Raw genomic sequence first — 40508 nt, 5'->3', positions numbered from 1 at the left:
CGAGATCATAAACACGCTCTAAGCAGAACTCATTTCATCCGTACGTTCTAACTACATGCGGTGCAATGAAACATCGATGTATCGATACTCATGAATGCCATTCACAAGTCTATGCGAATCCAGCAGCTTAATTATCCGGGCAAGTAAACCTATTATGTAAGGCGACATTCAAACCCCTGTCCCTGCCATTCCCCCGAAGAAATTCGCCGCCCTCAGCTTTTGCCAAAGGAACATCATGGATGATGTGACGATATCTCGACGCAACCTGCTCATTGCCAGCGCCTTGTCAGCTACGGGCATGGCGCTTCCCGCAGGGGCCAATGCCCAGCCGCCGGAACCGGAGCAGCCGCCTCTTCCCAGTGCCGAAACGCCTGCGCCCATCAGGCAAAGTGTGGGCATCCGCATCAACGGCCAGCCGCATGCATTGGAGGTTGATACCCGCACCACCCTGCTGGATGTCCTGCGCGAACAGCTTCATCTTACCGGCACAAAAAAGGGCTGCGATCATGGGCAGTGCGGCGCGTGCACGGTGATCGTGGATGGCCGCCGCATCAATTCCTGCCTGACGCTGGCGGTGATGCACGAGGGGGCCGATGTGACCACGATCGAGGGCCTGGGCAACAAGGACAAGCTGCACCCGATGCAAGCCGCCTTCATCAAGCATGACGGCTACCAATGCGGCTACTGCACGCCGGGCCAGATTTGCTCGGCGGTGTCGGTCCTGAAAGAGATCAGGGACGGCATCCCCAGCCTGGCCAGTGCCGACCTCGCCGTTGCGCCGCAGGTCACCGATGCCGAGATCCGTGAACGCATGAGCGGCAACATCTGCCGCTGCGGCGCCTATTCCAACATCCTGGATGCGATCAATGAGGTGGCAGGGAGGACAGCATGAGGGCCTTTACCTACCAGCGTGCGGCTTCACCAGCCGAAGCCGCCGCGGCGGTTGCGCGCATGCCTGGCGCCAGGTTCATCGCCGGCGGCACCAATCTGCTCGACCTGATGAAACTGGAGATCGAGACGCCGGCCCACCTGATCGATGTCAACGGACTGGCCCTCGACAAGATCGAAGACATGCCGGACGGCGGCCTTCGCATCGGTGCATTGGTCCGCAATACCGACCTCGCAGCCGACATGCGCGTGCGGCGCAGCTATGCCGTCCTGTCGCGCGCGCTGCTGGCCGGCGCATCGACCCAATTGCGCAACAAGGCGACTACTGCCGGCAACCTGCTGCAGCGCACACGCTGCCCCTACTTCTATGACACCAACCAGCCCTGCAACAAGCGCAAGCCCGGCAGCGGCTGTTCCGCGGCAGCCGGGTTCAGCCGCCAGCATGCGGTCATCGGGGCCAGCCAGTCGTGCATTGCCACACATCCCAGCGACATGGCGGTAGCCATGCGCCTGCTCGATGCCAGCGTGGAAACCGTTCGTCCCGATGGCAGTTCCCGCATCATCCCCATCGCCGATTTTCACCATCTTCCTGGCAACACGCCCCACATAGAAAATGCGCTCGCTCCCGGCGAACTGATCACGGCCGTCACCTTGCCCAAACCGCCTGGCGGCCGGCATTTTTACCGAAAGGTCAGGGATCGCTCCTCCTATGCCTTCGCACTGGTATCCGTGGCAGCCATCATCCATCCCGACGGCAGCGGACGCGTGGCGCTGGGCGGCGTGGCGCACAAACCGTGGCGGGTGGAAGCGGCGGAGGCTTCCTTGCCCGAAGGCGCAGCCGCTGTGTCCCAAGGCTTGCTGGCCGGCGCCGTGCCGACTCCGGAGAATGCGTTCAAGATTACTCTGGCCAAACGAACCCTCGCCGCGGTGCTGGCGGAAGCGAAGAAAGGCTGATGCCATGCGATTCGATACCCCTGCCACCACCAACCCCATCGACCAGCTGAAGGTGATCGGCCATGCGGTCGACCGTGTCGATGGCCATCTCAAAACCACCGGCGCCGCGCCCTATGCTTACGAGCAGAATGAAGCCGCCCCCAATGCGGCCTATGGGTACGTGGTCGGCTCATCCATCGCCAAAGGCCGTATCCGCGCCATGAATGCGGGCGCAGCGCGCCGTGCCCCGGGCGTCCTGGCGGTGGTGACCGCGGAGAATGCAGGCAAGCTGGGCCTGGGGATCTTCAACACCGCGATCCTGCTGGGCGGCCCCGAGATCCAGCATTACCACCAGGCCATCGCCGTTGTGATCGCCGAGACGTTCGAACAGGCGCGGGCCGCGGCCCAACTGCTCAATGTCGACTACATCCCTGAAACAGGCTCCTTCGACCTGGCCCAGACCAAATCAAGCGGCGCGCACTCTGCCGGCGGCAAATCCGATCAGCGCACCGGCGACTTCGAGGGCGCATTCGCCGCTGCTCCTGTCAGGCTGGATGCCACCTATACGACCCCGGACCATGCGCACGCGATGATGGAACCGCATGCATCGATCGCCACCTGGCAAGGCGACCGCTTGACTGTCTGGACCTCAAACCAGATGGTGGATTGGGGACGCGGCGATCTGGCCAGGACGCTGGGCATCCCCAAAGAAAAGGTTCGCCTGGTCTCCCCCTATATCGGCGGCGGGTTCGGCGGAAAACTTTTCTTGCGCGCGGAAGCGGTCCTGGCCGCATTGGGAGCGAAAGCCGTCAACCGCCCGGTAAAAGTCGCGTTGACACGCCCGTTCATGTTCAACAATACCCCGCATCGCCCGGCGACCATACAGCGCATCCGGATCGGCGCCAGCCGCGATGGGAGGATTACCGCGATCGCCCACGAAAGCTGGTCCGGGAACCTGCCAGGCGGCAAGCCCGAGAACGCCGTCCAGCAGACCCAGCTTCTCTATGCGGGCGCAAACCGGCTCACCGGAAACCGGTTATCGGTTCTCGACCTGCCGGAAGGCAATGCCATGCGCGCGCCGGGCGAAGCGCCGGGGCTGATGGCGCTTGAAATCGCCATGGATGAGATGGCGGAGAAGCTCCGGATCGACCCCGTCATGTTCCGCATCAAGAATGAAACCAAAGTAGACCCCGGCAACCCGGATCGGCCATTCTCGCAGCGGCGCCTTATCGAATGTTTGCGCACAGGCGCCGAGCGCTTTGGCTGGCATGCCCGCAATCCGCAGCCGGCCAGCATGCGCGACGGCCGCTGGCTCGTTGGCATGGGTGTGGCGGCGGCCTTGCGCAATAACCTGGTCATGCAATCGGGCGCCCGCTTGCGGCTGTCGCCGGCAGGTGTGGTGACAGTCGAGACCGACATGACGGACCTTGGCACGGGCAGCTACACCATCATTGCCCAGACCGCCGCCGAGATGATGGGGCTCCCGCTGGACAAGGTAGTCGTCAAGCTGGGCGACTCCGACTTTCCGGTGTCGGCCGGTTCCGGTGGCCAATGGGGAGCCAACAGCTCGACCGCGGGCGTCTACGCCGCTGCCGTCAAGTTGCGCGAGACGGTGGCGCAACGCCTGGGCATGGATGCATCGGTTGCCGAATTTTCCGACGGCATGGTGCGTGCCGGCGGCAAATCCATCCCGCTGGCCCAGGCGGCGACGGCTGGCGAGCTGGTGGTGGAAGACAGCATACAGTTCGGCGACTTGACGAAGCGCTACCAGCAATCGACTTTTGGCGCCCATTTCGTTGAAGTGGGCGTCGACCTCTACACAGGCGAAACCCGCATCCGGCGGATGCTGGCCGTATGCGCCGCCGGACGCATCCTCAACCCCAAGTCGGCCCGCAGCCAAGTGATCGGCGCCATGACGATGGGCGTGGGAGCGGCATTGATGGAAGACCTGGTGGTGGATAAGCGGCGCGGCTTCTTCGTCAACCATGACCTCGCGGGCTATGAGGTTCCGGTACATGCGGACATCCCTCATCAGGAGGTGATTTTCCTGGATGAGACGGACCCGATGTCCTCGCCGATGAAAGCCAAGGGCGTTGGCGAACTCGGCCTGTGCGGCGTCGGCGCGGCCATCGCCAATGCGGTCTATCACGCCACGGGCGTACGCCTGCGGGACTATCCGCTGACGCTCGACAAGCTGTTGCCGCAACTGCCGGACGTGACCTGATGGATACCGCCATGCCGGCAGTGCTGATCCTGGCCGCCGGTGCAGGAAGCCGGTTCCGGGCATCGGGCGGCACGGTGCACAAGCTGGACGCGCCGCTGGACGGACGCGCCGTGCTGGAGCACGTGCTCGATGCCGCGACGGCGAGCGGGCTACGCTGGCATCTTGTCCGCAACGTCCACGGTGGCATGGGCGACTCCATCGCGGCCGGCGTGCTCGCCGCCGCCGATGCCTCCGGCTGGCTGATCCTGCCCGGCGACTTGCCGCTGGTAGCGCCCGGCAGCCTGCGCCTTGTCGCCCAAGCCCTGTCGGCGTCCCAAGTGGTTGTGCCGCACTGGCGCGGGCAACGCGGGCATCCGGTCGGCTTTGCCAGCGTCCACGGCAACGCGTTGGCGGCGCTGCGCGGCGATGCCGGCGCTGCCGCGCTCGTCCAGGCCCAGCGTGCCCTCAATGCAGTATTGGATCTGGAACTCGACGACGAAGGCATCATCGCCGACGTCGACACCACCGAAGACCTGGCGCGTGTCCACGCGATCTTGAAGCAACGGCAAACATCTGGCACTGACACTGGCACCGGAGAACAACATGGAAAGCATTGACCTCACCGTATTGCGCGAATTGAAGGACTGGCGCGTCTCCGGCCGGCCCGCCTTGCTGGCGACGGTGGTGCATACCTGGGGATCGTCGCCACGTCCGCCCGGCTCGATGCTGGCCTTGCGGGAAGATGGGCGTATCTCGGGTTCCGTTTCGGGCGGCTGCATCGAGGATGACCTGATCGACCGCTATAGCCGCGCCAATGGCGGGCCGGGAATACCAGGCCGCGCACCGCAGGTAGTCCGCTACGGGGTATCGGCGGATGAAGCACACCGGTTCGGCCTGCCTTGCGGCGGCACGCTGGAACTGCTCCTGGAATTCAATCCGGACGCCGCGCTCCTGGATGAACTGGTGCGCACACTGGATCATGGCACCCTGGTCACACGCAGCCTGCGCTGCACGGATGGCCATGTGGCATTGAACAAGGCGGTAGCGCCGGCCGAGGTCGAATTCGATGGGCGCCAGCTCTCCGTCACGCTGGGGCCGGCCTACCGCATGCTGTTGATCGGCGCGGGGACATTGGCGCAATACCTGGCGACCATGGCGCTGTTCAATGGCTTCGATATCACCTTGTGCGATCCGCGCAGGGAATATCTGGATGCCTGGACGATCCCTGGCATCAAGACCACGGCCGACATGCCCGACGATGCCGTTGTGGCTTTCCGCCCCGACCTCAGGAGTTGCGTCGTGGCCCTGTCGCACGATCCCAAACTGGACGACCTGGCATTGCTGGAAGCCTTGCACAGCCAGGCCTTCTACATCGGCGCCATCGGCTCCCGGCGCAATAGCGCAAACCGGCGCAACCGCCTGGCCACCCACTTCGGCGAAAGCCAGGAATCCTTGTCCCGCCTTCACGGGCCGGTAGGCATCTACATCGGCAGCAAGACGCCTCCGGAAATCGCCGTGAGCGTCATGGCGGAGATACTCGCGGCAAAAAACGGAGTGAAGTTGCCGTCCACCATCCAGGTGGAGGATGCCAAGAACGCGTTGCAGCCGGCTTAAGCCATGCCGCATCGACGCCCCTCCTTCTGGAGTTCCTATTGACGGCACAACTGGCCGAGCCCGGCCAGGTTCCCCTGCCCGATCAACTGCCGTGCGCGCAGATAAAATGCCTCGCACTCGGGATAATCCCGCCTGACTGCTTCGGCCCAGTCGAGCAAGTCGGAGATCGCGCCAAGATCGATCCACTGGTGCGCGGTGCGCAGCGCCTTTTCAGGGGGCAGCAATAGCGGGACATCGTCCGGCTCAGGCTCGGTCCTTCTTAGCTCGTCAAGCTTGAGCAGCCGGCCCAGCGCATCCTGGAGCTCCAGCAAATCGATCGGCTTGAGCAAGCTGGCATCGAAGTCCTGCTGCGTATTGCCCTCCGTGTCATAGCTCGACTTCGGTGTTGCGGACAGGAGCATCACAGGCACGCCGGGAAGGTATTGCCGCGCCGCCCGCAGCACTTCCCCGCCATCGGCGCCGGGCATCAGGTAATCCGTCATCAGCAGGTCGGGCCATCGCACATCCGGCGCCTGCATGCGCTCGATCGCGGCAACGCCATCGGCCATCAATTCCACCGTAAAACCGAGGCTGGAGAGCTGGTCCATCAGCAGTTGCCGAATCTCGGCACTGTCCTCCACCACCCATACCAGGCGGCCGCTGCCGTCAATCAGCGACAGCACCTCGGTGGTATCCAGCACGTGGTGGCGCGCTATATTTTCTTCGGCAGCGGTTTCCGCCGGCAAGCGCAAGGTGATCAATGTCCCCACACCGGCCGCGCTGTCGATATCGATCGATCCATCCATGCGCATGGTCCACTGCCTCACGATGGCCAATCCCAGGCCGATGCCCGGTTCGGAGCGGGCGGCATCGGCCCGTTCGAACGGCTCGAAGATGCGCGCCTGGTGTTCCGGCGCGATGCCGCAGCCACTGTCCTTGATGCGGAACTCCAGTACTGCCGCCGTATCGCCCGTGCCAGGCAGGCATTCCACCTGCAGTTCAATGTTGCCGTCGCTGGTGTACTTTGCGGCATTGTCCAGCAGGTTGCCGAGGATGCGGTGCAGGCGCTTGGCATCGAGCTGGAGCACTGGCGGCAACGCACCCACGACACGAAACGCAAAGCGGTTGTTCTTGCGGCGCGCCAGCTCGGCGCCCTCCTGTGCGATGGTGTTGATCAGCGCATGTACATAGACCGGCGCCTTCTGCACGGTATCGGCGTTATCGCCGCGCGCGTAGTCGATCAGGTCGTTGACCATGTTGAGCATATGCATGGCGCTGCGCCGGATGATGCGGCCGTGGCCGGCATTCTCGCTGCCGCTGGCCTGCACCATGTCGGAAAATCCCAGGATGGATGTCAGCGGCGTGCGCAGGTCGTGGCTGATGCGCGCAAGGAAATCGGTCTTGGCATGGTTAGCCTCATCGGCGGAAATCAGCGCTTCCCGCAGTTCCTTGGTGCGTTCGGTCACCGCCTTCTCCAGTTGCACCTGCTCTTGCGCCTGGGTATCGAGCAGCGCCTGCTGCATTTGCATATGCTTGCGGTAGATCTCCAGCGAGCGGCCAAACACGATCAGCGTCATCATCGGCAGCAAGCCAAGCTGGAACAGCCACGACATCTTCCATCCGGCCAGCCATGCGCGTTCCACGATGCCGTTAAGTTCGAGCAGTTTCCCGCACATCATCAGCCAGACCAGCGCAAAAGACACCAGGAACAGCAACGCATTGGGCATGCGCCGGCGCCATGCATACAGCATCGAAGCGATCCAGAACAGGTAGAAGATACCGATGACCATGTTGGACACCTGGGCGGCGGCACGGTAATCGCCCAATGCCGTCCAGGCGCTCAGCGCCAGCATCGTCGCGATCATGACGCGGTAAGTCCGCTTCCAGAAACGCACACGCTGGATGCCGACGAACTCCAAGGTCATCACCGCATAGATCGCGCTGGTGATGCCGGCAATCGTCGATGGCGCGCGCACCAGCAGTTCCCCGCCATCAGGAACGGCGTAGCGGTACAGGTAACCCTGGAACGAACAGATATATGCCAGCGCAAAACCAATCCAGACAGCCAACAGCAAAAAACCGCGGTCACGCCAGACGACGCCCTGGATCAGGGCATACAACGCCAGCAGCACCGGCAAGCCGATCAGGATGGCCTGCGCCGCCAGCTCCCGCCCTTCATCCTGGCGAAACACACTGGGTTCCCACAGCGCGATATTGACATCCAGTGCCGAACGGGTCTGGATCTTCAGTGCGAAGTCAATGCGTTCGCCGGGTGCCAGCGTCACGGGAAACAAGGGAATATGCGAGACCTCGGGCCGCTGGTCCAGCGGCACGGCGTTACCGGAATAAATCACTTCCTGTGCCTTGCCCCGGTCGGCCGGCAAGCGGAAATACGTCACGCGCTCCAGCCGCGTCGAACCGACCGCCAGCCAGCGCGTGACAGTCACCTCGCTGCTGTTGAACAGCGCACCCCGCAGCCAGACGGCGGCACTGCTGTAGCCGCCGTTGAGCCGCCTGTCGGTGACGGTTTGCCAATCGCTGCGGGCCATGACGGCTTGCACATCCTGGCGTGCGGACGGGTCTTCCAGCACCGCCAACTGGCTACGCAGCGCGAGCATGCCGGAAACCCCGGCGATATCCACCGGCGCCACGCCGGATTGGGCATCAGCGGCCAGGGCGGCGCCGACGCCGGCCAGCGACGACAAGAAGGCCAGCATATAAAGAAACCGGAAGATGGCCGCGCGCATTGCTGTCAGCGGCGGAACTGGCTCGGCGGCATGCCGAAACGTTCACGGAAAGCCGTTGAAAAATTGGCCGCACTACCGTAACCCACCTCACGCGCAATGGCGCCGATCTCCAGCGCGGTTTCCGACAGCATGCGGCGCGCTTCCTTCATGCGTTCCTCACGCAGGAAATCGAATACGGTCACTCCGGCGCAATGCTTGAATGCGGCGTTCAGGCGCCGGGCATTGGTGCCGACCGCCGCCGCAAGCTCGTTCAAGCCGAGGGTCTGGTCCAATGCTTCGAGCAGCAAACGGCGCGTCGCCTGGAACAGGACGACATCGAGCGTGCTGGTGCCGTTCTGGGGCCACTCCGGCTCCCCTGCTTCCTGCTGCGAACGCCCCTGCGCATTGGATTTGACATGGACGCACAACCGCAAGCGCACCTCTTCGAAATCGAACGGCTTGGTGACGTAATCCACCGCGCCGGCAGCAAGGCCGGCGATCTTCTCTTCGGTCGATGCCGCAGCACTCAGGAAAATCAATGGAATGGCGTGCGTCCCCGGATTGGCCTTGAGCAGGCGGCAGGCCGCGATCCCGTCGCATACCGGCATGCGGATATCCATCAGGATCAGGTCCGGCTGCACGCTTTGCGCCTTGCGGTATCCATCCTGCCCATCTTTGGCGACATACAGCCGGCATCCTTGCCGCAGCAGGAAATCGGTCAACAGGATACGGTCCTCCTCGACATCGTCGACGATCAGGATCCGTTGTCCCAGCAAAGGGCCCACAACAGCCGAGGGCAAGGTGTTGAGCATCATGTGTTGTTGAAAAAGGAATTCCCGGAAATTACCTGATAGTTCTTAAAAAACGGGGATTTCCAAAATATTTTTCCCTCTGCCAAAACAATCGCGCATTGTGGCAAAAATCGGCCCGTTTCAAAACCTTTGTCTTGCTATAAATTCGTCCCCGTTCTGCATCGGATTGGAAGGAGGGTCCAACCGGTCTGGCGGAACACGGCAGTGGGAGACTACGGCCGTGGGATTTCTTGCGTAGGGGAAATGTAATCGGCAATGCCCGGCATGTCCATTCCTTGCGGTACCGGATGACTGCGCGCGGCATCTGCATGCAGTTCTGCCAACGGCATCCCGATGGCAGGCTCCTCGTCTCTTCGATAACGCCTGCGTCAACACCAAGAGCACATGACTACCTTTATTCGTCGATCCGGAAGGATGCGTTGCCTCGCCATGCGGGGAACTTCCGGCACAACAAGGAGAAAAGCAACATGTATTGCCGCGCCGAACACCGTTTTCAATCTCTCTTTCGCATGCATGCGCATGGCGCAGTAGCGCCCCTGCTGCATCCGAAAGCTTGACGGAGGCGGGCATGGCACGCGTGTTGCTAATCCATGATGCCCATCACGGGGACGAACCCGATCGCGTTCTGCCGCAGTACCTGGAGCAGCGCGGACATGCGGTCAGCCGGCGCCCGGCCGCAACCGGCGCCGCCCTTGGCAACGGCAACGTCGATATCGTGGTCATCGATGCCGGCCTGGATGACGGCGGCGGCCAGGCACTCACCGAATCGATACGGCGAGCCGACCCGCGCGTGGGCATCGTGCTGCTGGCCGATGAGCATGACAGTACGCACTCCCGCATCAAGGGCCTGGTCGCCGGCGCCGACTTCTGCGAATCGAAGCCGCTCAAGCTCGATGTGCTATGCGCTTATATCGATGCGATCGCCCGGCGAGTCACGCCTGATGCCTGGCGGCTGGACACGACCGCACGCATTTTGCATGCGCCCCGGCACGATACATTGGGCATCAATGACAAGGAAATGACCTTGCTGAAACTGCTGGCCGGCAGCTCGCGTCATGTGGCCGACCGCTCGACGATTGCCCATGCGTTCGGCACCGACTGGCTTGCATTCGACGAGCGCGTACTGGAAAAAATGGTCAGCCGCCTGCGCCGCAAATGGCGCGACTGCACCACCAGCGACCTGCCACTCAAAACCGTGCACGGCAAAGGTTATTGCTTCACAGAAAGAATTACGATGTGCTGAGCCTGAGCACATCCCAAGGGGATTGCCGTCCTGGCGCGCCGCGTATTCACGCGTTTGATTCGGCTCAGGGAAAGCAGTCAGAAAATGTCAGCATCGACTAGCCGCTCGTAGTATGCTCGCGCATTTTGGCCTGCGTCCAACGAGTGAAGTGAGACGAAGCGAAGGATCGGACAACCGATTCACACTGAGCGCATCCGGCCATGGGGAAACAATTCGCATGCATACGCATACCGTCCTGAAAAGCTCGGCCATCGCCATGCTGATCATTGCCGCTTCCGCCCCGGCAATGGCCGGAAAACTCGGCATTCCCGGAGAGATCGCCAGGAAAAACGCCGACATCTCCTATCACATTGCACAGCAGGAAACGCTTTCCTCGATCGCACTCAAATTCACCGGCACCGCCAAAAACTGGCCTGCCATCGCGAAAGCCAATCGCATCGCCAACGACCGCACCATCCCGATCGGCAGCGAGATTACCGTCCCCTCGCGCCTGCTGCCGGACAGGAGTGCTTTTGCCACCGTCGTCGCATTGCGCGGCGCGGTCAACATGACAAACAAGGCAGGCGAAGTGGTCGACAGCCGGATCGGCGCGCAAGTGCCGGAAGGCGCGGTGATCGTCACCGACGACGATGGCTTCATCACGTTCCAGCTGCAGGACGGCACCACCTTTGCCCTGCCGCCGTCGAGCAATCTCCAGCTCACGTTGCTGCGCATCCAGGATTACACCGAACGCTCCCGCACCCAGCTCACGCTCAAGCAGGGCCGCGTGAGCTCCGAAGTCACGCCCTTCAAGCTGCCCGGCGCCCAGTACCAGATCCAGACCCCGCTGGCCATTGCCGGCGTGCGCGGCACACGCTTCCGGGTCAATGCCGAACCGCAGCAGACCTATAGCGAGGTACTCAACGGAACGGTCGGCGTAACAGCCAACGGCAAGCAGCAGGCGGCGCACCCGATCATCGCCAGTTATGGCAGCGTGGTCGGCAGCGATGGCCGCCAGTCGGCGCCGATTCCCTTGTTGCCGGCGCCCCGGATGGATGGCGCCGCCGTCCAGGAGCGCCTGCCGGTTCGCGTCCAGCTGGCGCAGCCGGATGCCGCCGCATTTCGCGTCACCGTTTCCACCGACCAGGACGGCCTGCATCGCGTCGCGGAAACACGCGTGCCCGGCGGACATGGCCAGGCACTGGCGCGCTTTGCCGACCTGGATGACGGCGACTATGTCATCCGCGCCAGCGCCATCGACAGCATCGGCCTGGAAGGCATGGAAGCGGTGCAGCCGCTGCACGTCAAAGCGAGGCCGTTCGCCCCGCTGCTGCAAACGCCCGGGCCGAAAGTACGGATGGCGGACGGCGCCGCGGCCGATATCGCTTTCCAATGGGCGCAGGTCGGCGATGCCGTCCGCTATCGCTTGCAAATCGCCCGCGATCCCGGTTTCAGCGACCTGCTCAGCGACCGCCCCGAACTGGCGTCCAACCACGACCAACAGTCCGGCCTGAAGGAAGGACTGTATTACTGGCGCGTGGCCAGTATCGCGGACAAGGCCGGGAAATTCGCCCAAGGCCCGTGGAGCGATGCCGCCCCATTGGCGGTCCTGCCGCAGCAGCAAGCGCCCGAGGCCAGCCAGGAGGCAGACCGGATGCGATTTTCCTGGCGCGGGGAAACCGGCCAGCAATTCGTCTTTGAAAGCGCGGCGACACCCGGATTCGAACACGCCAGCCAGCACATCGAAACCACCGAGTCTGCCGTGTCATTTGCCACGCCTGAGGCCGGTACTTACTATGCCCGGGTGCAAAGCATCGATCCTGACGGCTATCGGGGCGCCTTTTCGCCGCCCCAGAAATACGTGGTGGAACGGCGCTGGCGCACCGGTGATGGCGGCAGCCTGAACAGCGGCCCGGGGCCGGTCCGTGCGGACTGATCCCGTCATCCCGCCTTCGTCGACCGCCCCCGGCCAGCGCTATGAGGCAAGGCGGGCCTGGCTGCGCTTCGAATGGCTGGTCCTGTTCTGCGCCACGCTGGCGGCGGCCCTGCTGCTGCAGGACGGGGCACTGCGCGCCGCCGACCGCATCGTCTACGATCACCTCGTCCCCACGCTGGAACGTCCGGCCCCGGACGATATCGTCATCGTCGCCATCGATGACAAGAGCATTGCCGAACTCGGCCGCTGGCCCTGGAAGCGCGGCATCCATGCGCAATTGGTCAATGTCCTCAACAATGGCTCGCCCAAGGCCATCGGCCTGGACCTGCTGCTGACCGAGAGCGACAACGCCAACACCGCAGGCGATCACGCATTGGCTGCGGCGCTGGCACGCCGGCATAACGTCATCCTGCCCATCCTGACAACCCGCAGCGAAGCCGGCATCGCCCCTCGCCTGCCCATTCCGTCCCTGGCTGCCGCGGCGGCAGGACTGGGCCACATCCAGCTGAATATCGGCGGCGATGGCCGCGTCCGCAATGTCAATTTGCATGAATACCTGGGGCGCTACCGCTGGCTCGCGTTCGGCGCCGCGCTCAATCGCCTGGCCTCGCCCGATGCAAACTACCTGGCCAAGGACGATGGCGAACGCCTGCTGCGCATTCCCTTCTTCGGTCCTGCCGGCCATTTCCACCATGTTTCTTATATCGACGTATTGCACGGAACCGTTCCGGCCGCCTTCTTCCGTGACAAGACGGTGCTGGTCGGCGTGGTCGGCGCCGGCCTGGGGGATCTGTTTCCCATACCGCAAGGGTCGCATCCGGGATTGATGTCCGGTGTGGAAATCCACGCCAACATCTTCGGCGCACTGCGCGAAGGCCGCAACATCCGCACACCGTCCACGACAATAGCCGTCGTCTTTACCGCCTTGCCTGCGCTGCTCGTACTGCTCGGCTTCACTGTTCTCTCGCCGCGCGCCGCACTGGGCCTGAGCGTGCTGTTGACGATACTGGTTGCCGCCGCCTGCATGCTGCTGTTCCGGCACGACATCTGGCTGGCCCCTTCCGGATCGCTGCTGCTGCTTTGGCTGGTGTACCCGCTATGGAGCTGGCGCCGGCTTGAATCGGCCTTGCGCTACCTCGATGAGGAAACCATCCGGCTGGCCGCCAGCGTGCCGCTGCCAATCCGTCCGCGTCCCGCGCGGCGCCGCTGGGAATTCCTCGAACGCCGGATTGAAGCCGCACGCGCCGCTACGCGCCGTATGCTGGATCTGCACCAGTTCGTCGCGGACAACCTCGACAGCATGCCGGATGCGAATCTGGTAATCGATCAGGAAGGCCGCCTGATGCTGTTCAACCGCAAGGCGCAAGAGCTGTTCCTCCCGCTGAAAATGCCGCTTGGACAGGGCCAGGACATCGCCCGCCTGATCGCGTCGATTGCGTCCACCCAGAACGACCGTAGCTGGCCTGCGCACTTGATGGCGGGAGCCGGCACAGCCGGCATCGAAATCACGGACCCGCTCGGCCGTATTCTCCTGGTGCGCGGCACAGCCTCGCACAATGCGCGCGGCGCCCTGATCGGCTGGATCATTTCGCTGACCGACCTGACCGCGCTGCGCACCGCCGAACGGCAACGCGACCAGAGCCTGAACTTCATCTCGCATGACATGCGCGCACCGCAATCCGCCATCCTTGCCGCGTTGTCGCTATACCGCCAGGGCAAGGCGGTACAAGACGAAGCCACACTCTTTTCCCGCATCGAAAAATCGGTGCGCAGCACCTTGTCGCTGGCCGACGATTTCGTCTTGCTGGCGCGGGCACGCTCCGGCCCGCCGCAGTTCGAAGATCTTGATATGGATTCCCTGCTGGCCGATGCCGCCGATGATTTGTGGGCGCTGGCCCAGGACAAGCAAGTCGCGATCGCCATCGACAGCGACGGTCAGCCGCACTGGATACGCGGCGAGCGCCAGATGCTGGTGCGCGCACTAGGCAACGTGCTCGCCAACGCCATCAAATACGGTCCCGAACAAGGCGCGATCCGCTGCAGCATCGCACTGGAAGGCCAGCTGTCTCAGGAAGTCGTCTGCCGCATCGATGATGAAGGACCGGGCCTGTCGGCAGCCGATTCCGCACAAGTGTTCGCGCCGTTTTACCGTGCAGGGACCACAGCCCAGTCTGGCGCAGGCCTTGGATTGAATTTGGTGCAGACGGTAGTTGAACGGCATGGCGGGCATATCCTTGCCGAAAATCTGCCGTCCGGCGGCGCCCGCTTCATCCTGCGCTTGCCTTATGCGCAAGCCGGCGAGATGGCCGAGGATCAGATGTCGTCTTCCGGATCGACCACGTCGAGCCGATAGCCCAGGGTATAGATCGTATTCAGCTTGACGCCGTTTTCAGGACGCAGCGCCAGTTTGCTGCGTACCTGCGACATATGCGTATCGAGGGTGCGCGAGGTGACAAGATCGCGGCCCCATATCTGCTCCACCAGGGTATCGCGCGAGACGATGCCGCCAAGGTTGCCAAACAGATGGCAGGCAATCTCGAACTCCTTGGGCTTCAGGTCCACCGGTTTGCCGCGCACCTGTACTGTACGCAAGACCCGGTGCAGGCGGTAAAAGCCGGTTTCGATAATATCCCGCACAAGGGCCGACGCCGGAGTTTTCTCCGTCCCCGGCTGCAGCCGCCGCGACAAGGCATGCACGCGCGCCAGCAATTCGGCGCGCCGCGGAGGCTTGATCATGTAGTCGTCCCCGCCTGCCATCAGGCCCAGCACGACATGCTCCTCCAGGGAGCGGTTACTCAGCAGCAGCACCAGCACATGGCGGCTCAAATGTCCTCGCACCCAGTCCAGCACCTCGTGGCCGGTCATGTCGGGCAGCATCCAGTCAAGGATCAGCAAGTCGAATGATTCATGATGCAAAGCGTCGATCAGGCTCCCGCCGGTCGGGAAATGACGGCAGGTATGGCCGGCTTGGGTCAGGATATGGCGCACCAGCTGCGCCTCATCCGGATCGTCTTCAAGTAACGCGATATGCATCGACACTGTCCTTCTCCTTGTCGCCCTCCGCGAAGAGAACACAATTTCCACATGGAAACCAATATCGATGCAGCGCCCACCGGCCCCATCGAAACCCGCCATGATACCGGCAAACCCGCTCCTGCTTTGCCATTGCAGCCTTTTCACCGGCTGTTCGCACAAACGTCGCCAACGTTTAGGCAAGCCGAAATTGTTAATCTTTGTTAACCATTCGCAGCAGCCCCTACTCTGACCGAACCTGACTGGCGATAATCGCGCCATTGCCGTGCCGGCACAGTCCGGCGCCACAGCGGCAGCGGCTCACAGGGGAGCCGCAACGATAGGGAAGCCACGCCTCCCATCGCATACACCGATCACCAACAACGACAAAAATTGAGGTATCGCATGGCCAACATCTTGGTACTGGAAAAGGCTGCGGCAGTCCGCCGCGCATTTAGCATGACGCTGGCAAGGGAAGGCCATTGCGTGTTCGAAGCGGCGTCGATGCAGGATTTCATTCCGCAGATTGCGCATGCCGACATTGCGATGATTGACGTCGACATGCCGGACGGCGAAGGTTACCGGGCCGTCCTGCACCTGCAGCATGTGCGCCCGCAGGCCGGCGTCATTCTGCTGAGCGAATGCGGCAATACCGATGACAAGATCCGCAGCCTGCACCAGTTCGCCGACCAATACCTCACCAAGCCGATCCAGCCGGAAATGCTTTCTGCCCATATGGCGCCGATGGTGCGCCGCTTCAGCGCGGGCAGTTGGCGGCTCGATGGCATGAAGCGCGAACTGGTCTCGCCCAGCGGACATCGCGAAGCGCTCAACCATCAGGAAATGCATCTGCTGGAACTTCTTTCCAAGAAACCGCACACCACTGTCTCGCGCCGCGACATCGTCACCGCGCTCGGGCATAACTGGCTGGACTACGACGAGCGCCGCCTCGACCAGCTGATCAGCCGCCTGCGCCGCCGCTGGCGCAAGAACAGCCGCGCCGAATTGCCGCTGCATACTGACCGCGGCCTGGGCTATCGCCTGTCGGCCGTGATGCATCGCCCCTGATCCCGCCTCCATCTTCTTGCTGACGACACGCCGCCCGGCATTGGCTGCCGGGCGGCGTGATGCTTTCTCTCCCCACATCAGAACGTGGCCAATGCGTTGAGGAACCAGCCGCGGCTGCGGTAGGACATATCGGTCAGGTTGTCCGAGAAGTCGGTGAAGTTGTAACCCACACCCATCTTCACGTGCTCATTCACATGGCGATAGACGCCGGCCAGGAAGCCTGAACGCGCGTCGCCCGCTTCCTTGGCGCGCAGACGGCGAGCTTCAACCAGGGCATCCCATTCCTTGACCAGGTGCAAATCGGCGCGCAGCACCCACAGGTCGGCGCGGCTGGAGAACCACTCGCCTTCCGTCTTGGACATGCGCAACTGCCCCAGGCGCATGCCGTATTTCACGCCGACCGACAACCACGGCAGCACATCGTAGGTAGTGTCGATGTTGAAGACATGGCTCTTCTGCGCGTAGTCCAGCGCCCCACCGGTGGAACTGGTGGTGTAGGCGCCGCCGTCGACTTGCCCTGCCGAAGGCACGTTGTAGAAGTAGGTGTACTTGAACAAGGTGTTCCAGCGATCGTTGTCGATAGGACGATAGGCGGCACCGAGGACGGTTTCCGTATAGTCGCCGTCATAGAACGCCCCTTGCGTATTGCTGCTGCGCGACAGGTTGAATTTTCCGAGCAGGCGCCACGCCGGGCTCAGCTGGTACTGCGCCTGGTTCTTCCACAGCCATGTGCGGCGATTGTTGTTGACCGCCGTGCCGCCGCAATTGCCGGCCGTATCATTGGTCAGGCAAGTTCCGCTGACCACGCCCAGGCTGGTGCCGCGGTCCATGCGGTACTCGATGGCGCTGGCATATTTCAGGTCGTTGTACTTGAACGCCGCCGACAGGCCGATGGCGTCACGCTTGAGGTCGCCCGACAAGGGGTCGGACAGGGTGCCGGTCTCGTACTTGCCGCCGAAGGTCCAGCGGTTGTCCGGCGCATAGTCGACGCCGAAGGCATGCGTCAGGCTCTTCGGCCCTTCGCCGTTGGCCCAGCGCGTCTCGCCGAACATGCCGACCTGGTCGTTGAAGCGGTAGTGTGTCCCCGAGGCCAGCGTCGCCTGTCGGCCGGCGTAGTTGCTGTCGGCGCTTTCGGTCTCCATCGTATAGGTGAGATACACCGTGCTGCGCTCATCGACCTGGTAATCGGCCGACAACCGCCCGCCTGCGCCGCCGTCGCCGCCCGAGGCTTCCGCCCCCAGCCGCAATTTATCGGTCGCGCGCCAGCTGCCGCCGACACCGATGCGGTCATTGTCGGTGCGGTCGCCGCTGCGGCTGACCGTGCCCTGGACGAATGCATAGCTATCCCAGGACTTGTACTGCAGGCCTGCCACGCGTGCCGCCGCCACACCGGCTGCGGAAGTCGCATCGCGGCTGGTGCGCACCTCGGAGGAAGCGGAGACGCCGGTGGTCGGTACGATGGACGATGCCGGGCCGTTCGAGGACGGCGTCAGCAAGACCGAGCCGGTAGCCGGCGGCGCCGTGCCCAGGTTGGTCGCCGGCACCGTGTCCACCAGCGCCTTGCCGCTGTCGGCGGCGGCCGCTTGCGCAGCTTCCATCGCGACGGCTTTCTCCGCCTCGCCCTCTTCCAGCGGACGATAATCCACCCGCATGATCACGTCATTGCGCGCGCCGTTCTGCGAGAGCAGCGAGCTGGCGTTGTTGATCACGCCGGTCGGATTGATGCCCGACCGATTGTCATGCCGCACCCCGACCGAGACGCCCCATTCGGCATCGATCTTGTGCCGCACCGCCGCTTCCGTCGAGTTGGCGCTTTGGCTGGCGGTACTGTTGACCTGCTCGCGCGTGTCGACCTTGGCGGCAAACTCGGTACGGTCGCCGATCGGCACAGTCGCACTCATGCCCTTCTGCGACAGTCCTTCGCCACTTGGCAAGGTTGCGCCGGGCCCGGAGAAGTTCGGATCGCGTTCTTGCCAATAGCCGGTCAGGCGGCCTTTGAACTCGCTCACATCGCCCAGGTCGACCGCAGCGTCGATACGGCGCGCGGTGGCGCCATCGCCAGTGCGCTGGTTCGCCACAAAATCGTAACCGCCGGTGATCGAGCTCAGGCTTTCGCTGCCGATGCCGCTGGAGCGCGCCAGTTCGCCCTTGACCCAAGTGCCGGGCGTATGGCGGAAGGTCGCATCGATGCCCTTGAGGTTCTGCTGGTTGTCGCCCTCTCCCTGGCGGTAGATCGTCGTGCCCAGGCGCAGGTGGTCGTTGAACCAATGGCTGGCGCGCAGGCCAACGGCGCTGGAGCTGATTTCGGACAGGCCCGGCACGTACTCGTAGGTCGTCACTAGGTACACCGGGTTGCCGCTGGCGCTGGAGGTCTGCACCAGCGTGCTGCCGTCGGCCACCGATGGCAGCGGCGCCCGCAATGTGAGACGGCCTTGCAGGTAGTTGATCTCGTAGTCCTGCGCCGGCGTCAGCGGGGTACGCTGGATCACCAGGCCGGAATCCTTGTCGCGGATTTCAACCCAGAGTCGCTCAGACCCTTCGGTCAGGTCGAGATGGTGCAGGTAGTACAGCGAACCGCCGGTGCCGCGGAATTCCTCGCGCGACTGCAAGGTACCGGGGTCTGCCACAAAGGCATTCACGCTGGTCACCTTCTCGCCGTAGCGCGTCGCCTCCTTCGAGTTCCACATCGCATTGGCGCCATAGAGGCCGCGGCTGTATTGCGTCAGCTCCGTACCGGTCCAGGCGGTCTGGAAGTTACCCCACATTACATAGGACGAATCCTTTTCCAACTTGACGTAGAACTTGCCCTGCGTCGGCGCGTCGTCGGTAATGGTGCTGTCGTCGCCGTAGACCGGGTAATAGCGGTCAGGGTCGATGCGGCGCAGCAGGTAGTTGGGGTCTTTCGTCTGGAAGTTGGAGAACAGGTCGCGCAGCGGCTGTTCGCGCGTGTCGGCACTGGCCGTCAGCAAATAGTCGCCTTTGATCTTGCCCTTCAGGTAGAACGCGCCCCGGCCATCGATCCAGGTCTCGTTGTTGTAGTGCGAGGTATCGGTCGTGACCAATTGCGCCGGGCCGGTGGTACGGTCCTGGCCTACCGTCAGGTCGCCCACGACGAAGTAGAACCAGTCCTGGTCGGCGATCGAAAGGTTGCGGCGGAAGATCGCGGCCTTGCCGTCGCTGTCGCGTACCGCGACCTCGACCTGATGCGGACCAGGCGGCAGGATCTGGCGCATGGCGAACTTGCCCTTCTCGTCCACCGGTACCGGCATGCCCATGGCGCTGATGCTGTCGCCATTCTTGACATGTTCGCCGCTGATGGAGACCGAGCCGCCACGGGCCGGTATGTTCTTCAGGTTCAGGCCGGACTCGCCCCATCCTGCCAGCTTTTCGCGTTGCTGGCGTTCGGCATTGGACAAGGCGTCGGCACGCTCGGCCAGGCGCAGCGGCTTGACCAGCGTCTCGTCGAACTGGCCATTCTTGTCATAGACGCGCATCAGATACACCAGCTCGTCGGGCGCGTTGTCCGGCGCCTGCCACTGCACCGCCTCGCCCGGCGCAAACGGCACCACTGCAAACGGCGTCTGCTGGGCCGACTGGCCCTTGGCGAACACGCGCAATTCGGCTTTCTTCTGCCACCAGACGTAATTGGTATAGGTGCCGAAATAAATCGGCCGGCCGCGCACGGCGGTGCTCGGCGCAACCCAGATGTTCAGTGCCGGAACGGTATTGAGCGGGTCGAACTTGATCTGGATGTCGGCCTTCTCCAGCGCAACGTCGACGCAGCGCTGGCGGTCGGCCTCCTGGGCCTGGTTGTCCAGCTCGACCGGATGGCCGTCCACGGTGATGGAAAACGGCATCTCGGTTGCGGCCGGATTGGCCACGCATGCATTGTGGTCGACCAGCTTTTCACGCGTGACCGCCACTGGCGCTTCGCGGTACCACACGCGCAATTCAACGCGCCGGTTCTTCGCCATGCCTTCCGGCGTGTTATTGCTGGCCACCGGCTGCGATTCGCCCCGGCCGCTGACCGAAAACGCCTCGGCCGGCAATTGCAGGCCCTGCCTGAGGAATTGCGCTACTGCCAGCGAACGCGCCTCGGACAACGCCTGGTTGTCGGCAAACGTCGGCCGCAGCGAGGCGGCGATGCGCTGGTTGTCGGTATGGCCGATGATCTCGATATGGATATCGCGCTTTCCCTGCAGCGACGCCACCAGCCCGTTCAAGGCGGCGACGGTGCGCGGCGTCAGCACGGCCCGTCCGGAAGCGAAGTAGCTGCCGGCCACCTCGTCCTCGATTTTCAGCTTGCCCTGGGCTTCGCTTTCCGGGGCAACGGTTTCCAGCATCACGCGTTTCTCGCCATCGGTCAGCGCCGATGGCGGCAACTGCCCGAACTGGGAGGACTGGATTTCGGTATTCGGCGCGACCGGTTCCAGCAACGTGCGGCTGCGGTCCACCATCTTGCCCCGGATCTGGGCGCCGTCGGCATCAGCCGCGATGGCGTTGCCGCTTTCTTGCGCGCGTACCGGCAGGCAGGCAAGCCCCACGGCGCTCAGTACGACGGCGAGCTTCCTGGCGCGTAACGTGGGGGCAGATGTCGGGCGACGTCTTGTTTTCATTGTGCGTCCTCGGTTTCAATATTGAGCGTGTATTCCCCTTTCAGCGCGTGCCAGCGGTCCTGGATCTGCTTGCGTATCGCATCGATGCGTTGGCGCACCAGATCAGGAGCATCGCTGCCGGCCTGGTAGGCCAGGCGCACCACGGACGGCCGTTGGCGCAGCTGCTGCGGCAGCGCATCCAGCTGCGCCTGCCATTGCGCCTGCAGTTCCGTCTTGCCGGCCACGAAGGCACTGTCGCTCAGTTCCAGCCGGACCACGCGGTGGATCGTGGCGCCGAAATTGAGCTTGGTCACCTTGCCGCGCGTGATGCGTACATCGCGGGGATTTTCTGTGGTCACCCGATAGCCGCTGGGGAGCGTGCGCTCGTCGAGCTTCATCACGAAGTTGGCGCCGCGGTCCTGGTTGGGGATATCCGGGCATGGCACGTGGAACCGCCCTTCCGCATCGGTCATCACCAGCAGGCCACGTGGGGTGACCAGGCGCACGGCAGGGATGCCGGGTTCACCATCGTCCTGGTAGCCGTTGGCGTTCTGGTCGTCGAACACCTTGCCGATGATGTCCGGGCAATCGAAGGTCGGGTCGGGGACGATGCGCACCGGCGCCTGGGCAATGCGCGAGAGCAAGGCATTGGATGAACTTCCGGCCCAGGCCTGGTTGATATAGGTGCCGTCGCCGACGCCCGTACCGACCACCAGGATCAGGCGGTAAGTCTTCTTCTCATTGGGAGCGAAGTTCTGGCTGGTCCAGGTGAGCAGGCGGCCGCTTACTGCTGGCTCGGCCCGCACGCCGTTGTAGGTGGCGCTGCCGGTGCGGTACTTGAAGCCTGCCGGAACCTGGTCGCGCACGTTCACGCCGGTGATCGCATAACCCTTGTTGTTGACGGCGGTGATGGTGTACGGCACCAGGTCGCCGCGCGACACGTTCACCATCGGCGTGGTCTTGAACACCGTGATGACATCGCTGTTGGCCTGGTCCAGCGGGATGTGGTTATTCAGGATGTCCGCCGACGCCGCGGTGATCACGAAGCTCATGTAGTACTGCGTGGTCGGCGCGCCACCTGCCACGATCCCCACGCAGGCCGCCGGATTGGCAGCAGCGACCGCCAATGCCGGCGCGGTGTTGCTGGCCTGGACCAGCGCCGGGTTCGGAACGCCGCCCACCGTGACCGTGCCGTTGCATGGCGGCAGGCTGGACGACGGCGCCGGCAGATAGCCGCCGGGGCTGGTGACGGTCAGCGTATAGATACCCGGCGGAAATGCGTTCTGCAGCAGGAACTGGTAGAAACCGTCGGCGCCGGTGACCTGGCTGGCGCTGCCGCCGACCAGATGGGTCGCCGGATTGAAGCCGGCCGGCCCCGAGATGGTCACGGTCGCGCCGGAGATCGGCTGGCGGGTCTGCGAGTCATACACCACGCCCGACGGATCCAGCGGCAGGTTCTGCTCGATCACTTCATCGGCCGCGGTGAGCGTGATGCCGGTGATCTTGCCGCCGCTGTTGGTATTGCCGCGGCTTCCGCCCGAAGTCGGCACCTGGGGCAGCACATTGCCATCGCGGCTGAAGGCGATCTCAAAGTTGGAACCGGTCGGCAAGCCGGAAACCTCATAGCCGGGGCAATGCAGGTTGTCGAACTGGTAGAAGCCGTTGGCGTCGGTGGTGACGGTGCAGATCAACGCGCCGGCCTGGGTCAGCTTGACTGTCCAGCCTGCCACGCCGGCGGCGGAACCGTCGTCGGGGCGCACGCGGCTGTGGTTGCTGTCGAGGTAGACGTAGCCATTGACAATCGGTGGGCGCAACGTCAGCGCGCCGCCTTCGCCGAAGTTGTAGTCGGCCAGGTTGTCTCCCGCCTGCACGACCACATTGCGGATGATGTCGGCATTGTTGGGCAACACCGGCTTGACCGAGGCAGGTACACCGGGGTTGCCCGGCGCCACCGTGGTACGACCGTCGGCATACAGCGCCGGCTGCACTTCGGTGATGATGTAGCCGGTGGCATTGCTCGGCTGCAAATTGGCGAAACTGTAGCGGCCGTCTGCGGCTGTGGTGGTAGTCAGGTTGACCGCGTTGCCGTGGATGTCGGTGCCGGACAGGCGCATGGTGACGCCCGCAATGCCAACCTCGCCGGGATCGACCACGCCGTTGCCGTTGGTATCGACATAGACCCTCCCCGAGACCACGCCGACCAGGATCGGCACCTCGGCGAAGTTGTTCTCGGCCGATGTCGTGTTGTTGCCCGTCAGATTGATGTTGCTGATGGCCGATGGCACCACCCCGACCGGAGTGGCCGTGCCGCCGGCCGTGCCCGCGGTGGTGATGCCGTTATTGGTGCGCGGCGGCTGCGTCGGTTCGGTCACGGTATAGGTGCCTTCCGGCAGCCCGACGAAGCTATAGCGGCCGTCGGCCGTGGTGGTCGTGGTGCGGGTAATGGCATTGCCGTTGGTATCGGTGCCGGTCAGGTTGAGCACCACGCCGGACAAGCCGCTGTCGGTGTTGTTGAACAGCCCATCGTTATCGACATCGGCAAATACGCGGCCGGAGATCTGGCGGCCGCTCGGGATTTCCGCAAAGTTGTTGCCGCTGCTGTGGGTGGCCGGCGGCAAAACGATGGACGAAATGCGGCTGGGCAGCGTAGCCGGGTTGGTCGGGATGCCTGCCGTACCGCCATTGCCGACGGCGCCTGCCGTAGTGATCCCGTTGGCTGTGCCTGCCGGCTGCGTCGGCTCGCGTACCGAATAGGTGCCTGGCGCCAGGTTGGCAAAGGCATATGCGCCGCTGGCATCGGTCGTCGTCGTTGCCACTACCGCGCCGCTGCCGTTGAGCAGCTCGATGGTGACGCCTTCCAACGCCGTGTCGGCCAGATCCTTCACGCCATTGTTGTTCTGGTCGAGGAAGACCATGCCGGAAATCGACGACGGCACGACTTCGGCAAAGTTGTTGTTGGGCGACGAGGCCACCTGGCCGCCCACATCACGTTGCAGGACGATGCCGGAGATGCGGCTCGGCGTCGTCGTCACCGGGGTCGCCACGCCTGGCGTACCGGTGCCGACGGAAATCGTGCCGGCTGTCGTGATGCCGTTATTGGTGCCGGGCGGCTGGTTCGGCTCGGTCACCACATAGGTTCCCGCGCTGAGACCCACGAACGCATAGTTGCCCAGCGCGTCGGTCACCGTGGACAGGCTCACCGCGCTATCGTCGCCGCCGCCCGGTACGCCGTCGGGGCCATAGCTGGTGCCGGTCAGCACCACGGAAACATTGGCGATGCCGATGTCGGTGCCCTGCTGGAAGATGCCATTGGGCGTGACCTTGTTGTCCTTGAAGACCTTGCCCGAGATGAACCCGAGCGGACTGATCGTCAGGTTGGCCGTGGCCGGCTGCACGTTGTTGCCCGCATTGGTCTTCAATGCGCCGCTGGCGATGAAGTTGTTATAGGTGCCGGCCGCCGTGCCGGTGACATTGACGGTGATGGTGCAGCCGCCCGCCGGGATGGTCGAGCCGCTGCTGTAAGTCATGGTTCCCGAACCTGCCGCCGCAGTGACGCGCGCGGTGGTGCAGGTGCCGCCGATGTTGGCCGGGGAGGCAACCACGATGGGCCCGGGCGACGTCGGCAAGGTATCGACCAGGTCGGCCGCAAGGGTTGCCGCGGTCGCATTGGTGTTGCCCAGCACGATGGTCAGGGTCGATACGCCGCCCGAGGCGATCGATACCGGGCTGAACTGCTTGCTGACCGATGGCGGATCCAGCAATGTCAGGGTGGCGCTGGCAGGGTTTTCATTGGTCACGCCTTCGGCGCTCACCAATCCGCCGGCCGCGATCGTATTGACATAAATGCCGGAGATATTGCTGACCACATCGAACTTGACGGTGCACGCACCGTTGGCCGGAATGGTCCCGCCGGTCAGGGTGGCGGAAGTCGCCGATACCGCTGCCGACACATAGCCGCCGGCGCAAGTGGTAGACGCGTTCGGCACCTGTGCGACGACGACATTTGCCGGAAGCACATCCGTCAGGCGTACCCCGGTCAGCGCAATCACGTTGCTGTTGGTCAGAGTAAGGGTGACCGTGGAAGGCGTGCCGGGCGACGTCTGGGCCGGGGAAAATGCCTTGGCGATCGTCACCGGCTGGCGCGCCTGCAGGGTAGACGTGCCGGGCGCCGGGTTGCTGGCATTGCCGCCGCCGATGGTTCCCGTTACCTCACCGGCTGCAATCACGTTGACATAGGCGCCCTCCGTCGCGGCCATCACATCGATTTCCGCATAGCAGCTCTGCGCCACCCCGTTTGAGGCCGCCGGCAGCGACGCGCCGGTCACGCGCACTTGCGACGCGGTCGACGTCACCGTGGCGCCGGTACATGTGGTGGCCGCATTCGGATTGGAAGCGACAACCAGGCCCGCGGGCAGGTTGTCGGTTGCCGCCATGTTGGTCAGCGGCAGCCCGACTGCATTGAGGAAGGTCAGGCGCAGGCGCGCCTGCGTGCCCGGCTTGACCACCGCCGGGATGAATGTCTTGACCACGCCGATATTGCCGCTGGCCGAGAGGCTGGTCACGGTCAGTGTCGTGTTGCTGATGCTTTGGTCGTTGCTGATGGCGCCGACCGGGATCGTATCCTGCACGGTGCCGGTCGTCGTCATGGTCACATTGGCCGTAATCGAGCAGGTTTGGCCGGCAGGCAAATTGGCATTGGACAGCGTGATGCGGGTGCCATCGGCATTGGCGCTGACGATACCGCCCTGGCAAGTCGTCGCCAGGGCCGGCGAGGATGCCAGCTGCATGCCGGTCAAGGCGCCACCGGCCGTGCCGCCGACGGTGAAGTAGTTGGTCAGGTTCAGGCCCGTCAGGCCGATCGAACCGCCGTTCTGGATATTGACCGTAAGCACGCTGGACTGGCCCGGCGCGGACAGGTTGTTCGGGCCGGTATTGTTGGTCACCGAGACGGCGCCGCTGGTGCTGTTGTTCAGTGTGGCGGTCACCGGCGTCGTGTTCTTCACGCCGCCGGTGGCGGTGACATTGCCCACCGGGATCGTATTGACCCATGCGCTGCCGCCGGTCCCGGTGACATCGAACAGGAAATCGCAACGGCCGGACGGCGGCAGCACCACACCGGAGATCGATGCGGTCGACGCTCCCGCCACGGCAGTGATCACCGGCGATCCGCCGCAAGTGCTGTACGCATTGGGCGATGAGGCGATGGTCATGTTGGCCGGCAACGGATCGATCGCACCGACGTTATTCAACGTGCCGGTGCCGATGTTGCTCAGGCTGAGGCGGACCGTCGACTTGCCGCCGGCACTGATCGTCGTCGGCGCAAACGTTTTGACTGCCTGCAAGGCCGCGCCATATGTCAGCGAGGCGGACACCGGCCCGGGGCTGGCCAGGCTGGCGGGGCTGCCATCGGCATAGGTGGTGGTCCCGGTCAGTGCAGCGGCCGGCAAGGTATTGATGTAGCTATCGGCCGGGCCGATCACCTTGACCTGCACCTGGCAGCTGACGAAATCACCGGCGCCATTGCTGCTGCGGCCGGCCAGCGTGGCGCCGGACAACGAGATCGAATTGGAACCGGGCGTTGCCGTCACGGTGCCATTGGTGCAACTGGTGGATGCGTCGGCAGGATTGGCCACCATCAGTTGCCCCCCACCGGAACCTGCCGGCAGGTTGTCGGTGAAGTTCAATCCGGTGATGGCATTGGCCGTGGTGTTGGTCAAGGTCAGCGTGAGCAGCGATACCGTGCCCTCAAACGCATTCTGCGGATTGAATACCTTGCCGATGGTCAGCGCATCGGTGACGATGGCGCTGGCTCCCGAGACGTTGCTGTTGAAGATGCCGCCGACGCCGACCGATCCCGCCGGCAGCTGGTTGGTAATCGTCACGCCATTGCCCGCACCTTTGGGCAGCATCGCCCAGAAGGTGATCGAACACGTGCCGGGCGATGGCCCCGTCCCTGCGGGGAAGTTCCCAATCGTGAAATGCAGGTTGCCGTTTGTCAGCGGCAATGCGGGAATGTCATGCGAGAGCGCCGAACATCCGCTGCCCGACAGGCTCGGCACCCCGCCGCCCGGTGCGCCGGCCAATGACGGCAAGCCGATGACGCCGCTTGGCAAGAGGTCGTTCACCGCGACATTGCTCATCGGGCTCGACGAATAATTATTGACGGTGATCGTGTAGCGAATCGGGTTACCCGGCGCGACCTTGTCGGGGCTGGATTGCTTTTGCACCAGCAACTGGTCGACCACCGTCACCGAATGGGTTGCGCGTTGGCTGACGACACCGGAACCGTTGGTATCGATGGCCCCTTCCGGAATCGTATTGGTGAAGGACAGCGGTGTTCCCGCCGTTTGCAAGGTGCCGCTGAAAGGCACGGTAATCGTGCAGCTTGCGCCTGGGGCAAGCGATCCGGCATTGGCAAAGCTGATGCCATAGTCGTTTGCCGTCTTCACCACCCCGGTGTTGCAGGTCGTCGTCGGCGTGCCGGCCACGCGCAGGCCGTAACCGGCAACGCCCACGCCATCGATTGGACTGTCGGTAAAGCTGTTGAGCGCGATGGCGCTGATGGTGCTGACGTTACGCAAGGTGATGGTCAGCGCCGATGTCTGGCCGGCGCTGATCGTGGTCAGGGCGAATTGCTTCGACACCTGCAGTTGCGAGAGCACCGACACCGATGCGGTCGCATCGGCCACCGGAACCAGCCCGCGCTTGTTGCCGAAACCCGTGGTGCGGCTGATGACGTTATTGAGCGTATTGCTGTAACGGCCGCTGCTGGCCACGCCCACCACATCGACGGCCATCGTGCACGTACCGCCTGCCGCCACGGTGCCGCCATACGCGGTCACGGTCGTGGCGCCGGCAGCCGGCGCGAATGTCGGCGCCGCGCCGCTGCCGGAGCAGCTCGCCGACGCATTCGGGGCCGCCGCCACCTGCATGCCGGTCGGCAGCGCGTCCTGGATGGCAAACCCGGGCGCATCGCCGGCGTTATTGAGCGGCAGCGCCGCCGAACTCGGGTTGCTGATGACGATGCTCAGGCGCACCGAACCTTCGCTCAGCAGCACGGTCGACGAAGAAAAGCTTTTGCTGATGACAGGCAATGCCAGGTTGTTCACATTGATCGACTGCTGCGCCTGGGCGATATTGCGCACGGTAACGGCATTGGCATCGGTACCGCTCACCGCATTGACCGCAATGGTATTGACCGGCGAAGTGCCGGCCGCAGTCGAAGTGACTTCAACATCGATGTCGCAACGGCCGCTCGCGCCATTGAGCACAGCCACCGGGAGAACGCCGTTGGACAGCGTAATGTCGCTTCCCCCCAGCGTCACGCCGACCGTCCCTGCCGATGCCGCGGCTGTTCCGGTGCCGTCGACGCAGACATAGCTCTTCACGCCGACACCTGCGACTTTCAGTGCCGCGGGCATGCTGTCGGTAAATTGGACATTCGTTACCGGCCCGGTCGGATCGCTGTTGGTCAACGTAATGCGAAACGCGGTCACGTCGCCCGGATTGATCGGATTGGCATAGCCCGGGGCCACGCTCATCGATACATCGAGCGCGGCCAGCGACGGCGCCGAATACGCAATGCCGATGACTCCGAAGAGCAATGCGGCGAATGAAGAACGGTCTGTGACCAAGCCGGCAAGGCGGCCAAGCAATCGAAAGCGGTGCATGGAAGAACCAAGGAAATAGTGGGCGAATCGACCATCCCGGTTCGCTGTTCCCACACGCCCCCCGACGGTCGCTCCAAATTGTCTTTATTGTTTCGAGCGCCCGAATTTTGATTTTTTTTTACGTTTCATTTCTGACAAATTCAGACCGAACCTAACAAAGCCTGACCAAACCTGACCACCCGCACATGCCTCCCGCCATTGGCTGCTATATTCGCGCCAGACATCTCCATTTCCGAACGGCAAGCCCGGCGTTGCCGCTACCGTCGATGAAAAATGAAAACGGTGTCGCCCGTATGCCCTCTCGTACGGGCATTGCTTGACTATCGACGCAACAGGGAATCCTGCAACGTCTCAAGGACTAGCCTTGGCTGCCGGCATCCTCCCCATCGCTACCTGACGTCACCGACTCAGACCGCCGGCCAGGCGCCGCCCTTGCGGCGACACCTGGTTTTGCAAAGGCCAATGCCCATGTTTGAAACGAACGATATTTTTCTCCCATGCCTGGCTGCACTTGCCGGTGCGGTGGTCTTTTGGCTCGCGACGTGGCGGCGCCTGCTGGGCATGCGCAAGCTGTGGCGTGCTGCCTGCATCGAACTTGATGCCGCCCGCGGCGAGATTGTCCGTTTAAAGAAAGCCGCTCAGTACGACCACTTGACCGGCCTGCCCAACCGCACCCTGCTTGATGAGCAGATGAAGAAAGCGATTGCGCACGCAAAGGCAAGCCAAAGCCATTTCGTGGCGCTGTTTATGGACCTGGACGAATTCAAGACGGTCAACGACACCATGGGCCACCATGCCGGCGACCAGTTGCTGGTCCTGGTCGGAGAACGTCTGCGGCAGGTCATGCAGGACCAGGGGATGGTGGCGCGCATCGGCGGCGATGAGTTCGTAGTCATTGCCGCCATCGGCCATCCTGACGATGGCGCGGCGCTCCTGGACAAGATCGAACGCTCATTCGACCGCCCTTTCCTGCTGGAACACACGCCATTCGCCATCAGCGCCAGCATCGGCCTGGCCGTCTATCCCGAACACGGGAGCACGATCAAGGGATTGCTGTCGACGGCGGATGGAGAGATGTATCGAAGGAAACGCGTGCAAGATGACGTGCCGCCGCAAGAGCGGGAAGGCACATCGGGCCGGAGGCGGGCCAATCGTTGAGCAATCCTGTGAATTGATGTTTGCAGTTTGATGCGAGGATCGACAGTATCGTCGCATCAAACCATCCCCTCATACCTGCCGCCCGCACTATTTGCAGCATCGCGCGGCTCCATCTCTCGCGCCGGTTAAGTTGCTCGCAGCGCCCCGGTCCCGTCCCACTTTCCATTGCCGCTCCAATGCCGCGACATGCTCATGGGACGCTTGATATCCCGTCGCTTTCAGATTCAGATCAAGGAATCCGCTTGAGGCTATCTCGCTTGCGGGATTGGAGTGCCCCTGAAGCCAACCAATCTGAAAACGGGATATCGCGGGATGGCAGCATTCCAAATGCCGCCTCCAATATTTCCCAAAGAAAATTTTGTCGAGATTTTTTGTGAATATCTCCCCGACAAAAAGAATGTATAACGTAATCAATAGTTAAAGCTCATCCGGTAAGAGCGCCAGTAACTGCGTATTTCGATTTGGGGGATGTGAATCGACGTGGCCGTCTTAATCGTAGAGCATTCGAACGAGGGATCAGCGAGCATACGAAAAGCTCTTCATCCCATGGGGCTTCCCATGAGATCGGTCTCCTCTGTTTCTCAATTGGATGTTGAGATTCAAAAAAAAAGCCATCAATCATAGTCATTGAGGCTTCCCGAGTCATGGGCGAGTTCCTGCCGCTGATCGCCAATTTGCGGCAGAAATTTCCCACGCTGGGGATCGTGGTGATCGCTGAGAATGTTGACGAAACAGCTCATGCCAGGGCATTGCATGACGGTGCGGACTATTTCCTCTACAAGCCGATCAAGGATTCCGTTTTTCTTGCAACGATTCGTTCGTTCTTGCGCCGGCTGCATATCTTGCCCGACTCCGCCCTCAACACGGCCGAGTCGTGGCGCTTGCATCGACGCAACGGTACCCTGATCAGCCCCGGAAACGAGCGCATCACGCTCAGTGACAGGGAATGCGCTGTATTGGCCACCTTGTTTTTGAGTCCGCATTTCCCGGTGAGCTCCGAGAGCCTTTTACATGCGCTCAATATGGCGGCGGATATTTTTGATCCGCATCGGATCGACACCATCATCTATCGGATCAGGAAAAAACTAAACCAGCTCAGTCATTCGACATTCGAAATCAAAAACATCTACGGCAAAGGCTTCATCTGCGTTGGAATGAAAGAAAGTGCGATCTTTTATGTTTGGGATGGATAACAATCTAATTGCATATTTGAGTAGTCTCGGGCTTGTGACTGTGTTCCTGGGTATCGCCTGCATCAGGCTGGTCCGTATCACGAGAGAACGCAATGACCTGTCGGCCAGGCTGGCGCAATCGGCGGCAAGCAATGAAGAACTGAAAAAGCTCGCGCTCTATGACTGGCTGACCGGGCTTCCCAACCGGTTATTGCTGGAGGACCGCATTAACCAGGCCATCGCCAAAGCGCAAAGGGAACAGGGGTGTTTTGTCGTGCTCTTTCTCGACCTCGACTGTTTCAAGATGGTCAATGACAAGTTCGGCCATGCAGCCGGGGATCTTCTGCTGAACCAGATCGCTTTGCGACTTTCCGAGAATCTGCGCCATCACGACACGGTCGCGCGGATGGGCGGCGATGAGTTTGTCGTCGTTGCGGAAGTCCTGACATCGCAGGATATTTCCACGATCTGCGACAAGGTCGCCAAGTCTTTTTCCAGTCCGTTTCTCATTGCCGGGAAGATGCTGACCATAGATGCCAGCATGGGCCACGCACAATATCCGGACGATGGCGAATCCATTGAAGATTTGCTGTCGAAAGCGGATGACGGGATGTACAACCTGAAAAATGGAAAACGTCTGGATGTGAATTACATCATGGGGTAATTCTCCATTGCCAATTACCGCAGAAAAAAAAACCGCCCGAAGGCGGTTTTTTTCAATGTACCAGCGACCTCACCGGCAACAGGAATAAAGGTTGCGGCTCCATCACTTAAGGTTCAGGCCGGCGGCGTCGGCGCGCAATGATGACCGCCAGGACGATCAGCAGCAACAGCACCACAACGGCACCGATGGCCGGCGCCATATACGGCTGCAATTTCGCCAGGGCCGGCTGCTCCCCGCCACTGCGGGCCTGCGCCACATAGGCTTCCGTGACCTGTACATCCGGATTGCCGTATTGCTCCAGTACGTAATTGGCGATCAGCGCGATCTGCCGGTCGGTCAGCGGGTTCACATAGGAATACGCATCAAAGCGCGGCATCAGAATTTCCTGGTCGCCGACCTTGCGCTCCACCCCATACAGGATCGCCGCCACCAGATTGGCCGGATTGCGGGAACCGGTGGTGGTGTTATTGAACAGCGATGGATAGCTCTGGCCGTTGCTGCCGCTGCCTGATGCAGAGTGGCAGCTGGCGCAATAACCGCTGAACAATACGGCGCCGCTGTTAAGGCTGTTGTGCTCGTTCGGGCCAGCCATGCCGCGTAGCGTGGACTCGGCGCTGGCGGCCTTGCCATAGCTGTATGCCGGTTTTTGCTGGGCGCTATCGCGCACCGGCGGCACCGTGCGCAGATACGCAACGATAGCGGCGATGTCATCGTCGCGCAGATGCTGGAAGCTGTTGGTCACCGCTTCCGCCATCGCACCGCCAGCCTGCCCCTTGCCTTCGGCGCGGCCGGTTTTCAGGTATTGCACCAGTTCGGCATCGCTCCAGCCACCGATGCCGCTGACGGCATCCGAGGTAATGTTCGGCGCATGCCACGGCCCAAGCGGGGCGCCGGCCAGGGCCGCGCCGCCTTTCTCCCCCATCAGGAAATTACGCGGCGTATGGCAGGTACTGCAATGCGCCAGGCCATCGGCCAGATATTTTCCGCGATTGATTTGCTGCGACTGGGAAGCATCCGGAACGAAACGCTTGTTGTCGAGGAAGATCGCATTCCACCCCAGCATCGACATCCGCACATTGAACGGAAACGGCAGCTTGGTCTGGTTGGCAGGCGGTTCGTCGACCGCTTCCACCGCATGCATGAAATAGCTGTACAGCTTGTGCACATCGCCGTCGGTCAGCATGGCGTAGCTGGTATAAGGCATGGCCGGATACAGATGGCTGCCGTCGGCACGCACGCCTTCACGCAAGGCGCGCGCAAACTGCTGCTCGGTGTAGTTGCCGATACCGGCTGTCTTGGAGGGCGTGATGTTGGTCGCGTAGATCGTGCCCAGCGGCGATTCGATCGCATAGCCACCGGCATAAGGTTTGCCGGACGGCGCGGTGTGGCATGCCATGCAGTCGGCGGCAATGGCCAGATAACGGCCGCTTTCGATATCGGACTGGGTGGCATCGCCGGCACTGGCGGAAACGGCTGGTGTTTCCTGCGGTTTGTCTTGCGCATGCGCGCTGCTGCAAACGGCATAAAGCAGTATGCCCGCCAACATGGATGCGCTTGCGATTCGCCATAATGCTTGCGCAGGCTGGCGAGCGATAGAGTGGGTTCTCATGGTCAGCCTTTCGCCAGCATCTTGCCGATGTCATCGGCCGCGCGCAGCCCCAGTGCGGCCATGCTCAGCGTGCTGTTGACGACGCTGGCGGACGGCATCGCGCCGCCGCCCGGCAACCACAGGTTGGCATGGTCGTGCGCGCGGCAATTGCCGTCGACTACCGAATCCTTTGGGTTGCTCCCCATGATGACGCCCCCCATCACATGGTTGTTGGCATTGAGGCTGGTGGTGATGTTGAACTCCACTGCGCCGAACAATTGGCCGATATGCTGGAGCTGCTTGTGTGCGGCTTCCGCCCCTTTGCGCACATAGTCGCCGACATCGTAATAGATGTCCGGGCAAGCCAGCCCGAGCGGGTCCTTGCGGGTCTTGCTGAGGGTCAGACGGTTATGGGCTTCCGGCAGCGGCTCCAGGCTGATCGACAGATCCACGCCATACGCCGCGCGGCGGCGGATTTCGTCATCCAGTTCCTGCCCCACCAAACCAAGCTTCAGGGCTTGCTGCGTGGCCGGGCCCACACGGGTGATGTTATTGAGGATCATCTTGTTCGACGAATACTCGGAACGGAACGCACCATCGCGTGGGCCGACCAGGCAACTGCTTTGCGCCGGCCCGCGGCCGGTCCAGATCGGTTCGTTGGCGAGGAAGGTGCAGTGGAAACCCGAGTGGTCCATCATGTTGCGGCCGACCTGGTCCGACGAATTGGCCAATCCGTTCGGGTTCGCCGCGTTCGCCGCCAGCAGCAGCAGGCGCGGCGTTTCAATGCCGTTGCAAGCAAACACGAACGCCTTGCCCGTGGCTTTATGCGGCTTCTTGCCGGCGTCGTACCAATAGACTGCGGTAATGCGATTGTTCTGGTCGTTATCGACCTTGAACACGACGGCCTCGGGCAACACCTTGACGCCTTTCATCTCGGCGCGCTGCACGTGGTGAATGCCGTTGTACATGGCGCCGATGGGGCAGATCGGCTGGCAGTTGTTATTGCCGCAACAAGTTGGACGGCCTTGCCAGGGGCGCGTACTGCGGCCTTGCGGAATCGGCACCGAGTTGTAGCCATGCGCGTTCACCACTTCGGCAAAGCGCTTGTCGCCATACCCCCACGGCACCATGTCCATCGGATAAGGCTTGCTGCGCTCGCTGGGCGATTGCATGCCCGGATCGTTCGGGCCGGCCACCCCCATCTCCTCCTCTGCGCGGCAGTAGTAGGGCTCCAGCTCCTCATATGAAATCGGCCAGTCGCGGCCCACGCCATAGGTCGACTTCATTTTCAGGTCGACCGGCAGATGGCGCCAGCACGATGCCGCCCAGTGCCACGTCGTGCCGCCAACGGTGCGCAGATAACCTTGCTGGAAACCGTTGCCGTCCGGGCCGGACAAGGCGATGTAGTCGTTCTTGGGGAAATACAGCGGCGCCGGTGCGTTCGGCGCCTGCGGATACAGCCCCTGGAAGTCCGAACCGGCGCGGTTTTCGAAAGGCATGTTGCGCCAATTCTCCACCGCTTGCGCGCGCTCGATGCGCAAGCCCGCCTCCAGCATCAGGACGGAATAACCCTGGCTCACCAGCTGGTCGGCAATCATGGCGCCGACCACGCCGGAACCGACAATCACGACATCGGCCGTCGCATCGCCATCCGCAGTAAATATGGGTAGTTTCATAGCGATTTCGCCTTGGGTTCGGGAGTGCCAACCGTAGCCGGAGCCGGTGTGGAGACGGGCAAGGCAACCGGCGCCGAGACGCGGATTGCCGGCGGCGCCTTGGTCCACCACAGCGGGCCGTAATTGCAATAGGTCGGCACCGTCTGGCCGTCTGCGACCGGACGGTACATCAGCGCTTCGGCATAGGACACCACCACCGCTTGCGCCCCCTTGCCGACGGTGCCGGTGTACCAGGCCGCGACAACCGCCAGCGCCAAATCGCGCAGCCCTGCGTCGGTGGCGGCGGCCAGCCATGCTTTCGGCTCCTGGCCTGCATCCGGCAACGCGGCGAGTTTCTGCCATTGCGCAGCGAAGTCGGGATACGTCTTGCGCATCGCCGCCTCGATCCGGCTTGCCGTTTCAAGAGGAAGGTCACCGTGGCCGGTAATGTGCTTGGAAAATGCGAGAAAGGCGATTGCCTCGGGGCTGGAGGGCGGCGGTGCGGCACCGGTCGCCGGTGGAGTCTGGGCATTGCTGAACAGCGGATTGCTCCAGAAACCGGCCTCTGCGATCAATGCGGCAAGGCCGATCAGTACATGGCGCCGGCTGAGGCCGCCGGTAAGCCGGATGCCGGGGGGCGTGGCGGGCTGCTTCATGAGATGACTCTTTTGCTGGGTATGGTGGCCTGGCGCATGGTGCAAACTCCTGCAGTTTTTTTATCGGCGTACTTGGTGGATCTCCTGATCGAAGCCTGGAACAATTGACGTGATCTCAGTAAAGCAGAAATGCGGCCATTTTCACAGCCTTTTTTGTCAAATCGATGGCGACAGCTCTTCAGCCATCTCTATGCCCCGGAAATTTTCCCCGGCCGCATCGGCGTCTTAACATCGCCCTGCGAATCAACAGGATTCCCGGATGACAGCAAGTGCAGTCATTGAACTTGCCATAGGCAACGCCCTTACGACAAACAGGAGAATGACTTAATATAGACCCGAACTTGCTCCCCATCATCTGCATTGACCAATCACACCGTTTTCAGCATGGCTACCTATATTGCGCTAGCTTCGATGAACCTTGACGTTCCGGACAACCGGCCACGACGACAAAAGCGTGCGTTCCATCGTGGGTGACACATTGAACACGGCCGCTACCCTGCATCTGGACACCACATCGAATCCGCCACACCTGCATGCGGGCGGCGACTGGACCCTGCCTCACTACGGCAAGCTGCAGAACCAAATTTCCGCAATGCGCCTGCCGCCGTCGGCGCCGGTCAACATCAGCTTTGCACAACTCACCGCGCTCGATACCTCCGGCGCCGTCCTGCTCGCCGAACTGCTCGGCGCCCCGCGTGCGCGCGAACTGGCGCAAGACGGGAGCGGCCTGCCCGCCGCATGGCGTTCCTTGCTGGCCACGGTAGCGCAGGCGCTGGAGCAAACGTCGGCAGCGCCGCCGCCCGCACAGCATGGCTGGATATCCGATCTGCTGGCGCGCATCGGTGTTGCCATGATTGGATTGCGCGCCAATACGGTGGCCTTGCTGGGCTTTACCGGCCTCACATTGCAAACCTTGGCAGGCAGCCTGTTGCGCCCTTCCCGCTGGCGCGTTACGGCGACCGTCGCCCAGATTGAACAGACCGGCCTGGACGCCGTACCGATCGTGGCCCTCCTCACCTTCATGGTGGGCGCGGTGATTGCCTTTCTTGGCGCCACGGTGCTGGCCAATTTCGGCGCCAGCATCTATACGGTCGACCTGGTGGCCTTCTCGTTCCTCCGTGAATTCGCCGTGCTGCTGACCGCCATCCTGATGGCGGGACGCACGGCCAGCGCCTTCACCGCGCAGATCGGCTCGATGAAGGCCAATGAAGAAATCGACGCGATCCGCGCATTGGGCCTGGACCCGTTGCAAATGCTGGTGCTGCCCCGCGTGCTGGCCTTGCTGGTTGCCATGCCGGCGTTGACGTTCATTGCCATGATGTCGGGCCTGCTCGGCGGCGCCATGGTATGCGCACTGACGCTCGATATCAGCCCGACCATGTTCATGACCTTGCTGCAGCAGGATGTCGGCATCCGGCATTTCTGGCTTGGCATGTGCAAGGCCCCGCTGTTCGCTTTCGTCATTGCGCTCATCGGTTGCCTCGAAGGCTTCAAGGTCAGCGGAAGCGCACAATCGGTCGGCCAGCATACGACCTCCAGCGTGGTGCAGTCGATCTTCCTGGTCATCCTGCTCGACGCCGTTGCGGCATTGTTCTATATGGAGATGGGATGGTGACCCCGGATAACAGCCGGACGGCATCGGACGTGGTGATCGATGTGCAAGGACTCACCAACCGCTTCGGCAAGCAAACGGTACATGACAAGCTTGACCTGCAAGTGAAGAAGGGAGAAATCCTGGGTGTCGTCGGCGGCTCCGGCACCGGCAAGTCAGTCCTCCTGCGCAGCATCGTCGGCCTGCAGAAACCGGCCGCCGGCAATGTCCATGTCTTCGGCCAGAACCTGTCCGCGCTGGCGCCGCAGGAACGCTCCCGCTACGAACGCCGCTTCGGCGTCCTGTTTCAGCGCGGCGCCCTGTTCTCTTCACTCACGGTGCTGGAAAACGTCGCCTTGCCGCTCATCGAATACGGTGGCCTGGCAGCCAGGGAAGCGCAGCACCTGGCGGCAATCAAACTGGCGCTGGCCGGGCTTCCTCCGGAGGCTGGCAACAAGTATCCGGCCTCGCTGTCGGGCGGCATGGTCAAGCGGGCCGCGCTGGCACGCGCCCTCGCGCTCGACCCCGACATCCTGTTTCTCGACGAACCCACCGCCGGCCTGGACCCGATCGGCGCTGCCGCTTTCGACAACCTGATCGTCACCCTGCGCGACGCGCTGGGGCTGACCGTCTTCCTGGTGACCCACGATCTGGATACACTGTACGCAATCTGCGACCGGGTAGCGGTACTGTCAGCCAAACGGGTACTGGTCGTCGCCGATATCGACACGGTGGCGGCAACGCCGGATCCCTGGGTACACGACTATTTTCAAGGGCCACGCGGCCGCGCAGCCAGTAAAGCCGCTCTTAGCAAAGCCGCACTTTCGCAGCAGGAACCACACTGACCATGGAAACACGCGCCCATCATGTCCTCATTGGACTCTTCACCATTCTGGTAGCCGCGGCAGCCTTGCTGTTCTGCCTGTGGCTCAACAAATCCAGCGGTGACAAGAACGTCAGCTATTACACGATTGTCTTCAATGAAGCCGTCAGCGGCCTCTCCAAAGGCAGCCCGGTCCAGTACAGCGGCATCAAGGTCGGCGATGTCTCCTCCCTGACCCTCGATCCGCAAGACCCGCGCAAAGTGCTGGCGCGTATCCGCATCGTCGGCAACGTCCCCATCAAGCAGGACACCGGCGCCAAGCTCGCCCTTGCCGGCATCACCGGAACCTCCCTGATCCAGCTCACCAACGGCTCTCCGCAAAGTCCCAAACTGGAGGGCAAGGGCGACAGCGACCCGGTCATCATCGCCACGCCCTCGCCGCTGAGCGCACTGCTGGCCAATGGCGAAGATGTCATGACCAACGTCAATGACGTGCTGCTCAACGCCAAGCAGTTCCTGGCCCCCGACAACGCCCGCCGTTTCGGTGAAACCCTGCAGCATCTGGAGAAAGCGACCAGCAGCCTGGCTGCCCAGAGCAATGGCCTGGGCGAACTGGTTCGGCAAATCGGCGACGCGTCGCAGCAAGCCAATGCCGCGATGCTGCAAGCGAACCGCCTGCTGTCGCATCAAGGGACCGATGCCATGAACAACATGCAGCAAGCCATGGCATCGCTGGCGACCAGCAGCAAACAGATCGAACAGCTGCTCAGCCAGAACCAGGGCGCACTCAACAGCGGCGCGCAAGGCCTTGCCGAAATCGGCCCGGCGGTCGCCGAATTGCGCAGCACGCTGGCATCGGTCCGGGCCATCAGCCGCAAACTCGAAAACAATCCCGGCGGCTATTTGCTCGGGAAAGAAAAAATCCAGGAATTCCAGCCATGAGCCTTCCCTCCTTTCGCACCCTGTCGGCGGCATGCCTGCTCAGCCTGACCACCGCATGCTCGATCCTGCCCAAGTCCGAACCGGTAGCGATCTACCGCTTGCCGGCCCTGGCCACCGGCCAACCCGCAGCCGGCACTCCAGTTGCGCCCGCCAGCCAGCGTTCGCTGAAAATAATCACACCATATGGCGGCCGCGCCATCGACAGCGAACGAATCCTGGTCTTGCCTGAAGGCGACCTGATCCAGTCTTATCAAGGCGCACGCTGGAGCGACCCGGCGCCTGTCCTGTTGCGCAACCGGCTGTTGCAGGCGTTTTCCGCCGATGGCCGCATCCGCAACCTGTCGACCGACGACAGCAACGTGGCGGCCGATCTGGAACTCGGCGGCGACCTGGTTGCCTTCCAGACGGAATACCGCAACGGGGTACCGGTTGTCATCATCCAATTCAATGCGCGCATGGTCGATACCGCCAGCCGCCGGATCCTTGCTGTGCGCAGTTTCAATGTCAGCCAGCCGGTTGCGGGAACCAAGATACCGGAAGTCGTCAATGCCTTCGGCGCCGCCAGCGGTACATTGGCAGCGGAAATTCTTGACTGGGTGACAGGCGCGCCGGGCATGCATGCCAAATCCTGATGCGATTCCGGGTGGCCTCCGATGCGGCCATGTCTCGCCAGCAAAGGCGAACGTCGAAACAAATGTTCCTTGGGCTACCAAGCCGCTTGCCGGGTGTGTCGTGCTTCGAATGGGTGAGGTACCTGATATCCGCAATCGATCAGAAACTCTCGTCCGAAGGGAAAGAGATTCATGAACTCAACAATGAAGAAAGCACTGTTTGCTATCTCGTTAATTGCGGCTGCAAATGCCTGCGCAATGCCACCGGAACCGGTTCCGGGTTCAAAGCCGGGAGTGGAGGGGCCACAAATAGAAAGCGCTTTTTCGCCGGAAGCCGGGGGGGAAGAGCTGGTGCTCAAGGTCATCGGATCCGCACGGAAAGAGCTGCTCTTGGCGGCTTATTCGTTCTCATCCCTAAAAATCGCCACGGCTCTTGTCTCTGCAGAAAAACGTGGCGTGGACGTTCGCATGGTTGTGGACGACAAGAGAAACCGGGGGAAATCAAGTATCGCAGCATTGAGTTTTTTGGCGAACGCGGGTATCCCCGTAAGAACGAATAGCGCGTATGCCCTCCATCATGACAAGTACATTGTCGTAGACAGTCGCCATGTACAAAATGGGAGTTTTAACTATACTGCCGGCGCTGCCGAAGCGAATAGCGAAAATGTGCTTGTCATATGGAACGATGCTGAATTGGCAGCCTCTTTTGCAAAGCACTGGCACGTTAGATGGGATCAAGGTTCTGCATTTATTCCCAAGTACTGAGGGCTGATAGTTTCAAAATCTCCATCAACTCAAACGGCCGAGATTGTCCAAATACAGGAATAAGAAAGCCCCGAACCGTTGCCGGTCGGGGCTTTGTAATTATCGATACCTGAGAAGATTCGTGGCCTTCGCCCCAATCTGGAGAGTGATAACCGCCGCGGGTGAATCTGCTCAGGTATCAGATCGTAGGGGCATGCGAAGTCCCCACGAAGCAGAATATAAATT

Annotated in this window: 26 protein-coding genes; 18 read left to right on the top strand and 8 right to left on the bottom strand. The window is 62.4% G+C overall.

Annotated elements, in window-relative coordinates:
• The first annotated feature begins 235 nt into the window (after positions 1 to 235).
• The 5 genes from paoA to AKL28_RS18925 are packed head-to-tail and all read left to right on the top strand — an operon-like array spanning position 236 to position 5638.
• The gene (gene paoA / locus AKL28_RS18945) at positions 236 to 892 is read left to right on the top strand and encodes an aldehyde dehydrogenase iron-sulfur subunit PaoA (protein ID WP_050469720.1); all 657 of its coding nucleotides are present in this window, start codon (positions 236 to 238) and stop codon (positions 890 to 892) included.
• On the top strand, positions 889 to 1842 hold the full coding sequence (locus tag AKL28_RS18940) for an FAD binding domain-containing protein (RefSeq protein ID WP_050469719.1): 954 nt from the start codon (positions 889 to 891) through the stop codon (positions 1840 to 1842). The genes paoA and AKL28_RS18940 overlap by 4 nt, the downstream gene beginning before the upstream one ends.
• Before the next feature lie 4 nt (positions 1843 to 1846).
• Entirely contained in the window at positions 1847 to 4045 is a 2199-nt protein-coding gene (gene paoC / locus AKL28_RS18935) for an aldehyde oxidoreductase molybdenum-binding subunit PaoC (RefSeq protein ID WP_050469718.1), read from the top strand.
• Positions 4045 to 4641, top strand: a complete 597-nt coding sequence (locus AKL28_RS18930; protein ID WP_050469717.1) for a nucleotidyltransferase family protein — start codon at positions 4045 to 4047, stop codon at positions 4639 to 4641. Before paoC ends, AKL28_RS18930 begins: the two co-directional genes overlap by 1 nt.
• On the top strand, positions 4628 to 5638 hold the full coding sequence (locus tag AKL28_RS18925) for an XdhC family protein (RefSeq protein WP_050469716.1): 1011 nt from the start codon (positions 4628 to 4630) through the stop codon (positions 5636 to 5638). The genes AKL28_RS18930 and AKL28_RS18925 overlap by 14 nt, the downstream gene beginning before the upstream one ends.
• A 35-nt stretch (positions 5639 to 5673) precedes the next feature.
• On the opposite strand, the gene AKL28_RS18920 is transcribed toward AKL28_RS18925, so the two are convergent.
• Positions 5674 to 8334: a hybrid sensor histidine kinase/response regulator gene (locus tag AKL28_RS18920; protein WP_169801857.1), complete on the bottom strand. Its 2661-nt coding sequence runs from the start codon at positions 8332 to 8334 to the stop codon at positions 5674 to 5676.
• Between the two features lie 35 nt (positions 8335 to 8369).
• Positions 8370 to 9158: a response regulator transcription factor gene (locus tag AKL28_RS18915; RefSeq protein ID WP_050469715.1), complete on the bottom strand. Its 789-nt coding sequence runs from the start codon at positions 9156 to 9158 to the stop codon at positions 8370 to 8372.
• Positions 9159 to 9723: 565 nt separating this feature from the next.
• Between AKL28_RS18915 and AKL28_RS18910 the strand changes: the two genes are divergently transcribed.
• The 3 genes from AKL28_RS18910 to AKL28_RS18900 all read left to right on the top strand — a co-directional run bounded on the left by AKL28_RS18910 (position 9724) and on the right by AKL28_RS18900 (position 14666).
• Positions 9724 to 10398 (top strand): response regulator transcription factor, encoded by a 675-nt coding sequence (locus AKL28_RS18910; RefSeq protein ID WP_050469714.1) that lies wholly within the window; start codon positions 9724 to 9726, stop codon positions 10396 to 10398.
• A gap of 217 nt (positions 10399 to 10615) precedes the next feature.
• Positions 10616 to 12313, top strand: a complete 1698-nt coding sequence (locus AKL28_RS18905; protein WP_050469713.1) for a FecR domain-containing protein — start codon at positions 10616 to 10618, stop codon at positions 12311 to 12313.
• Positions 12303 to 14666: a CHASE2 domain-containing protein gene (locus AKL28_RS18900; RefSeq protein ID WP_050469712.1), complete on the top strand. Its 2364-nt coding sequence runs from the start codon at positions 12303 to 12305 to the stop codon at positions 14664 to 14666. Before AKL28_RS18905 ends, AKL28_RS18900 begins: the two co-directional genes overlap by 11 nt.
• On the opposite strand, the gene AKL28_RS18895 is transcribed toward AKL28_RS18900, so the two are convergent.
• A complete protein-coding gene (locus AKL28_RS18895; RefSeq protein ID WP_050469711.1) occupies positions 14627 to 15346 on the bottom strand; it encodes a response regulator transcription factor in 720 nt (239 codons plus the stop codon). The two genes, AKL28_RS18900 and AKL28_RS18895, sit on opposite strands and share 40 nt — an antisense overlap.
• A gap of 51 nt (positions 15347 to 15397) precedes the next feature.
• On the opposite strand from AKL28_RS18895, the gene AKL28_RS24590 reads away from it, so the two are divergent.
• Together AKL28_RS24590 and AKL28_RS18890 are read left to right on the top strand one after the other, a co-directional pair.
• Positions 15398 to 15553: a hypothetical protein gene (locus tag AKL28_RS24590; RefSeq protein WP_156226406.1), complete on the top strand. Its 156-nt coding sequence runs from the start codon at positions 15398 to 15400 to the stop codon at positions 15551 to 15553.
• Between the two features lie 177 nt (positions 15554 to 15730).
• Positions 15731 to 16393, top strand: a complete 663-nt coding sequence (locus tag AKL28_RS18890; protein ID WP_050469710.1) for a response regulator transcription factor — start codon at positions 15731 to 15733, stop codon at positions 16391 to 16393.
• Positions 16394 to 16470: 77 nt separating this feature from the next.
• On the opposite strand, the gene AKL28_RS18885 is transcribed toward AKL28_RS18890, so the two are convergent.
• Complete coding sequence (locus AKL28_RS18885) at positions 16471 to 21009, bottom strand: OmpA family protein (protein ID WP_082221575.1); 4539 nt, start codon at positions 21007 to 21009, stop codon at positions 16471 to 16473.
• Positions 21006 to 28658, bottom strand: coding sequence for a DUF7933 domain-containing protein (locus tag AKL28_RS18880; protein WP_082221574.1), 7653 nt, complete (start codon positions 28656 to 28658; stop codon positions 21006 to 21008). The genes AKL28_RS18885 and AKL28_RS18880 overlap by 4 nt, the downstream gene beginning before the upstream one ends.
• Before the next feature lie 432 nt (positions 28659 to 29090).
• Here AKL28_RS18880 and AKL28_RS18875 point away from each other — a divergent pair, with 432 nt between their 5' ends.
• From AKL28_RS18875 to AKL28_RS18865, 3 genes are all read left to right on the top strand, one after another.
• Complete coding sequence (locus AKL28_RS18875) at positions 29091 to 29816, top strand: GGDEF domain-containing protein (protein WP_169801856.1); 726 nt, start codon at positions 29091 to 29093, stop codon at positions 29814 to 29816.
• Between the two features lie 644 nt (positions 29817 to 30460).
• Positions 30461 to 31009 (top strand): response regulator transcription factor, encoded by a 549-nt coding sequence (locus tag AKL28_RS18870; protein ID WP_050469706.1) that lies wholly within the window; start codon positions 30461 to 30463, stop codon positions 31007 to 31009.
• A 40-nt stretch (positions 31010 to 31049) separates the two neighbouring features.
• Positions 31050 to 31652, top strand: a complete 603-nt coding sequence (locus tag AKL28_RS18865; RefSeq protein ID WP_231602507.1) for a GGDEF domain-containing protein — start codon at positions 31050 to 31052, stop codon at positions 31650 to 31652.
• Between the two features lie 106 nt (positions 31653 to 31758).
• Here AKL28_RS18865 and AKL28_RS18860 read toward each other — a convergent pair whose 3' ends face one another.
• The 3 genes from AKL28_RS18860 to AKL28_RS18850 all read right to left on the bottom strand — a co-directional run bounded on the left by AKL28_RS18860 (position 31759) and on the right by AKL28_RS18850 (position 35551).
• Positions 31759 to 33198: a c-type cytochrome gene (locus tag AKL28_RS18860; RefSeq protein WP_050469704.1), complete on the bottom strand. Its 1440-nt coding sequence runs from the start codon at positions 33196 to 33198 to the stop codon at positions 31759 to 31761.
• A gap of 65 nt (positions 33199 to 33263) precedes the next feature.
• Positions 33264 to 34916, bottom strand: coding sequence for a GMC family oxidoreductase (locus AKL28_RS18855; RefSeq protein WP_050469703.1), 1653 nt, complete (start codon positions 34914 to 34916; stop codon positions 33264 to 33266).
• Positions 34913 to 35551, bottom strand: a complete 639-nt coding sequence (locus tag AKL28_RS18850; protein ID WP_050469702.1) for a sugar dehydrogenase complex small subunit — start codon at positions 35549 to 35551, stop codon at positions 34913 to 34915. Before AKL28_RS18850 ends, AKL28_RS18855 begins: the two co-directional genes overlap by 4 nt.
• Positions 35552 to 35969: 418 nt before the next feature.
• Between AKL28_RS18850 and AKL28_RS18845 the strand changes: the two genes are divergently transcribed.
• From AKL28_RS18845 to AKL28_RS18825, 5 genes are all read left to right on the top strand, one after another.
• Positions 35970 to 37166, top strand: coding sequence for an MlaE family ABC transporter permease (locus tag AKL28_RS18845; protein WP_439950946.1), 1197 nt, complete (start codon positions 35970 to 35972; stop codon positions 37164 to 37166).
• On the top strand, positions 37160 to 37987 hold the full coding sequence (locus AKL28_RS18840; RefSeq protein WP_050469701.1) for an ABC transporter ATP-binding protein: 828 nt from the start codon (positions 37160 to 37162) through the stop codon (positions 37985 to 37987). Before AKL28_RS18845 ends, AKL28_RS18840 begins: the two co-directional genes overlap by 7 nt.
• Before the next feature lie 2 nt (positions 37988 to 37989).
• Positions 37990 to 38907, top strand: coding sequence for an MlaD family protein (locus tag AKL28_RS18835; protein ID WP_050469700.1), 918 nt, complete (start codon positions 37990 to 37992; stop codon positions 38905 to 38907).
• The gene (locus AKL28_RS18830; RefSeq protein WP_050469699.1) at positions 38904 to 39539 is read left to right on the top strand and encodes an ABC-type transport auxiliary lipoprotein family protein; all 636 of its coding nucleotides are present in this window, start codon (positions 38904 to 38906) and stop codon (positions 39537 to 39539) included. Before AKL28_RS18835 ends, AKL28_RS18830 begins: the two co-directional genes overlap by 4 nt.
• Positions 39540 to 39710: 171 nt before the next feature.
• The gene (locus tag AKL28_RS18825; protein ID WP_156226405.1) at positions 39711 to 40283 is read left to right on the top strand and encodes a phospholipase D family nuclease; all 573 of its coding nucleotides are present in this window, start codon (positions 39711 to 39713) and stop codon (positions 40281 to 40283) included.
• The last annotated feature ends 225 nt before the right edge of the window (positions 40284 to 40508 follow it).

The sequence above is a fragment of the Herbaspirillum chlorophenolicum genome (assembly GCF_001189955.1).
In the GTDB taxonomy this organism is placed as follows: domain Bacteria; phylum Pseudomonadota; class Gammaproteobacteria; order Burkholderiales; family Burkholderiaceae_D; genus Herbaspirillum; species Herbaspirillum chlorophenolicum.
The sequence above is the reverse complement of the archived record's forward strand: the minus strand, read 5'-3'. Positions and strand labels throughout refer to the sequence as shown.

Coding starts and splice junctions, on each gene's coding strand:
- paoA (WP_050469720.1), top strand. CDS start 236: ATGGATGATGTGACGATATCTCGACGCAACCTGCTCATTGCCAGCGCC.
- AKL28_RS18940 (WP_050469719.1), top strand. CDS start 889: ATGAGGGCCTTTACCTACCAGCGTGCGGCTTCACCAGCCGAAGCCGCC.
- paoC (WP_050469718.1), top strand. CDS start 1,847: ATGCGATTCGATACCCCTGCCACCACCAACCCCATCGACCAGCTGAAG.
- AKL28_RS18930 (WP_050469717.1), top strand. CDS start 4,045: ATGGATACCGCCATGCCGGCAGTGCTGATCCTGGCCGCCGGTGCAGGA.
- AKL28_RS18925 (WP_050469716.1), top strand. CDS start 4,628: ATGGAAAGCATTGACCTCACCGTATTGCGCGAATTGAAGGACTGGCGC.
- AKL28_RS18920 (WP_169801857.1), bottom strand. CDS start 8,334: ATGCTGGCCTTCTTGTCGTCGCTGGCCGGCGTCGGCGCCGCCCTGGCC.
- AKL28_RS18915 (WP_050469715.1), bottom strand. CDS start 9,158: ATGATGCTCAACACCTTGCCCTCGGCTGTTGTGGGCCCTTTGCTGGGA.
- AKL28_RS18910 (WP_050469714.1), top strand. CDS start 9,724: ATGGCACGCGTGTTGCTAATCCATGATGCCCATCACGGGGACGAACCC.
- AKL28_RS18905 (WP_050469713.1), top strand. CDS start 10,616: ATGCATACGCATACCGTCCTGAAAAGCTCGGCCATCGCCATGCTGATC.
- AKL28_RS18895 (WP_050469711.1), bottom strand. CDS start 15,346: ATGCATATCGCGTTACTTGAAGACGATCCGGATGAGGCGCAGCTGGTG.
- AKL28_RS24590 (WP_156226406.1), top strand. CDS start 15,398: ATGGAAACCAATATCGATGCAGCGCCCACCGGCCCCATCGAAACCCGC.
- AKL28_RS18890 (WP_050469710.1), top strand. CDS start 15,731: ATGGCCAACATCTTGGTACTGGAAAAGGCTGCGGCAGTCCGCCGCGCA.
- AKL28_RS18885 (WP_082221575.1), bottom strand. CDS start 21,009: ATGAAAACAAGACGTCGCCCGACATCTGCCCCCACGTTACGCGCCAGG.
- AKL28_RS18880 (WP_082221574.1), bottom strand. CDS start 28,658: ATGCACCGCTTTCGATTGCTTGGCCGCCTTGCCGGCTTGGTCACAGAC.
- AKL28_RS18870 (WP_050469706.1), top strand. CDS start 30,461: ATGGGCGAGTTCCTGCCGCTGATCGCCAATTTGCGGCAGAAATTTCCC.
- AKL28_RS18860 (WP_050469704.1), bottom strand. CDS start 33,198: ATGTTGGCGGGCATACTGCTTTATGCCGTTTGCAGCAGCGCGCATGCG.
- AKL28_RS18855 (WP_050469703.1), bottom strand. CDS start 34,916: ATGAAACTACCCATATTTACTGCGGATGGCGATGCGACGGCCGATGTC.
- AKL28_RS18850 (WP_050469702.1), bottom strand. CDS start 35,551: ATGAAGCAGCCCGCCACGCCCCCCGGCATCCGGCTTACCGGCGGCCTC.
- AKL28_RS18840 (WP_050469701.1), top strand. CDS start 37,160: ATGGTGACCCCGGATAACAGCCGGACGGCATCGGACGTGGTGATCGAT.
- AKL28_RS18835 (WP_050469700.1), top strand. CDS start 37,990: ATGGAAACACGCGCCCATCATGTCCTCATTGGACTCTTCACCATTCTG.
- AKL28_RS18830 (WP_050469699.1), top strand. CDS start 38,904: ATGAGCCTTCCCTCCTTTCGCACCCTGTCGGCGGCATGCCTGCTCAGC.
- AKL28_RS18825 (WP_156226405.1), top strand. CDS start 39,711: ATGAACTCAACAATGAAGAAAGCACTGTTTGCTATCTCGTTAATTGCG.